The organism is Pseudoalteromonas sp. BZK2, from assembly GCF_014349195.1.
Lineage (GTDB): Bacteria > Pseudomonadota > Gammaproteobacteria > Enterobacterales > Alteromonadaceae > Pseudoalteromonas > Pseudoalteromonas simplex.
Genome location: NZ_JACSOG010000008.1, coordinates 1 through 57,671 on the forward strand (window position 1 = coordinate 1; position 57,671 = coordinate 57,671).

Sequence of the window (57,671 nt, forward strand, 5' to 3'; positions counted from 1 at the left end):
TCCTCATTATGAGCCCGCATATAAGCACGCAGTCTGACAAAATTAACGAAGGGTATTGTGCAATAGGAGGAGTCCATATAAGGTACTTTAGTGCCGAAAAAAACTAGGCTACTGGGAAGTACTGCTATTCGTAGCCTAGTTTACAAGGTTGAAATGGTTACAGCATATGCAGAATTTGTTTGGCTTTTTCGCGGGTTAAACACGCGGCCATTGGGCGTTTTGCAAACAGTTTGGCTGAGACTGTTTGTTCTTTGCCTATGTATTGGTTATGCAGCTGTTTAAAGTGTGGTTACTTGAGCAATTTGCATTGGATGATAAACAGTTTTACTTTGGTAAGAATTAATATTCAGATTTGTTATTGCTCTTTCACTTTGTGAGAACATAAATCGAACTAGCAATTTATCAGTCTTTCAGGTGAATTTAGCGCAGATTTGTTGCAGTTTTATTTGAAGCTGTTAGTCTGTACCTCTAAATTTTACAGTGACGTAAATTCATGTTTAAACGGACTTTAATGCTTACAGTGCTATTGCTAGTAGCTGTATCTACACGGGCGAAAGAGCCAATCCTTTCTAATGAGTGCAAAAGTATTCAAACTGAGCGCGCTGAATTGCAATCTGCGTTAAGAAAGTCTCATGTACTTGATAAAATAGAAATTTATAAACAGCAAATTCAGAACTTATCTGCTCGATTTGCTGAAACATGTTTTACCAATGAACAAATAGCTGACCGTAAAGCTGCGCTTTTTAATCCTGATATTAGTTTACTTGAAAACCAACTAGCTAAACCGTTGTCTCAAAAAGCTTATTTAGAAAAACAAGCTGCGTGGCAACGTTTTTACGTGATGCCAACACGCTGCTTTAATCAGCCTCTTGAGCTTAAATATCTAGATTGGTGTATTGACAATAAACAGTTTCAATTTCAGAAATTTGATACGCTCTGGCAGCAAAAGAATACACAAATCGCGCGTTCTGAAGCTAAGCTGACAGATTCGTTTCATGAGTTTGTGCTGCCTAGTAAAACAGAACGAGCAAAACTGAGTGCGCAACAGCAATTAAAGCGCTACAGCAACACAACAGATTCCTTCTTACCGACCAATATAATTGTATTATGTGTTTTAGCGGTATCAGTGTTTTTTGGGCTGATTTTTATATTTCATTGGTTGATGCGCCCACGACCTGTGGTGAAGTGAGTATACAGTAGGCGTGAAATTTATTTCGCGCGCCATGCAAGCATAGGCACTGGGCTTTAGGCGCAAGGACGCGATATGAAATCGCTGCTACACATTCGTCTCTCGAAACTCACTTCTCGTTATTTACTCAAACCATTCCCGGCTAAAGCCAGTCCTACGGGGGAAACAATAGGCATTGGGCTTTAGGCGCTAGGACGCGATATGAAATCGCTGCTACAAATTCGTCTCTCGAAACTCACTTCTCGTTACTTACTCAAACCATTCCCGGCTAAAGCCAGTCCTACGGGGGAAACAATAGGTACTGGGCTTTAGGTGCTAGGTCGCGATGTAAAATCAGCTACAGGTTCGTTTCTCGTTACTTAATCACTCATCTGTTTTAAGCTGTTTAGCGCGTTCTTCTGCATCAATAAGAGCTTGTGATTTTGGCTGTTTGGTTTTACTTTTTATCACAGGCTTTTCGTCAGAATTTGGATCCCACGTAGGATCAAGTGATAAGTTTGCAAATGGATTATACGGCTTATCATCTTGTTGCTCGGTCTCTAAATTTGTTTCTTTATCAGCTTCATCAGAGTCACTAGCCATCTCTTCTAGTATATCGTCGTTACTCAGTTCGACAGACAAATCAACCGTATCTTCAGCAGGTTTTGTTGGTTCTTCTGGGCTAAATGACGCAGGTTCGTCCTGTAGCTCTTGTTCAAGCGCTTGTAAGGCTTTTGCTAAATCATCATCGCTGATGTCGTCGTGATCGTCTGTTGTGCTTGGAGCCGTGACTGTTTGTTTATCTTCAGCAAAATGATCAGCAAACGATAAATCATCACCCATCAATGACGATAAGTCATATTCAGGCACGTCATCTCTAGACGGCTCGTCGTCAGCAATAGGCTCTTTTGTTGAGTATTCATCAAAACCAAACGATGACGAACTCGTAAAGCTTGGCTCGTCAAACTCTGGTTTTTCAAGCTCATCGATTTCCGGTTTTTCTAGCGCTTCGATTTCAGCTAAAACAGGTTCATCGTCGGCAATAGGCTCTTTAGCTTTATACTCATCAAAACCAAACGATGACGAACTTGTAAAGCTTGGCTCGTCAATCTCAGGTTTCTCAAGCTCATCGATTTCAGGTTTTTCTAGCGCTTCGATTTCAGTTAAAACAGGTTCATCGTCAGCAATTGGTTCTTTAGCTTTATACTCATCAAAACCAAACGATGACGAACTTGTAAAGCTTGGCTCGTCAATCTCTGGCTTCTCAAGCTCATCAATTTCAGGTTTTTCTAGCTCTTCTATCTCAGTTAAAACTGGTTCATCGTCAGCAATAGGCTCTTTAGCTTTATACTCATCAAAACCAAACGATGACGAACTCGTAAAGCTTGACTCGTCAAACTCTGGTTTCTCAAGTTCATCAATTTCAGGTTTTTCTATCGCTTCTATCTCAGTTAAAACAGGTTCATCGTCAGCAATAGGTTCTTTAGCTTTATACTCATCAAAACCAAATGATGAAGAACTCGTAAAGCTTGGCTCGTCAATCTCTGGCTTCTCAAGCTCATCAATTTCAGGTTTTTCTAGCGCTTCTATCTCAGCTAAAACTGGCTCGTCGTCGGCAATTGGTTCTTTAGTTGTGTACTCATCAAAGCCGAATGATGACGAAGCGGAATCTCTCGGTTCTTCTAGTTCAGGTTCATCTTGTTTAGATCCCTCTGCTTTTGGAGCTGTTTCTTCATTGATGCTGTAAGATGAAGCAAGGCTCGCTAATTTTAGCTCTTGCTCTAGGCCTCGTTGCTCATCTAAGAAGTCGTCATCAGAGTCGTTTACGTCTTTATCGTCGTAACCAAGTTCAAGGTCATTAAATTGCTTGGCGTCAGCAAAATCATCAGCTGTTTGTGTAGATGGGGTTTGTGGCTTTTCACTATCATGCTGTGTACTAAAGTGCATTAGTTCAGAGAGATCGTCGTTATCATTTTTCTCGGTTAATTCGTTTGTGAAGTCAGGTAATGAATCAGTGTCTTGCTGTGACTGCTCTGAGTTTTCATCTAGCACGGCAGCCGTTGCTGCTTGAAGTTCTTCGGCTTCTTTTTCTGCAGAAGCTTGCGCTTGGGCCGCTGCTTTTAGGGCTTTAGCTTGCATTAAGCTTTGCTCAAGCTCTGAGTCTGCGTCAGTATTTTTATTTTGACGAATACGAACAATCACTAAGCCTGCAATAAGTAGTACTAGCAAGACAATTAAACTCGGCATTAATAATGAGCTTGATGAACTATTTTCACTTTCATAAGGAGCAGCAGGCTCCGGTGTAAATGCTGGCTCAACAGGTTCTGCCTCGACAGCTTTTCTTACATCTGTAGTTTCACTGTTTTGCGAACTGTCAGGCGCTGCGTTATCAAGCTGTTGTTCCATCACAGGAGAGGTTACAGGCTCAGCCACAGTTTCTGTCGGAGTATCAGAGATTATAATGCGATCAACGTCAGCGGGCTCTTCTGTTTGCTGCACTGGTGGTGTTAGCTGTGTATTTTGCGTTTCTAGTGGTTCTGGCTCTATTTGTAATTGTTCTGCAGGCTGTTGCGGCTCAATAATCTCTGATGCTTGCTCAACTGTAGGCTGTGTTGGTTCTTCAGGCGTACCTTGTATTGCTCCTGAATGTTGAGTTGAGCGGGTGCTATTACTCTGAATTACTGGTTCAACGGGTTGTGTTGGCTGTTGCTGAACTTTAAGGTTTGAACCATTATTGAGTGGGGTAGGATTTTGGCAATTTTTTTCGTAATTTCTGGCAGCTGAACGATAATTTTTGTTGCTAGTGTTGTTACGATACTCATGCATTTGTTGCTTTAACAAAATACACATAGCTTCGTTGTACTGTGCTTTTGATGTAAAGCTCAGACTTGCAAGTAATAGTAATAAAGTTGTTTTTATAATTGGCATAGTTTCCTGACCAGTAAGGTTTATCTGGTTACCCAAACAATGAGTTAATTCTAAGCCCAGTAGGGCAATTTATCCACATTCATTAAATAATTTCAGCGAAATAGCAAAGTCAATCGTTCACCATGAGCGCTCGGTATTCGTCATAAGCAAATTGGTCGGTCATTCCGCTGATGTAATCTTGAATTAAGCGGCAGCGATAATAGAACTCGTAGGCGGTAAAATGATCCGGTTCGGCTTTTAGGGCATCAATGGCTTTTTGATAGCTATTTAAATGTTTATTAGATAGTTTTTTCACTAGACGAGTTTCAATTAAGTAGTGTTGATCGCCTTTTAAAACCCGTTTAAAAGCATCGGCGTCAAGGGCAAGTAAGGGCTTGTAGCAATCAAGTAAACCGCTAATGATTCGATAACCTTGCAGCTCTAAGCGCTCTACCTCTTTGTGGCAAAAAACGTGCTTTAATGCCACTTGTTTTAAGGTGAGCGTGACAGCGTGCAGGTGGCTACGATCTTCTAATAAAGCTTGATTAAAATCACCGTGGTAAATGGCTTCGATATTGCTGATAAAACGCTCTGCTGCGTAGCTTACTAATGGGTGTAGCAAGGTCACGCGTAAGTAGATAAAAAATTCGCTGTTAAAATTGTATGGCTGCTCTTGCGCTTTACTTAACGCATAATCAATGGCTTTTTCGGCAAAGTCGCTGTGTTTGGTATCGTCTATGGTTAGGTTTGTGAGTGTGCGGGTGTATTGCTCTTTTAGCTTGTCGCAAAGCGACTCGACACTAATAATGCCTTTTTCGACCGCATCTTCTATGTCGGCTAAACAATACGAAATATCGTCAGCGGCTTCCATAATGTAGCTTGCTGGATGGCGGCAATATTGTTCAATCTCTAACTCATTTTGCAGTGCTTCAACAAAAGGCTTTTCGCTAAAATAGTAACCCACTTTTTTCATCAAGTAGTTTTTATCTTGTGGGCTGTCTTTTTTTGCCATGCTGGCCGGGCGGGTATATTTTAAAATTCCGGCACTTTGGCTGTAGGTTAAATTTAGTGAAAGTAATGAATGAATTATACGAATACCTTGGGCATTACCTTCAAAGCTTTTTATATCTTGGGCTAAGTGTTTAAAAATCACGCTGATGCCAATGCCTTTACAGCGCTCTGGGGTTAGTGAGTCTAAGTGTTTCTCGAACCACTGATTAATGGCTGCTTCGCCAAAGTGACCAAACGGTGGGTTGCCAATATCGTGCATTAGGCAGGCCATTTCAACGAGGCTTTCTAGTGGCCGCTCAAGTCCAGCTAGGCCATATTCTTTTTGCTTTGCATCACTGAGCTTATTAAAAATGGTTTGCACAATAAAGCGGCCTACCTGTTGCACTTCAAGCGAGTGAGTCAGCCGTGAACGCACTGCGGCATTGCGCTCAAGTGGAAATACTTGGGTTTTTTGTTGTAAGCGGCGAATTGCTGCACTGTTAATAATACGACCCCGATCACTTTCAAGCGCAGTGTGTAAATTATTGGTAGAACGCATTTCGCGTGCTGGGGTAATTTTTTTACCAAAATCGATCATTTTTCGTTCCCACAAAGCGGTAAAAATCGGGCTTTTATATGTTGTTAGCAAAACTTTGCTAGTTATTAAATTTAATCTAACAGCTTGTATCTTAAATTAAAATATTCATTTTTATTAAAGTTATTACTTTAAATTAAGTCCTTTATTCATATATTATTCAGTTTCACGCACTTCTTCATTATCTTGAATTAGAAAGGAAAGCCTTTTGGCTGTATAGCAATGATGCAAACTCTGTCTAAAAAAACATGGCTGCTAGCCAGTATTCTTTTGTATTGTATTGGTTTAACTGCTTGTAAAAGTACCCCTGAAACAAGTACTGAAAACACCTTAACAGTAGTCGAAAAAAATGCCATTAAGGCCAAACAGGATGCACTTCGCGCCCGTGGTTTTTACGAAAGTCAGCTAGGTAATATCAATTACGCTACAACGAGGCAATGCAGTAACTTTAATTTACAAAGTCACCGTGGCTCAATTCGCTACGCCGAAAACTCGCTTAACGCAGTAATTGATGCTATCGACAACAACTTTGATGTTGTTGAAATTGACGTGCGTATTACCCGTGACGATATGTGGGTTGTGCATCATGATGCTCGCACCGGCCGCGAAACAGGCACGGTTGATAATAAGCGTCGTAAAATTGAGTCGATGAACTACAAAAAAGAGTGGGGCTATTTACGTCATCGTAATCAAGATACTGGGCTACTTACCGACAAAATGCCGCCATCATTTAGAGAGCTAGCAGCTACGTTTGCACGCTATCGTAAACCCCATCAAAAACTGAATATCGAAATAAAATCAAAGGCCTCAGTTAACGATTTAAAAATGCTTGATTACTTGGCATATGAGTTTGTTGGCGGCGGAAACTACTTTTTTAGTAGCTTAGAAATGCGCAACCTTACTCGTATGCGCGACATTAACCCAGACATTTATTTGGCATTTATTCAATCACCGGCAAAAGCCTCAATGAATAAGCTAGCAAGCGATCTAAAACGCGGTGCTGGGAGTGATCCTATTTATGAGCGTAACAAAGAAGAACTTGAAAGCTTGCAAGCACTTGGAAATCGTTACCATCGTGAAAAGCGTTACGACAGCCCTGTTAAGCTTGATAAATTGGCAAAGCAGCTAAAACGTAACTTTGGCTATGTGCTTGATATTCGTCATTACAAGCAAAGTGCAGCTCGCTTGAAACCAGTTGCTAAAGCGCGCGGCATTATGATTGCTACATATTCAATTAATGGTCACGACTATCATGAGCGCAGCTTATTAGCGCAGTCACGTTCGCTGCGTCCAGACTCGGTGATCATGGACGACACCGTATATGGTTTTTGTTCTGTGTTCGAGTTGCCAAAAATGCAGCCGTTTCTTAGTGATGACCCAGAAGCTAAGTTAATTGCTAGTATGCCTGCAGACCTTGATTTAGAACGCTTAGATGAGCTGTATGCTTATAAAGCTAATCAGCTTTATCCTGCGGTGGGCGGCACGCTTAAATCAACTCAAGCACAAACTTATATTCCCAAAGTAACATCGACTCCTTCAGCGCCTAATTTAGAAATAGGGACTCGCCAAGCCGATGAAGACTTTAGCCTAGAAACAGATCCTGCTGTTGAACTAGAACTACGTAAAAAACAATAAGAACAAAACTATGACTGATTTAATAAAGCCGTTTTGGTGGCGCTGCTTGCTACTTGTTTTAGCTACTTTATATTTATTACCCGAAGCAATTTTTAATGCCCAATTAGTGTCATTAGTAGGGTTAGGCACTCCTTCAGCAGAAGATCTTGAACACCTTGAAATTTATGGCCGAGCAGTGTCTGGAGTAGGTGTTGCGCTGCTGTTAGCTGACTTTTTACCTAAAGCCATGGTTGCTAAAGTTGGCCGCGGACTTATCTCGTTTATCGCTTTACTGTGTTTAGTTTGGCCAGTGGTGTTTTTTGGCCAGAAGTATGTAATTGAAAAGACCTTGATTGAGCCCTCTACAGCAGAGCAACGTCAGTTTGCTACGTACAGTGCAGCACTGCGTGATGCTCTAGCAATTAACTCGATTAAAGTGAATGATCTCGATTATAACCCTGAGCAATTACATAGTTCAGAGAACTTAACCTTTTTGGCGCTATTTGGTGGCTTACTGTATAGCGATGCCGCACTTTCAGATAATTTAGAGCAAGATAAACGTAAGATCATCGCTGCTTTTGTGCAGAAGAAAGCGTATCAAGATTTTGATAAACATTATAAAAACTACAGCCAGCTATATGATGAGCTGGTGGTTAAATACAAAGCCTATGCTGATGGCAGTAAAAAGTATAACAACACTTTGGCTGGTATAGGTGAACGTGAACAAGGTTATTGGCAGCAAGTTGAGCAAGAGATCAACAGTGGCTGGAGCAAGTATCAGCAAGCACAAAAAGCCCACATTGCCAAAGCATCGGCACGAGCGCAAAAGTATGGCCCTAAGATTTATGATTACCATCACAGTATCGCTAAATGCCGTGAGCGTTATGATAAGAGCAGCGAAAAAGATCGCCGTAATCGCTGCTATGAGCGCGAAGCAGCAGACTACCGAAGCACTATTTTAAAAGCGGGTATTGGCTATATAGAGCCTGATTACTGGCTTATCGAAGAAGAAATCTCGGCTGCAGAAAATGCCGCAGGCACTATTTTGATGGGGGTGCTCACTGGCGGTGTTTATACAGCTCTGCAAGCGGCAAGTTTAGCAACCGGTGGCGATGGTGGTCTTAAGGATAAACGCTACAAATACACCGATGATCCCGATCATTATCAACTGCGTTTTTTACAGCATCCGAACTTTCATAAGATGTTTGTTAGCGAGACAGGTTACCCGTTTACGGTTGAAAACTTAGTGGCGTTTCGTACTCACGAAACAACGCAAAACAAGCTTAGAGCACACTTTGCTAGTAAAGGTTTACAACTTGAAAGCAATTGGAATGTGAATCAACGCCAAGCGTTTGCTAATGCAGTCGCAACCAAAGTTACCAACGAAGCGAATGCACAATGGCAAAGCGAAATGCGTAAACGTGGCATGAGCTTAGAGCCAAACTTAAGCTGGGTTGCGTTTCAGTTACACCCGCAAATTCAAGCTAAAATTGCCGACAGAATGGGCGATTTATATGTGAAAAACATTCGCGCCGATTGGAATAAAAAGAACTTTAAAGACAAGGTGCTTGATCCAAACATTGCAAAACGTACCGATAAGTACCTTGCCATGCTCAATAGTTCAGAAGGTAAATTTGCAGATGGTGGCGAGTATGCTGAGTACGGTAAACAAGCATTGCGTTCGGTGATTATTCCGCCTATTTCGATGTCGTTGTCACTGTTTTTGATTTGCTTAACCTTTAGCAAGCTGCCGTTAAAACTATGGCAATTGATTAAACCTCAGCAAGAAAAGCAACCAACCACTGCTGTATCTGTTTTGCAAAAGCTGATTATGCCAGCGCTGATTTTGATAGTGCCAGTAATGTTTGTGCATAACACCTTTACTGAAGACGACCAAAGCCCTGTTAACTACTTTTTAGACAAGGTCGATGAATCGAGCAATCCGGTGTTTAGTTATGCGATTCGTTGGACTTTGCATGCCCAGCCTTTGCTGCATCCTCTAGGCTTAGAATTTGAAGAAAAACTGCATATTTACGAGAGTTTTAGTCCAGTGAGCCATGCTTTAGCTAAGGTTGATATTTTGCGTCATGGCGATGCCAACTTAAGTGCAGAACAACAGCAGCGCAGACAATACATGGTTGAGCAAAAAACTAAGTTAACAATCTCCACGAATGCGCCGAATGCCACAATTCGTATCATGAATATCGGCCCGAAGTATCGTCCTGGCATGACGTTAAAAACGGGTGCTTATGATATTCAAGTATCGGCGCCTGGATATAAAACGTATCGACGTTGGCACCAAGTTGATGCTGGTGAACAAACATTAACCATTGATTTAAGCAAGTAATTAGCAAGGAATGAAAATGCAACATTGCCAAAATACGGTGTATGCCACCGACCTCCACTGTTGTGATTGTGGAGAAGCACTTGAGCAAAAAAGACAAATGCACACGGTTGAGGAACTCAACCCTGATTTACTGGTTGATGTAAAAAACTATGCGCCACAAGCGGGTACGATCACAGGTGTTGTGAAGTCAATGTATTACTATAAGCGCCGCTATAAAACCAATAACGACAACATGTTATATGGTTATTGGTGGCTAGAAGTAGAAGACAAAGACGGCATTATTCATGAGTTTAGTGTTGATGCAGAAAAAGATGTAATTGCTAACCTACAAAAGGGTAATGTGATCACTGCTTTTCAGGAAACACCGTTAACGCTTAATTATCGCATTGCTGATGGCAATGCTAGGCGGGTAGTTAAAAATGACCGCTTTATGCCAGTTGTGATTGTGCATTTTGCCGATCAGCAATATCGCAGCTGGGACAAAACCATTAGCCGAAACTACACTGGTGGAACGATATTGTGGCTGGTGCTAAGTGTTATTACATTCTTAATCATGTTGTTCGCTGCAAAGCTTGAGTTTTTGCCTGCGCTACTTGCGTCATTGCCTGTGGCAATTGGGGTGTTTATGGCAGAGCAAAACTACCATAAAAAAGCCAAAGCCAAACAAGAAGCAAAGTATGATGCGATTTTAGCGGCAACAGATGTGATGCTATCGACCACCCTAAATCAATTGGGTTATAACATGCTGGCAAGAACGCCGAGTAAGTCAGATGTTATTTGTATCTCGTGTCAGCAGCGTATCAGCCAAGATGCGGCACATTGCTATTGCTGTGGTGCTAAGCAACATGTTGAAGCGATTGCTGCAAACGAACAGTCGCTTGCAAAAGATGATGAGCAAGCTATTAGCATTCAAAAAGCGTTAGAGCCAACTATAACCAAACCAACTAGTATCGCTGAGCTTGAGCATGCCATTATGGATGAATATAGTCTTGCGTATGAAAACGATTACGTGCATAAAAATGTTTGGGCACGTAACGAAAAAGGCACTATTCGTCATCGTGCTGTGCTTGGTAAAGTATTAGAAAAAGAGCAAAGCGCACATGCCAATGAAACACGTGAAACAGTAACCACCACTGAAACAACAACCACCTATCGAGGTGGCATGTATGTGGGTAGCGATGTAAAAGAGCGCGTAGAGGTATATCGCAATCGTAGCACGACTTTAAAAGGCGAAATTATGCTTGAAACGGCCACTGGTGAGCCGTTTGTTTTTAAAGCCGGTGAAGATTTATTGGGCTCAGTTGATATCGGCGATTGGGTGTATTACGCCTACAGCAGTGTAGACACAAAGCGTTATTATAAGTATTACCGAGAGTATGCGGTTAATGTGAGTAAAGACATTGCCTATGGCAACTCATCAGTACGTAGCTTTGGTATGGTACATGGTTTTAACCGTATGGTACTGCTTGGCCTTACGTCAATAGGGCTAGCGTGGTACTTTGATGCTCAAGATTTTTACCCGTTGATAAATACACTCGTACCAGATGTCGGGATTGATTTACTCAATAATTACCCGCAAGTGGTCGAACATTTAGATGGCCTTCCGGTTGCTGTGTTTATTGTATTAAGTGTGGTTACAGGCGTTTGGGGCTTTATTTATAGCCTAATAAACGGCTCACGTTTAAAGCGTAGTGTGAAAAAGCTTGAGAGCATGATCACAAAATTTTCAAAACAGTTTGGTAACGTTTCTGAGCAAATTAACAAATTGAACTAAAAGGGTTTCGCATGCGTATTTGGCAATTAGTTTTAGCGGGTATATTAATGTTTAGCTCGGCTGTAAAAGCGGAGCAAGAGCAATCTGTGGTCCTTATTTCGATAGATGGCTTTCGTTGGGATTATATTGAAAAACACCATGCAAAACACTTAAAAGCAATCAGTGAGCAGGGCGTACGAGCTAGCAAAATGCGTCCTGTTTACCCGACCAAAACCTTCCCGAATCATTTGTCGATTATTACCGGCTTGTTGCCGGTTAATCATGGCATTGTCGAGAACCGCTTTTGTGATACTGAGCGCAACGACTGTTACAAAATGGGGAAAGGGAAAGATGATAGCACTTGGGTGAGTGGTATTCCGCTTTGGAACCTAGCGCAAATGCAGGGCTTAAAAGCCGCAACCTATTTTTGGCCTGAATCAGATGCGCGCTTTAACGGTATGTTGCCTGATTACTTTTATCATTATTCAAAACACAGTGATTACCAAAAGCGTGTTGATCAAATTATTCAGTGGTTGAGCTTACCAAAAGCGCAGCGTCCACGTTTGGTTATAAGCTACTTTTCGCTGGTGGATAGCATGGGGCATGAGTTTGGCCCAGATGCCAAAGAGACTTATGACGCAGTGCAAAAGCTCGATAGTTTAATGGCTGATTTATCGAGCCGTTTAAAAGCGCTTGATGAAAACATTAACTTGGTGATTGTGTCTGATCACGGAATGACGTCGGTAGATCCAAGCCTTAGCATTAAAATTGATAGCTTGCCGCAAGATGAAAACTTCATCGTGCAAAACACTGGCCCTCGGGTTTTATATTATGCAAAACCAGATAGCAAAGCAGACATCAACGGGTTCAGCAAAAAGCTTGCTAAAGCCGCAGATGGTCGTTACGTCGTGCTAAGCGAGCAGCAAAAGCGTGATTATCACTATAATAAAGGCCCGCGCGTTGGCGATATTATTTTACAAACCGACGCACCTCGTGTGTTTACCGACAGTAAAATGGCTGGTTATCTAGGCACTCATGGTTACGCTTACAGCGAAGATATGGCCGCAACCTTTATCGCCACTGGCCCCGCCTTTAAACAAGGCCTTCGTTTAGACGAAGTAAGTAATTTAGATGTGTACCCGCTGATCGCCAAAATTCTAGGCCTTGAGATTTTAAGCCCAATCGACAGCGACGGCGCAAGTTTGTGGCCGGCTATGAAGCAGTAAGCTTTGAGTTAGTTTGTGCCAGCACATTACTAAGGCTAAATACGATACCGTAGGCGTGAAATTTATTTCGCGCGAAACAAGTTTCACGCCTACGAATTAATACATTAGGCACTGGGCGCTAGGATTTAGGTTCTTGGACGCGATGTAAAATCGCAGCTACAGACTTACACCCGTTACCTACAACTTCGTTACCCACCCGTACTCACCATGGCTTTGAAACTTGTAGCTTTGATTACCGGCATCAAATTGGCCTTGTAGGGTGTTTTCTGTGAGGGTCATCACGGCTTGATGGCCTGCTTTAGCATGATCATTGACTTTGCCAAATACACTTCTATCGCCATTGCTGGCTTCAATAATGTTACTAATTTCGACGGTGTAACTGAGGTATTCGTCGATCACTAAAATAAAGTGATCGCCGGGTTGTAAGGTTTTTAGGGTGTCTAAATCAAATTCGCTGAATGCGGTGTTTGCTAATTGGTCAGGCAAACGGCCTTGTTTATATAGATAATCGTGCGCATGATTAGATAGCTGATTAAGCGGCGCAGTTAAGTTCACAATGGGCTGTGGGGCTATTTGGTCGGCCTGCGCTTTGTAAGAGGCAACAAACTGCTGTGTGCTTGGTTTTGTTTTAAAACCATCACTTTGAATGTGCCATTCATTCAGTGCAAATGCTGTAAGTGGCAGAATGAAGATTAATGCAAGCGTCCTGTTCACATGTTTCTCTTACGGGGTTTTATGTTAACTCATTGTTAGTTTTTACCTTAAGTTAACAACCCGGTCAATGGTTAATCACTAAGTAGTGGTTTTTATTATCGTGTCGATAAAATTAATTTGTTTTACTCGGCTTTGAATGCTCAGCATAATCCGCGTTTTTTTGTCACCGAAACTCAAAGACCAGAGGTACCAAGCATGCGCGGGTGGATCATTTATAAAGATAGCCAAGGCTTGTTAAAACAAGAAACCTATGAAGTAGAACGTTTACTTGCTGCAGCCGAAGAAGAGGGCATAGATTTACAAGTTTATTCGCCTGATCAATTTGACCTGACTATTACCCGTGAAGACGGTAAAAGTATTTTAATTGATGGTAAGTCAGTTGAGCTCCCCGATTTTGTTATCCCTCGCATGGGGGCAAGTACAACTTATTTTGCGCTAGCGATTATTCGCCACCTTGAACGTTTAGGTGTGTACTGTGTTAACAGTTCGCAATCCATCGAAACAGTAAAAGACAAATTATTTGCACAGCAAATTCTTGCAGAGTGTAATTTACCAACGCCAAATACCATGTTGGTTAAATTTCCGGTGAATATTGATTTGGTTGAAAAGCAAATTGGCTTCCCTGTGGTTATTAAAACCTTATCGGGCTCGCAGGGGAGTGGTGTATTTTTATCAAAATCAAAAGAAGAGTTTGATGACTTAATGCAGCTGATTGAGGCTGCAAATCCACAAGCAAACATCATTTTACAGCAGTTTGTTAAGTCCAGTCATGGCCGTGATTTGCGAGTACTTACTATCGGTGGTCGTGCTGTTGCATGTATGGAACGTAACTCACAGGGTAAAAACTTTAAAGCCAATGTTAGTGCAGGTGGCACAGGTAAGTCATTTCCTATTACGCCAGAAATCGAATGGCTTGCAACCCAAACAGCGAACGTACTCAACCTTGATGTAGCAGGCATCGATTTATTGTTTGATGAGCAGCACTTTAAAATTTGTGAAGCAAACTCAAGCCCTGGCTTTGAAGGCTTAGAAGGTGCGTTGGGTATTGACGTAGCCAAAGAGATTTTGCACTTTATTCGCATTCGTTTAGGTATTTTTGATAAGCCCACAAAACCAGAAGCGCAAGAAAAAGCAGCTGAGAGCGCAGCTTAATCTTCGGTTATTTTTGCACAAAAGCCATTTTCTGAACTTAGAAATAAGTTGAGTGAATGGCGGTTGCAAATTGCTTGTACGGTTGCAAGGCCTAAACCAAACCCTTCTTTTTGACGCGCCGGATCGCTGCGATAAAAGCGTTTTGTGAGCTGTTGTAAATCATGTTCATTGACACCCTTACCATTGTCGACAACTGATATACTTTTTTCAGCAATTATTATTTTAATCGTTGCGCCCTTACCAGCGTACTTTATAGCATTTTCGACTAGGTTAAAAATTGCTTGAAACAACAGGTTTCGATCACCGCTTAATTGCCAAGATGAAGAAATAGCGACATCAATTGATTGACCGTTTTGTTCGGCACTGGGTTGCAGAATTTCACTAATATCATTGGCAAGTTGACTACTATCAATTGTTTCGAGCTGCAGCGGAAATTGTCCATGTTCTAAACGTGTGAGCTTTAGCATGGCGTCAAAGGTGTTAATGATACTATTGAGCTGTTCAAGCTCGTAGCCCATTTCTGGCAGCTTTTGTAAACGCTGCTCTAAATTAAGTTTTAATCGTGTCAGTGGGGTTTTTAGATCATGAGCGATATTATCGGTAATTCCCTGTACCAAAGCGAAATTTTCCTCTACTGCATCAAGCATTGTATTGATGTGAGCTGCTAAACGATCAAATTCATCACCTTTATCTTTATGGGATAAACGCGCGCTTAAGTTGCCATTTTGGACTTGTTCGGCTGTTGCATTGAAGTAGTTTACACGACGCAAATGTCGACGAGAAAATAGGTAACCAAACAAGCCTGTTAACGCTATTGCTATGATAAAAGTCCAACTAGCGATTGATTTGAAATCGATGATTAAACGTTGTAAATGCTCTGTGGCAGTGGCAAGCACGATATTGCCATAAACGGTTTTAACTTTGCCTGTTGTGAGTAGGCGTATTTGACCTCGTCCGGTATCAAGAACAGGAAAAACAACTGTTTCAGGGAGTGAGGGGATATTATCGGGTAAAAAGCTTAGCTGCTGGCTTTGTTCATAATCACTCTGCCAAAAAATTAAAACATCACCTTCGCTTCTGAAAACATCCAGCTGTTGAAAAAAGCTTTGCTTGTCAAATTCGGAGGCGAGCGCTTCGATACGTGTTTTTTCGGCATCAAGGCGCCGTTCAACTTGACGGCTTTGCTCGCCAAGTAACAGTTGGTAGATTAAAGTAATCGCAAGTAATAAAGTAACAGCGGTAATTGCTGCAAAGGCCAATGTTAAACGCCAAACTGAGCTTTTTCTTGGGTCGAACAAACGTAGGTTATTTTCGTACATTAACTCTCACTAGCTTTTAAGCGGTAGCCGACACCGCGAACTGTTTCGATTTCTAATTGCGCGGACGCTTCTGTGAGCTTTTTACGAAGCCTCGCAATATGCACGTCAATAACGTTGGTGCCAGGATCAAAATGATATTCCCATACCGATTCAAACAATAAGGTACGGGTGACTAATTTGTCTTGGTGATCTAATAAATACCTAAGCAATTTAAATTCTTTGGGCTGTAAATTAACAGTTTTAGTGTTTACTTCAACTCGTTGATTACTGTAGTCGAGCGATAAATTGGCAAGACTAATTTTAGTGCTCAGTGGGGCATGAAAGGTATGCCGTTTTATTAAGTTTTCGACTCGAATAGCTAATTCAGAAAAAGAGAAGGGTTTTGTTAGATAATCATCACCGCCGGCTTTTAAACCTGTCACTCTGTCGTCTACTTTATCTAGTGCTGATAGTATTAATACTGGCGTTGTTTTGCCGGTTGCTCTTAATGCTAACAATACCTGTAAACCATCAAGCTTAGGAAGCATACGATCTAGAATAATCGCGTCGTAATGTTCACACGTCGCTAGCATAAGCCCTTGTTGACCATCTTCTGCGCAATCTAATGTGTAGCCTTGCTCAATAAAAGCCTTGTATAAAAACTCGCGATTTTGCTGATCGTCTTCAACTAATAATAGTTTCATTAATTGCCCCAACGAAGCAAAGGTAAGTTCTTACCCGTCTCAAGATCAATCGCTTTTTTGTGACGCCCTTTGCTGGTTACGAATGTGGCGACCATGTATGTGATACCCATGTCTTGCTCTAATTGGGCTTCAATTAGGTAGTGTGTTGGCTCACTATCTAGTTGAGTTACTAAACCATGTAATGTGTAACCTTTACGGCTCATCAAATTAGCAGCTGCTATTTCTTCTTGTTCATCAAGCTCCGGAGCTTCATATTCAAGCTCTATTACCTTTCCCGCACTGTCTAAAAGTAATTCGATAAATCGTTGTTTTTTAGCTTCATATAAAGTGACTTCGAATACGCTTTGACCATTTTCAATTTCCAGCTCAAACTCAACAATAACGGCATTTTTCGCATAGTGCTGTTCTATGTTATATAAAACTTCAGTCGGGGCGGGGGCTGTGCTTGAATCTAGCATATTAAAAATGGCTGAACTTGCAGCAAAAGCAAGGCCAGAAATTAAGCACAGGCAAGTTAAAACTAGTTTTTTCATAATATTTCGACATTAGTTTGGCAGCACGTTTAGTGCTGCCATTGTTGTATTTTGTTGTTAATCATCAAGCTTACATGCACGTACGATGTTATCTTGTACCCACTGGCATTCTAGATCAACATATTGTTCTGTAAAACTCGCTAAGCTGTTATCTTCACTGATGTAGCCGAATAAACTAGCCTGTTGCGATTCAGTTACTGTTACTATGCCTTTTAATTCAAGAGGTTCATTGCTGTTATCACGTTCGATTTCACTGACAATATAGCTCTGTCCATCAATAAGACCTTCAAGCTCTAACCATTCACCTGAAAGAGTATCTGCTGTTAACCCATCTTCAAAAACGGTTCTATTTGTGATTTTCAAGCTGATGCCATTGATAATAATGTTGCCATTGCTGTAATTGGCAAAGCCAGAAACACTAAAATTACTGCTTAAATTAGGCGAAGTGTGGCTTTTCTCCAGATCTATTTCGTGGGCTAAAAACCAATTGTTAGCTTGCTGCCAGATGGCATCCACTTCTATCGTATCTCCTATGGTTAATGTAGCGCGAGTGGTATCTTCAAATTTAGTTTGATCGGTAATACTCACTTGCCATTGATTGTTCAGGGTAACCAAGGAAGCGTCATTGTTGATGAAGGTAATTGTACCAAAAAGCGCTGTATCTAGATCGTCATCAGCTGTAAAGTTATGTTCAGCGTCAACCTCTTGTGCCATTAATAAGTTACCTTCTAAGCGGCCCTCTACTTCAACGAATTGATTGTTTTCTAATGCGCCGTCGATGTCTGCCTGTTGATATTGAACAGTTAAATCACCTAGTTTAAAAGTATAAGAGGCAGTGTTTAGATCTGTTATGAAACCTTCGAGTTCTAATTCTGCGCTGTTAGATAATGGTTGTTGGTAGGTAACCGTGAATTCACTATGGCTATTGTTATAACCGCTTAATTCAACCAGGCTACCATTTGAAAGGTTTTCGGTATTTAAATTATTTAACTTGAAGCCCGCAATTGTAGCGCCTTGTTCATTGATACTAACAGGCCCTTTAAAACTTGGATCATAATCAATCTGAGTTGCTTCTTTACCATTTGTTTCAACTTCAACCATCATACCCACTTTTAGATCGCTGATTAATGCGTGGTTGTCATCCACCTCAATGTCAGCATTATTTGTGGCTATTTGATGTTGGTTAACTGTAATACTATTACTTGATATCGCACTTACCTCACCGACTAATAAGCTTGGCAAAGTGAGAGTATTTTGTACCGGTTCCTCACTCTTACTACTACTGCCACAGCCTGAAAGTAGTGCACTGATTGTTGCTAACGAAATAATAGATAGGCGATTTTGATTGATTAGTTTTGTCATGATTGGTCCTTAAATTAGTCAGTGTTTGCAGTTTAACTAAGTAAGGATTGCTTGAAGGTGGAGAGAAAATTAAATTTTGTTAATGTTTGGCATTGCAGTAAATGCCTCTTCTGTATAGTAAATTAATCTTAAAATACTACAAAAGTGTACAGTGCCATCTGGCATATCATAGGATATGGTAGATTTTTAATTGCAAGGAGTGTGTGTACATGAGTCAGCTCATCAGTCGAGCAACTGCGGGGTTAGTGGCCGTTATTATTGGTTTTACTAGCTCAATTGCACTTATTTATCAGGTCGTTATGGTGTTAGGTGGCACACCTGATTTGGTTGCTAGCTGGGTATTAATGCTTGGTCTTGCTATGGGCGTCAGCTCAATTGCGTTGTCTTACTACTACAAGGTGCCTATTCTTATCGCGTGGTCAACAACCGGAGCGGCACTCCTTATTTCAAGTGCCCAAGGCTATAGCTTAAATCAAGCTGTTGGCGCGTTTATGTTCTCCGCTGCGCTGGTGTTTTTGTCTGGCATTACTGGCGTGTTCGAAAAAATGATGAATAAGATCCCAAGTCAACTGGCCTGTGCAATGCTTGCAGGCGTGTTGGTGAATTTTGGTATTGATGTGTTCAACTTTATGAACGAGCTGCCTTTAGTGATTGGGTTAATGGTGGCTGTTTATTTATGTGGAAAACGTTACTTTCCACGCTTTGCTATGCTCGCAGTGGTTGTGGCGGGATTTTTAATAGCAGGTGTAACTGGGCAAATTGATACCTCTAGCTGGCAGTGGAAAATGAGCGAGTTTGCTTACATTGCACCTGAGTTTGATTTAAACGCCATGATAAGTGTTGGTTTACCGCTGTTTATTGTGACTATGACGTCGCAAAACTTACCAGGTATTGCTGTATTAAAAGCGCATCACTATAAAGCCCCTGTGTCGGCAGCGTTAAATGTAACCGGGCTATTAAATGTATTTATTGCACCACTTGGTGGTTATGCCATTAATCTAGCGGCTATCACCGCTGCCATTTGTATGAGCCCTGAGGCTGATAAAGATCCAAGAAAACGTTATTGGGCAAGCATTGCTGGTGGGGTGTTTTACATTATTATGGCGCTCCTCGCGGCAACCTTGGTTGGTTTGGTAGCAAGCTTGCCACAGGCATTGATTTTGGCGTTGGCGGGTATCGCACTATTTGCCACTATTGCCAGTAGCTTACAGCAAGCTTTAACTGAGGCGTATTACACCGAAGCCGCAATCGTGACCTTTTTGGTCACAGCGTCTAATCTAACTTTGTTCTCGGTTGGTTCTGCATTTTGGGGAATTGTTGCAGGTACGGTGACTTTGGTTATGACACGCAAAGATTAGTGACACGCTTCAATATTAAAAAGGCCCTAGTTACTGTATATAATAGCTAGGGCCTTTCGTTATTTAAGTAATGGTTTTATTACTTCAAACATCGCATTGATATGGTCATCGCGGGTATTCAATGCAGGAATGTAGCGGTACTTTTCACCGCCTGCGTGTTCAAAGTTTTCGCGGTTTTCGCCTTCGAGTTCTTCTAGTGTCTCTAAACAGTCGGCACTAAACGCAGGGCTTAAAATTGCAACGTCTTTAATGCCTTCAGCAGGGTAGCTTTCAAGGGTTGCGTCTGTGTATGGCTTCAACCATTCAGCTTTACCAAAACGGCTTTGAAAGGTTGTTACAGCAAAGTCTTTTTCAAAGCCAAGTTTCTCAGCCACTAAACGGGTGGTTTGCATACAAAAACAGTAGTAAGGGTCGCCGTTTTCTAAAAACAGTTTAGGTGTACCATGGTACGAAAACACCAACTTTTGTGGCGTGCCATGGGCATTTAGATCTTCGCTAATGCTAGCGGCTAGAGCATCAATGTAAGTCGGGTTGTCGTGATAACCATTAATAAAATGCAGCTCTGGCACCCAGCGCCACTTGCGAAGCACATTTGATACTGCATCAAATGTTGAGCCAATGGTCGTGCTTGAATATTGTGGGTACATAGGCAGCACAATCACGCGAGTGATACCTTTTTCGCGCAGCTCTTCAAGGCCTGCTTCAATTGAAGGGTTACCGTAGCGCATGGCCATAACTACTTCGGTGTCGTGGTGTCCTTTGTCTTTTAAAAGGGCTGCTAACTTTTTGCTTTGCTCTCGGGTAATATGAGTAAGCGGTGAGCCGTTTTCAGTCCAGATACTTTTATAAAGTGCTGCTGAACGTTTTGGGCGTAACGTAAGTACAAAGCAATAAAGGATGATCATCCAAATGAAACGCGGGATCTCGACAATTCGTGGGTCTGATAAAAACTCGCGTAAATATGTTCTAAGTGCCGCGGTAGTAGGGGCGTCTGGGCTCCCTAAGTTGGTCAGTAAAATGCCCGTTTTTTTGTTGAATCGGCCGTCGTGCGGCTTATCGGTAATGGCGGAAAATCGCGACACTGAGTGCTCCTGTATGAAGTAATCGTAATATAAATCACATTGTAACGAAGTAAGCTGACTATGTGATCACTTTATTCGCTAATTTTTGATCATGATCCTGAAAGGGTTCGGTTTTTTCGATTCTAGTTGTTGCAGTTTATTAATCGATTTAGGGCCAAATACATGCCCTTTTGGCAACAGTAAAATACCGTCGTAATTTCTGAGCGCGTGACCAAGCACCATGCCATTTTTAAGGTTTTGTGCTGAAAGAATTTTCATAGTGCCAACATTTTGAACACTCGCACAGTTAATTTCTAAGCTATTAAATATTTCTAAAATTTTTGGGTGGTAGTATGTTCCGCTATAGAGCTGTAATTGATCGCGAGCCCTTTCAAAATTACTGCTCTCTGAGCTTGAAAGTTGTGCAACGGCTTGCCAAAAATCACGGGCTACAGCTAATATCATCGCGGCTTTTGGAATCTCATTCCCTTTTAACCCTTTCGGTTTTCCTGTCCCATTATAGTGTTCAAATTGGTAATAAATTGCTTCAGATACATCACTTAAGTGAGGCGCAGGCATGAGCATTAATTGTGCTGTACTTGGGTGCGTATAAAATAGTTTTCGTTGTGTTTCAGTGAGCTCTTTAGTTGGTTTTTTATAAAGCTCTGGCTCCATTGCAAGTAGACCTATTTGTGATAAGTATCCTGCCATTTCTGTCATTTCTATAAGTTGATTGTCTAGACCAAGGCGCGTGGCTAGTTGTTTACAGGTAGCAGCAATATTTTGAGCTTGTGTTCCATCTAGGTAAGGGTTGGCATTTATAAAGTTATATAAAATCTCAAAAGTAGCGCGATGCTCATGCTTCTCTCGTTCATTTACTGTTTCAAGTTGTTTTAATACTTTACGGATTTGTTGTGTGCGCTTTTCTACCATTTGCTCAAGGTTGTTGTTTAGCTCTTTTAGTTGGCTGTTTTGCGCTTTAATTTTTTGTTCTAACTGTTGATTCTGGCGTTTCAAAGATGTTTTTTCTATCGCATCATTTATATTGCTTAGTAGTAATTCGTTTTGCCATGGTTTTTGTATGTAAGTATGAATTTTACCGATATTGACTGCAGCAATCGTGTTTTCTATATCTGAGTAACCGGTTAGTAAAATACGCTGTGGTTCAGGAGCAATGGTGAGTGCCTGTGCGAAAAACTCAGCCCCATTCATGCTTGGCATACGCATGTCGCAGATAATTACATCAAAACTATAATTAGCTAGAGTTTTAAGTCCATCTTTGGGATCTGAGCAGGCTTTTACGGTGATATTGTTAGCTGATAATAACCGCAAAAGAGTTCGCAGCACTATTTCATCATCATCAATGCATAAAACCTGAATATGTTGTTTGCTAATTTGCTCTGCCATGCCATTTTACTATGAATCATCGTTAATCAATAACATAGCCTTAAATTAAGCCTTGTGCTAGGTTTTAAAAGAGACAAACACAGTTTGAGATTAAAATGGATGATTTTAAACAAGCTTATTTATTAGAGAAAGCGGCCAGAGAAGAGGCCGAACAATTGCTTGCCGATAAAAGCCGGATTCTGGTAGCTGTTAATAGTGAGCTTGAACAAAAAGTTGCTGATTTAGAGCATCATCAAGCTATGTTTATTCAAGCTGAAAAAATGGCAACTTTAGGCACATTGTGTGCTGGAGTCGCACATGAAATTAATAACCCGCTTGCTTATAGTATGAGTAACCTTGATAGTTTGAAAAGCTACTGTGGTTTCTTCAGCAAGCTACTGAAATTATGTAGCGAGTTTAGTGAAAATCACATAGACAAAGAGGCTTTTCATCAACAGCTGGTGGATCTAAACCAAGTACACTCTTTTGCGTTTGTTGCTGATGATTTACCTGATTTAATTGATGATACAGAACAAGGTTTGCAACGGATTAGTAAAATAGTGTCGAACTTGTTGAATTTTTCTCGCCCTAAAAGTCAGGATATGCAGTTTGCTGATATGACAGATGCAGTGACAAGTGCGGTGAAACTTCTTACTAATCAATTAAGAAATTGTCATTTGCAATCGCAATATAGCCCAATATCTCAAAGCTGGTGTAATCTAGCTGCTATTAGCCAAGTAATTGTTAATCTTTTAATTAATGCTAAACAAGCTTGCGATAATCAAGACTCTCAAACAAAAATTACTATCAATGTTTATGAGCTAGAGCAACACATATATATTGACATTGAAGATAATGGCATTGGTATGTCAGCAGAGACCATCGCTAAAATATATGATCCTTTTTTCACTACTAAACCAGTAGGAGAAGGTACCGGCATGGGTATGACGATGGTGTATGCTATTGTGCATGAACATAAAGGTCGAATTGATATTCAAAGCTCGCAAGGAATTGGCACAAGAATGAGTTGCGTATTTCCTGTTTTGAGTCAGGTAACTAGTTGACAGTATTTCAGTTGTTGCAAAAATTTGTGGATTCGCTAGTGTAGAGCTAAACCCATTTAAAATTATTGAAAAGGCACGTTATGCTCAATCAACAAAGTTCAGATGTTTTTAACAACTATCTCGCCAGTCAAAGTGCAACGAATCAAGTGAGTTTGGATCAAGTGCTTGGCTATATGTCTGGTTTGTTAGCCTGTTCAGAGTTTTTTGGAGAGTCAGAGCTTGCCAATTACATTGCTGATAATGATGAAGCGGTATTCAACACCTTAATGACGGATTCTGAGCCACGCGATGCAATGATTGAGCTGCTCGATAATGTGACCGAAGCACAAGTTGAACAAAAGAAGATTTTAGCCGAATTATATCCAAATGAAGTAAACAGCAATGAGCCAAGCCAAGCACTGCAAGATTTTTGTAGCGGCTATATTGCAGCTTATATCGTGAATCAAGAAATTTGGCACAGCGATTTACAATTTTTACTGCAAGCGGATGGTCAACAAGAAAATGAAAGCGAAGATGGTCAATTGTTTATTGATAATTTTGAAGCAACTCTCGATTTGCTTACCACCTTTGCAATGTGGGATCAGGCGCTAGCAAACCACCCTGAACCAGATAAACTAGGCGAAGGGTTTGTGACCTTCTTTAACGCACTAGACGAGAGTTTATCTGAAATTGCCACTATGGCGTTAATGCTTGAAGATGAAAAGCTGGCGATGTTGGAACAAGATAAGTAAATACTCCTCACCTCAGTAGAGATAAGCTGATAGTTGCATTATTTTGCTTATTTCTGCTGTAAAGTGAATAATTCCCACCACTGAAACTCTATTAATACTATAAATAGAAATATTTATACCTAAGTCGTACCTCTTTTTTCTTTCATTTTGTGGATTTGTTGATAGGATGTTTTGTAAAGGTTAACTCGCAGGCTTGAGTTAGCTTTCAAACTTGTGATTTTAAAATCAATAATACGTGCTTAGTGCTTTTCTAAATTTCTCCAAAAGGGGCGTCTTTTGTTTTAAGGAAAGCCAGAATATCAACAGGATACACATGACAACACATTCTTTAAGTATGCTGGCCGTTGCGGTCAGTGTGGCTGTTTCTGCGACTTCAGTGCAGGCAGCTGAGCAAGCACCTGCTGCCAAAGCAGATAAAAACATCGAACAAATCTCTGTATTAGGCTCACGGGTTGCTAATCGTACGGCTACCGAATCAACATCACCCGTTGATTTAATTGATGCAGATGACCTAAACAAAGGTGGTTTTACTGAGCTCGGCCAAAGTCTGCAAGCGACGGCTCCTTCATTTAACTTTTCACGCACGCAAGTGTCAGATGGCTCTGACTTATTTAGACCTGCGACTCTTCGTGGTTTACAGCCTGACCAAACGTTAGTGCTTATCAATGGTAAGCGCCGTCATAACCAATCTATTTTTGGCTTAAATGGTACTGTAGGTGCCGGTGCTGCAGGTACCGATATGAACGCGATTCCGCTTACCGCTTTAAAAGGCGTTGAAGTACTTCGTGATGGTGCTGCGGCGCAATATGGCTCAGATGCGATTGCTGGTGTTATCAACTTATCGTTAAACGATTCAACTGGTGTAACAACGGGCTATGTGCAAGCGGGTAGCACAGGTGAAGGCGATGGTGACACTATTTCAATGGGTTTAAACCGGGGTTTTGATTTAGGTGATGAAGGCGGCTTCATTAACTTTTCTTTAGAATACCGTGATGCTGATGGCACCAACCGCGCCCAGCGTGATACTGGTGGCTCAGTTGATGTACCAGCAGGTACGCTATCTGACGAGGTTCGTTGGGGGCAAGGTAATGCTGATAGCGAATTTACGTCTGTGTTTTATAACATGGCGTTACCATTCGGTGAGACTGAGCTTTACTCATTTGGCGGATACTCAAACCGTACTGCGCTAGGTAATGGTTTTTATCGTAACTTTGACCAAGCAGCGAAGAACGTGGTGCAAGTATATGGCGATGGCTTTTTACCTCGTATCGATAACGAAGCTGAAGATATTTCGTTTTCACTTGGTTTACGCGGTGAGTTAAATCCAGATTGGAGCTATGACGTATCTGCCGTATATGGTGAAAACAGTTATGATTTTACGTCAAAAAACACCCTAAATGCGTCGTATGCTGCTGAATATGTTGCGAATAACCCTGATGCAAGCGATGCTGATATTGTTGCAAATGCAGGCCCTAATGGTGGCTACTCAGGTGGCTTTAGGTTTGATCAAACAACAGTAAATGCAGACCTGAATGGTATTGTTGATATTGGCCGCAGTGAGCCTTTATATGTATCAGTGGGAGCTGAATACCGTAAAGAGAATTATGAAATCGTGCCGGGCGAAGAAGCGTCTTATGCGTGTGGTTTAGCTAATTCAGATACTTCATTCCCAGCGGTAAACGACAGCAGCGTATTTGCTGAGTGTGGTTTCCAAGCTTATAACGGTTTGCGCCCTGAAGCGTCAAATAAAGAGAGTCGTCACAGCTATGCATTTTATGTGAATGCCGAAACGTTGATCACGGATGCATGGCAAGTAAGTACTGCGCTTCGTTATGAAGACTTCTCTGATGCCGGTGATGACATCATTGGTAAGCTAGCTACCCGCTATGAAATTACCGATGACTTTGCCGTGCGTGGTGCGATTTCGTCTGGCTTTAGAGCGCCATCATTGCAACAAAGTGCGTACACTGCTTACACTACAAACCTAGGTGCTGGTGGTGTGTTATTGCAATCATTCACAGCAACTGCGGGCTCTGATTTCCCATCAGCACTTGGCGTTGATAGTCTAGGTCTTGAAAGCTCTGAAAACTTAAGTGCAGGTTTTGTTTATAACGTAACCAGCGATTTATCATTAACTGTTGATTTTTATCATGTAGAGATCAAAGACAGAATTACCCTTGGCAGCTTAATGTCGGCGGACGATGTGGCATTTAGTGCCGAGGCTGTGGCTGCGCTTAATGCAACAGGGGCACAGCAAGCCAACTACTTCTCAAACTCAGTTGATTCAACCACTAAAGGGGTTGATATTATTGCTTCGTACCGCACCGATTTATACGACGGTAATTTCTCAGCAACCTTCGCGGGTAACATTAACGAAACTGAAATTGATGATGTAAATGCACCAGAGGGTATTCCTGAATCAATCGCCCTTGATGATTTACAACGTAGTTTCTTGACAGACGGTCAACCAGGTGAGCGTGCAACGCTAACGTTTGAATACGATCGTGGCGATTTCAACAGCATGCTACGCTTTAATTACTATGGTGAAACAGACGTTAAATACTTTGGTAATGACCACATTGGTTTGCCTGATGAGCTATCACCTACCGATGAGTTTAAAGACACAAGCACGGTAGAATCGGCGGTATTAGTGGATGTTAATGTGGGCTATCAGCTAACTGACGAACTCATGCTATCGGCGGGTATTGATAATATCTTTGATGTAACGCCAGACGAACTAGGCGAAGATGAAGCGCTTGATTTTATTACAAATAAAGCATTCAAATACCCTGTTCGTGCACTACCTTATGGTTTTGATGGTATGACCTACTACGCAAAATTAAGTTTTAGTTTTTAATTCCTAAGTTGATATGAAACTTAAATAGCGCCTAACGGCGCTATTTTTTTGCTTAATTGTAGTATCCGACATTTGTCTTTAATTAGAGAGTTGCAAGGGGAAAGTTTGCGAGTTTCGAGATACGAGGAGAAAGCCTGTTGGACTGGCTTTAGCCGGGAATGATCTTAATTCAGCGAGACACGAGATGCGATATACGAGTTTGTAGCTGCGATTTTAATCTCGCACCTTATAATTCGCATCCATCACCAATGTCGCGGCATAAAGCCGCTGCTACGTAGGCGTTATGCTTGCATGGCGCGCGAAATAAATTTCACGCCTACGTCTAATCGTTTTACATAGGTGTGGTGTTTAAGAGTTCATGGCTGAAGCCATTCCTACGAACAACATCAAATTTGTAGCAGCGATTTCATATCGCGTTTTATCCTATTCAATGCGCAGCCTCTTTGAGAATTTTTGTTTTCTCTGTGTACCGCGAAGCGCCTCTTTGTTGTCTGTGATTAAAATTATTTTCACAAAGAGAAGTTAATGAGAAGAAAAAGAGGAAGTGAAAACACCTCCTCCATAATTGTAATATTTTTGCTATTTCGAACCATTAACCACTCGGTCGCAAATCTCGCGCATTTGTTGTTTTATTTCGGGTTCTTTTTCATCGAATATCTTGTTGATCCGCTCGATATAGGCATGGTTTTCTTCGAATGGCACGCCGATTTCGTAGACATCGGCGGCTTCGCGTAGCATTTCTTTATCGAACTCACTGAAAATATCGACCATCTCTTGGGCTTTCTCTTGCTCAATACCGAGTGCTTCAAAAGCTGAGCGGCCCATACGCATGGTACTGTCGTATGTTTCGCGAATAATATCTCGACAACCGTAAGCCCATAAATCGTATACATGATGGCGGTCTACAGCGCGGGCAACCACATGTAAATGCGGGTAATTTTGCATCGCATAACGAACTAATTTAGTGATTTGTTCGGCATCATCAAGCGCAACAACCAGCAGTTTTGCATCTTCAATGCCTGCTGCACTGAGTAAGTCTGGTCGAGTGGCATCACCAAAGAAATTACGAATACCAACACGCTCTAAGGCTTCGAGTTGCTTGTAGTTGTAATCAATCACAGTCGTTTTATAGCCGCCAGCTTGTAAAATACGGTCAACCAGCCCACCCATTCTGCCTGAGCCTGCAATGATCACATGGCTATCATCGGGAAACTCGTCTGTTTCTTTTCCTGGTTGCTCACAAATGAAACGGGGTGCTATCACACGCTGATAAAGGATATATAACCCAGGTGAAAGTAGCATGGATAAAGTAACAACCAGTAAAAGTTGGTCGGCGATGTTGTCTGCCAATACATTATTAGAGACACTGTAAGCAAGTAGTACAAAACCAAACTCACCAGCTTGAGCAAGCCCCAGTGCTAGCAACCAGAGTGCGGCGCCTCTAAGACCAAAAATACGACCTAAAATAAGCAGTACAGCTGTTTTTGTTACAATCAATGCACTGGTTAAGAGCACAATGGTAGCTAGGTTATCTGCGAGTAATTGAAAATTGATACTAGCGCCAACGGTGATAAAGAATAATCCTAGCAACAGCCCTTTAAAGGGATCGATATTACTTTCGAGTTCGTGTTTATAAGGTGAATTTGCAAGCACAACACCCGCTAAAAAAGTACCAAGTGCAGGTGATAAGCCTACTAACGACATCATCAAAGCGATACCAATAACAAAGAATAGGGCTGTTGCAGTAAATAATTCGCGAAGCCGTGCTTGTGCTACAAATCTAAAAATGGGTGCGGTTAAGTAGTTACCGCCAAAAACAACGAGCGCTATCATACCTAAAGTAACCAGCGCTGCTTGCCAGCTCTCAAGACCCGCCACCAAGCTTAAACTAGCATGAGTGTCTTCACTTGTATGGGCTGTATCTGCAATGGCTGGCGCTAATTCAGGTAAAGCAAGTAAGGGAATAAACGCAAGCATAGGAATAACGGCTATGTCTTGAGTAAGTAATACGCTAAATGAGGCTTGACCACCATCTGATTTTAATAACCCGCGCTCTGAAAGCGTTTGCAGCACAATCGCGGTCGATGAAAGTGATAAAATTAAGCCTATTGTAAGTGCTGTTTGCCAAGCATGACCAAATGCTAAACCAATACCCGTAAAGGCGGCAGATGATAAAACCACCTGTCCGCCACCAAGTCCAATAAGCTGTTTTCGCATTGACCAAAGCGCTTTGGGTTCAAGCTCTAAGCCAACAATGAACAGCATCATTACCACACCAAATTCAGCAAAATGCTGAATGGCAATCACATCAACATTTAAAAATGTCAGTGTTGGCCCAATAACAATACCAGCGAGTAAGTAGCCAAGTACTGAGCCTAACCCCAGTTTGCTGGCAATAGGCACGGCAATAATGCCTGCAATAAGGAAAATATAGGCGATTAAGAGAAAGTCAGTCATCGTAATCCTGTTTGTTTTTAATTAACTATGGATGGTTTCGCTAGTTTTGCCAGTAGTTAGGTAGTGAATGCAATCAAAAAGCGAATTTAGTCAGTAAAATGACAACAAGGAATGGTGTTTAGTCAAAACGAGTAAGACAAAATAAGGGGTAAAAAATCATCGTTTTTTTATTAAAAATACTTGCGTAGCGCTAGGCTAGGTATATACTCGCAGCACGTTTAATAGGAGTAAAAAATGAGTAAAAAGAAACAACGCGCGCAAGGCCAAGTTGATACTGGTCGTGGTGTAATCAACGACAATGTGTACGCCGCAATGGTGACATCTAAGCTGTTCACAGCAAAAGTAGAGAAACCTAAAAAAGGTAAAGGTGCATATCAACGTAAGGCTAAACATGCAGGACGAGAGTCCTATTTAATCGCTGCTTAATTAAGTTGTGATCAAATAGGATTTTTGTGAAAAGCAAACACTGAGTGTTTGCTTTTTTTATGACTAAAATTCGTGTTAAGAATAAATTTCCCCCAATTTTAATAGAAATTTTTACCTAAAAACTAATTTATTCGTTATATACCCAGAATCGATACAGTAATTATTTTTGTTTTACCTCACATAACCTCTGACTATTTTGTGCGCAAACCAGATAAACCGTACTTTTGTGGTTAAAATATTGTTAATTTTATGTTCATTTTTACACTGTAGAATCATCCTCGTTTTTGCTTTTCAATAAAAATAATTAATTCTTTTTTAGTGTTTATATTTAAATTTTGCATCAAAAAGTGTGTTTATTTTACCCTTTATAGGTAAATGCAAACTTGACGTAATAGCACTTTGTGTTACTTTAAAGTTGGATTTGTAAAATAAATGTTATTAAAACTTTGGGCGGAGGGAGCGAATGAGCTCGCATAAATTAATAAAAAATGCCTTTAAACTGAGTGCGCTGTCACTAGGTTTATACGGCTTTACAGCACAGGCTGCGATTGATTGCAGCAACTTAGAAGTGTGGCAACAAGGGCAAACTCATGTTGGTGGTGATCAGGTTCAAGCACAAGGGAGCGCTTATGAAGCCAAGTGGTGGACGCAAACTAACCCTGTGGAGACTTCTGGTGTCGATCAAGAGTGGCGTTTATTGGGTGTTTGTGACAGCGTTGTCAATGAAAATAAAGCACCTCAAATTAGCAGCTTAACACCCGCAGAGGGTTCTTTATTTACCACAAGTGACAGCGTTGTCATAAGTGCGAACGCTGCTGATCCTGATGGTAGTGTGGCAAGTGTAGAGTTTTTTGTTGATGGTACTTCGCTGAGTGTTGTGACAAGCGCACCTTATTCAGCGAGCTGGCAAGCAACCCAAGGCAGCCATGTAATCAGCGCGGTCGCAACGGATGATTTAGGGTTAACCTCTACAGCGGTTGCACATTCAGTGAGTGTGTCTGATGACGTTGAGCCGGTTAACCAAGCGCCAGTAGCAAGCATTGAATTTAGCTCACTGCCATCACAAGTAACGGTGGGTGACAGTGTGGTGTTTGCGCTTTCTGGCACTGATAGCGATGGCCAAGTGACTGCGTTATCGTTAACTGAAAACAGCACTGAAGTTCATCAAGCAAGTGCCGCTTCTTCAAGTTATACGTGGCAGGCTCCAGCACTTGGGCAATTTTCATTTACCTTAACGGTGACCGATAACGAAGGCGCGACGGATACACAAAGCAAAGTTGTGAATGTTGTTGAAGCAACAGAGCCAGGCACAGATTGTAAACCACAAGGCTTATACCAAACACCGGGTGTCAATACCCCATACTGTAGCGTATATGATGAAAATGGCCGCGAGAAAATGGGCCCAGATCATCCACGCCGCGTTATTGGTTATTTTACGAGTTGGCGAAATGGTGCCAATGGTCAGCCAAGCTACTTAGTTAACGATATTCCTTGGGACAAGATCACCCATATTAACTATGCCTTTGCGCATGTTGATGGTAATAACAAGGTCTCGATTGGTGATCCAAATGCAGCTGGCAACCCAGCGACAAACATGACTTGGCCGGGCGTTACAGGCGCTGAAATGGATCCAAGCTTTAGTTACACAGGTCACTTTAACTTACTCAATAAATTCAAAAAACAACACCCAGATGTAAAAACCTTAATCTCTGTAGGTGGCTGGGCTGAAACAGGTGGTTATTTTGGTGAAGACGGTACTCGCGTAAACAGCGGTGGTTTCTACACGATGACAACCAATGCCGATGGCTCAGTGAACCAAGCGGGGATTGATGCCTTTGCGAAAAGTGCCGTTGAGTTTATTGAAACCTACGGTTTTGATGGTGTCGATATTGATTACGAATACCCATCGTCAATGAATGACTCAGGCCACCCTGATGATTTTCCTATCTCTAATGCTCGTCGCGCAGGTCTTAACGCCTCGTATCGTGTATTGATGCAAAAACTACGTGAAGAGCTTGATATTGCAGGTGAAAAGGCAGGTAAACATTACTTACTAACGATTGCTTCGCCATCTTCAGGTTACTTATTACGTGGCATGGAAACATTCCAAAGCGTGAAGTATCTCGACTACGTTAACATTATGTCTTATGACTTACATGGTGCATGGAATTCACATGTAGGCCATAACGCAGCCTTGTTTGATACCGGTCTTGATTCTGAATTAGCGCAATGGGGCGTTTATACCACCGCTGAGTTTGAAGGAATTGGCTACTTAAATACGGATTGGGCTGTGCGTTACTTCCGCGGTGCGGTCTCTGCAGGTCGAATCAATATTGGTATTCCATATTATACCCGTGGCTTTAAAGATGTATCCGGTGGTACTAATGGTTTATGGGGCCAAGCAGCGCTGCCAGATCAATCAAAATGTGCGAAAGGGACTGGCGTTGGTGAGAAAAATCAATGCGGTAATGGCGCACTCGGCATTGATAACCTATGGCACGATAAGAACGATGTTGGTGAAGAAATGCCAGCAGGTTCTAACCCACTATGGCATGCGAAAAATCTTGAAAATGGCATTAACCCTTCTTACCTTGAAATCTATGGTCTAACGCCAGAAACCGATGCAGATGATGTATTAACAGGTACTTATACACGTTTTTACGATGATGTAGCGGTTGCTCCATGGCTTTGGAATGCAGAGAAAAAGGTATTCTTATCAATTGAAGATGAGCAATCAATGGCAACTAAAGTTGATTATGTTATCAACAATGGTCTTGGCGGCATCATGTTCTGGGAGCTTGCCGGTGACTATGATTATGACTCAGCGAAAGGTGAGTACTTCATGGGCTCAAGCTTAACCACACTTGCTTACGATAAATTTAACCAAAGTGGTGTGGCTTACAATACTCATCAAGGCAATGTCGATTTCACCCTGCCAAGCGAAGCGGTTGACGTAAGCTTTACAGTGAAAGACTTTCCAATTGGTGATGATAACTACCCAATCGCACCTACATTCGCATTCACCAATAACTCAGGTATCGACTTAAGCGGCGCAAAAATCAGCTTTGATGTGCCCGTTTCTACCTCGGCAATTTTCAAATCAAATTGGAATGCACAAGAAAAGCTCGGCATGGCTGTTGAAGCGAATGGCTCTAATGCGGCTGGCGATAATATCGGCGGCTTTGAAAATGAGTTTCATCGTTTTTCAATCACCTTAGTGAATGAGTGGGGCGGTATCGAAAAGTCATTTAACACAGGTGAAACCGTTGAGGCGCAAGTTATGTACTACATGCCAATTACGGGGCCAACTAACTTCACCATTGAGAAAAATGGCAAAACCTATGCCTTCAAATACGAATACCCAATGCTACCAGATGGCACAGCTGGCAGTGGTGATACTGGCGGTGACACCGGTGGTGATACGAGTGGCGAGGGAAGCTGTAACGGTGTTGATGTAGCAAGCATCCCTGTGTATCCAAATTGGCCGCAAACTGATTGGGCTGGTAATCCAAGCCATGCTGTTGGCGGCGACTTAATGAATCACAACAACGTGATTTACGAAGCAAAGTGGTGGACGAGCACAGAGCCAGGCACATCAGCTGACTGGACGGTGAGTTGCACGCTTTAACCAACTAAGCGGAGCAAGCACTTTGCTCCGCATTTCTACAGCGAGAACAACAATGAAAGTAATGAAATCAAAGGCATTGTCTTTATCGGCAGTGGCAACCAGCATGCTGCTTGCCTGTGCATCAAGCCATGTGAATGCCCACGGATTTTTAGAAAGCCCGAAGGCTCGTCAAGCGATATGTAATGCTGATGGTGGGTACTGGTGGCCTGCTGATGGCAGTGGTATTCCTAACCTTGCTTGTCGTGCAGCGTTTGTTGAAGCAGGGCATGTACAGTTTGTTCAAGACATTGAATTTTCAGCTAATACCATTGATTACACAAGCCTTGATGCAGTAAAGCAAAGCGTGCCTGATGGCCGATTATGTGCCGCAGGCGACCCTGAAAAACGCGGTATGGATTTACCTTCAGCACATTGGCAACGCAGTGAGGTTATTCCTAATGCGAATGGCGATATTTTAGTGCGTTTTTTAGCAAGTACGCCGCATAACCCGAGTTTTTGGCAGTTTTATTTAACAAAACCGGGCTTTGATAGTGCCACTCAAGTACTTACTTGGGATGACCTAGAGCTTGTTGAAGAATACGGTAATCTTGATTTTAGCATTGATGCTAACAACGGCCGTTACTATGAAATGAGCGTGTCGATTCCACAAGGGCGCAGTGGCGATGCCATTTTATACACGCGTTGGCAACGAGATGATGCCGGTGGCGAAGGCTTCTACAACTGTAGCGATATTAATATTGTCAGCGATGCGACCCCGACAGAGCCAAGCGATTGGGCAGCAATTAGCTACTTTGTTCGTCAAGGACAAGACGCTGAGGTTGGCGGTAGAGTGTCAGCGAGGTTATTTGATGAAAATGGCCAAGAGTTACTCACTCAACAAATGCAGATCACAGCTGATAACCAAGCTAATTGGCAGGCTGAATTTGCAGCACTGTTAAACCTTAATTACGCGCACTTAGTTAATATTGGCGTGCAAAATAGCGCTGGAGATATTGCCTTTGATGCGTCTGATTTAATGACTAATCAGGTCTTTACAACGAATGCAAATTACAGCTTTGCACTAAGCGTACAAGCGGCTCCTGACAATACCGCGCCAATTATTCATCAACCAGATGACCTTCAAGTCGAAGAAGAAAGCAGCACCGCGATACACCTACACGCCTTTGATGATCAACAAAGCACATTAACTTATAGCTGGGATGTACCTGCACCACTGAGCTTTACGGGTAGCGATGCCAACATCACGCTAAATGCCCCCTCTGTAGATGCTGATACAAGCTACACCGTAAGAGTATCGGTGTCAGATGGCGAGCTCACAAGCCAAGTAAGTTTTACCGTGACTGTGCTCAATAGCACTGTGGTCGACCCTGATCCAGTTGATCCGAGCGTGCCTGCTTGGAATAGCACAAGCCAATACAACACAGGCGATAAAGTGAGTTTCAACGGCGGAGTTTACAGTGCGAAATGGTGGAACCAAGGCGCACAACCAGACAGTAGTGATGCATGGCAGCTTGAATCAGGCAGTGCATCAATCGAGTGGAACAGCGGCAAAGCCTATCAAGGCGGCGACGAAGTAACTTATCAAGGACAGCGCTATCGAGCGCAGTGGTGGACCCAAGGAGATGTACCGGGTGCCAGCCAAGTATGGACAGAAATCTAAAGTTTTGTAGTTCAAACTTTATCAATAACAGCGTAACGCTATATAAAAACAGATAAGAGAGAATCATGAATATAAAACAATTAAGCGCAGCCATTGGTGTTGCACTCTTTGCAAGTGCAGCGAATGCAGCACCTTCAACACCAACCATTATTTGGGAGCCACAAGAGTACTCATTTGTTGAGGTTGATCTTGAAGGTACAGGCTCATACAAGAGCTTAGTGAACCGCGTTGATGAAGTCACTATCAGCATTGAATGGAACGCATGGAGTGGTGATGGCGGCGACAGCTATAAAGTGTACTTCGATGATATGTTGGTTAATGAAGGGTCACTTGCAGCAGGCACTAAAAGTGGTGTTATTAGCTTCCCGTATGATAAAGCAGGTCGTCACACATTATATGTAGAACTATGTGAAGGCGGTACCACCTGTGCTCGCAGTGAAGGTAAGCCAATTGTTATTGCCGATACAGATGGCGGTCACTTAGCGCCATTGCCGATGGATTATGATCCAAACAACCAAGATATTGGCACCAAAGATGGTCTTGTTACCGGTGCCTACTTTGTTGAATGGGGTATTTATGGTCGCGATTTCGACGTAACCAATATACCAGCACAAAACCTCAGTCATATCTTGTATGGGTTTATTCCAATTTGTGGACCTAATGACTCGTTAACAGGTGGCCCTAAAAACGCGTTAAATACTGCCTGTGCGGGTTCGCAAGATTTTGAAGTTGTGATCCACGACCCATGGGCTGCGATTCAAAAAGCGCTACCGGGTGTTGATAGTAATGACCCAATTCGTGGTACATATTCGCAGTTAATGGCGTTAAAGCAGCGCTATCCTGATCTGAAAATTTTACCATCAGTGGGTGGTTGGACTTTATCAGACCCATTTGCCTACTTTACCGATAAAGCAAATCGCGACACGTTTGTGGCATCAATGGAAGAGTTTTTAAGAACGTGGAAGTTCTACGACGGTGTTGATATTGACTGGGAATACCCGGGTGGTCAGGGTGCTAATCCAAACTTAGGCGACCCAGTTGCTGACGGCCCTGCATACGTTGCGTTAATGCAAGAGCTGCGCGCAATGCTTGATAAGCTTGAAGCCGAGACAGGTCGTGAGTATGAATTAACATCAGCGATTGGTGCGGGTTACGACAAAATTGAAGATGTTGATTATTCACAAGCTCAACAATATATGGATTACATTTTCTTAATGAGCTATGACTACTATGGTGCATGGAGCAATGTGACAGGCCATCAGGCTGCGCTTTATTGTTCATCGCATTTCCGTGTTGGTCAGTGTGATGGCACGGGTGTTGATGAAGAAGGCGTTCCATATAAAGGCCCTGCTTACACAACTGATAACGCAGTGCAAAATCTACTTGCGCAAAACGTACCATCGAAGAAAATCGTGGTAGGTGCCGCTATGTATGGCCGTGGCTGGGAAGGCGTTTATCCAGAAAATGCCACTATCGCTGATAACCCTATGACAGCACCGGGCAACGGCAAACTTAAAGGCACTACAGCGCAAGGCGTATGGGAAGATGGTGTAATTGATTATAAAGGCATCAAAACTTACATGCTGGGCGCTGCAGAAAATGGCATCAATGGGTTTGAAACAGGTTATGACGAACAAGCCGAAGCCGCTTATGTATGGAACCGCAGTAACGGTAAATTAATTACATACGATAACCGTCGTTCTGTTTTGGCAAAAGGTGCTTATGTTAATCAATATAATCTAGGTGGTCTGTTTGCATGGGAAATTGACGCTGATAATGGCGATATTCTTAACGCTATGCACGAAGCGCTTGGTGGCACAGTAACTGAGCCTAGCAATAGAGCGCCGGTTCTATCTGTATTAAGCGCAGTATCTGTTAACTCTGGCGAAAGTGTATCTGTGTCTGCATCAGCAACAGATGCGGATAACGATCCGCTAAGCTTTAGCTGGACAGCTGACAGTGCGTTAACAGTAAGCGGTGAAAATTCAAATACCCTAGTTATCACAGCGCCATCAGTGACTGCTGATACGCAATACACGGTTGCTGTGAGTGTGAGCGATGGCGAGGCAAGTGTAAGCCGTAACGTTACTGTTAATGTTGTAGCACCAACGACAGGCGAGAACCAAGCACCAGTGGTTGCAGCAATTACTGATAAAACAGTGGCAGAAGACGCGAGTGTGGCTGTGGCGGTTTCGGCATCTGATGCTGATGGCGATGCACTTTCATACAGCTGGACAGTACCAGCAGGCTTAACGTTAGTGGGCTCAGGTGCTGATGTGAGCTTACAAGCGGGCAGCGTTGATGCAGATACAAGTTATGTTGTGTCGGTTTCAGTAAGCGATGGTCAAACTGCTACAGCAGTGAGCTTTAATGTTACTGTGACAGATTCTGGTACAACAACTCCGCCAGATGGTGAAACCACATGGGATGCAGCGGCGACTTATGTTGGTGGTGATACGGTGATTTATAACGGCGTAGAGTACACCGCTAAGTGGTGGACACAAGGTGAGCGCCCTGATTTAGGCGGCCCATGGGAGGCAACTTCACAACCAACCGATGGGAACGGTGATGTTGTGTGGCAAGCTGCAGGTATCTACAACGGTGGTGACCAAGTCACTCACCAAGGTAATAAATACGAAGCGAAATGGTGGACTCAAGGAGACGAGCCAGGCGTCGCGGATGTATGGAAAGCACTTTAAGTGTAACAACCACATTTAATGCCCATCATTAAAATGTGATTTCCCTTTAAAGCAGCCGCATGGCTGCTTTTTTGTGGGGGAAGTAGGTTGGGTAGAACGGAGTGAAACCCAACATAATCCATGTAAACCTTTTCAAATTTCTTATCTTCAGACGCGCGAAACAAGTTTCACGCCTACGGGGGAAAACATAGGCGCTGGGGCGTGATGTAAAAACTCTGCTACAGACTCGTATCTCGCACCTCGAATCTCTTAACTTTACTCTTTCCCCTTGAAACTCGCTAACTTAAGACATTTCCCGGCTAAAGCCAGTCATACGGGCTGCCACCTCGCATTTCGGAACTTTCCCCTTAAAACTTACTAACTTTCTGTTTCTCATTTCATACACTGATCTTTCAGGCATTATCAACCATACTTGAATAATATGATCTGTAAGTATTTAAGCTAAGGTGGATAAATGAGGTTAAGCGTGTTGTTTTTACTTACCGTTTTTGTATTTAGTAACTCGGTATTTAGCTGCGATAAAACCTTAAAAGTGGGAATTAGTCAGCAGTGGGCGCCTTATGTCTTTACGCAAAACGGTGAACTCACCGGCATAGATATCGATGTGGTCAACTTAGTACTAAATGAGGCAGGGTTTTGTGCAACATACGTCGTCATGCCTTCATCTAAACGCGGGTTTACAGAGCTTAAACACGGTAAAGTCGATTTACTACCTGCCGCAAGTTATAGCACAGAGCGTGACTCTTTTAGTTTTTTTTCAGAGCCTTACCGTAATGAAGTGATGCGCTTGTTTTGGTATCCTCATGGCCGGTTAGAGTCTTTAGACTTGCAAGGTTTGCTCGAACATCAGCAAGTTATTTTAACTAACAGCGGGAGCTACTTTGGATCTGACTTTACTCATTTAAAAGAAGAACCAAAGTATAAAGAGCTACTCGTTACTGTACCCTCTTTGCGCCAGCGGCTAGCTATGCTGGTTGCTAAGCGGGTCGATTTTTTTGTTGATGATGAATTAGCCGGTTTATATTTAATTCAAAAAAATAACCAGCAGGGGATCGAGTTGCATCCGTATATTGTCAATAATGACAGCGTCCATTTTATGCTGAGTGAAACAACCCTTTTAGCAGAAGACAGAGCAGCTATTAACTCAGCAATTATAAACAACCAGCAAGCGATAACCGAGATTATCGCTCGCTATGTTAAGCACTAAGCTAGCCTAATCACTAAATTATCCTAAACGAGTCACACGCAATTTAATTCGCCCCGCATTCGCCCCATAAAAGCGGTTTAGGTCGTTGGCAAAAGGACAAAACTCACCTGATTTAGCAATACGAATATCAGCACCCTCAGCAATTTCAAATAAATGATCGTCGTTGTTATCGATAGCACCAATTAGCGCAAACCATTGTGCGTGGGGTAAACGTCTAAATGGTTCAAGCAAGGCCATTGGGATTTCTTTCACCCCAAGTTGGATATTGTCGCGGTGCCAACCTGCAGGTCCGCAACTAATGCCGTCGTCATACCAAGTTTGCTCTGGGTAAGGCGTAAATCGGTACGTGCCACCTTGCTCTAACATTAAGCCTGTGTGATTGTACTTTTCAGCGCCATACACAAACACATCTTTACTTTCGTCTATGCCCAACACCGTCATATTTTGTTTATCAAGCGCAATATGTGGGCTTAAGCCTTTAAATTTCAAGCGGGTTTCATCGCTATAAAGTACATCGTAATGAAGGCTTTTTAACGACTCCGGACGATAGCTCGTTAGGCGATTAATGCGCTCTGCTACTGTGTAATGAATGGTTGGTGCGAGCGTGCTTTGTTCGTTATCAACCAATACACAGCATTCGCGATCTACCAGTTTGAACAACGGGTTAAACCAAAAATAGTTTTGCTGATGACTAAGAGCCAGCGGATCTGGGGTAACGGTTACATCATCTTGTGCAATGAGGTTACGATGCTCTTCTGGGAGCAGAGTGTTGTAATTGATATCCGCGCTGGTAAGTAAGTTTAATGCAACGGTTTGTTCAATCAGCCACTCAATCGCATAGCGCAGACAAATGTCTGCTAAGCCATCACGATAATAGCCGCCACCCACATCAGAATGGGCGCCTGCAAACCAGATCTCTTGCACATGCGGTGCACTGTTTATAAGTGTGGGTTCAAATGCACGGCGTTTTTCATCAAGTGCCACGCAATGAAGGGCAGCTTTTATATTGCTTGCTAGTGTGTAGTTTTCAAAAATGACATGCTCAGCACCGCGGGTTGCTTTTGTTACTTTCGAAAAGCCTATTGATGCAACGGTATCGAATACACATAAGTACACATCATCACTGATAAGTGGCTCTAAACATTTGGCAAAGCGCCTAGCAAGAGCAGCACCGCGGCTAAAACCAGTTAGAAGTACCTTGTCGCCTACATTGTAATAGCTTTTAAAGTCGCCCATAGCCCGGTTTAAAATGCTGGCAACATCATCACCTCTTGGCGCAAGGGCTTGATTGAATAAACGTCGAAAGCGACTACCTTGGGTGCCTATACCTTGATAATAAAAGCTAAGTTGAGTTGGAAATGGTGTTGCGGGTTCGCTATTGAGTGCGCCGCCAAACAATAAATGAAGTTTAAGAATATTAGAAATACTGGCGTCTTCTTTGAAATGTGCGGCGCTGAATTGTTCAGCATCACGAGGCTCACTGCCTGTGCCATCAAAGTTGAAAATCAGCGTTTTAGCGGTCATAGCGTCATTCCTTTAGTGGTTTGTATAAACATACTCCCACTTTATGAAAATTTGAAGACAAAGATTCACCTAGACGAGCATTTTTGATGCTACGCTAACGTGGTTGCTAAACTAAAACTAAGTGGTTTATCAAGAGGTGTATTTTTGTAAGATTGTCAGTAATACTTGGTAGTCTTTTTTTATTTCAAATAATTTCGATTGTATCTCCTCAAAAGGGTGACGCTCATTGGCGATTAATACAATTAATTCGCTTAGGTGTTGATCTAATCTTGTAGCACCTAAATCGCCGCAGGCTCCTTTAAGTGAATAACTGGCTGATGTAGTTGTTTTAAAGTCTCTGTTCTGTATGGACTGAGATAGTGACGCTAATTTGACATGAGAACTATCTAAAAACATTTTGCTTACTCTAATGAGCAAGACCTCATTGTTCATGAGTCGGTAAAGTGCAGCTTTTTTATTCCAATGGTTCAATTCTAAACTTTCGCTTTTCGAGTTTGTTGTTTGCTGCTTCCCTGACATCTCACTGTTCATTTTTTATTTGCCTTTATAGTTATGTCATTTTGAAAAAATCTACAAAAATTTAAATTATTCACTGGTTGCGATAATACAAACGCAGCGATTTCTTCCTTGTTGTTTAGCCTGATATAGCGCTGTATCTGCACTGTTGATTAAATTTTCTGGAGTAAAATTTTTATCATCTGACAGTGTTGCGCTTCCCACGCTTATCGAGACTATTCCTGACTCTGTAGTTGGGTGTTTAATAGCTAGATTTTTAATGTTGGCCAATAGCTTATGAGCAATAAACTGTGCTCCTTGAATATCGGTATCAGGTAAAATACAGAGGAATTCTTCACCACCGTAGCGAATAGTTGTGTCTGTTGGTCGGTTAATACTATTTTTGATTTCTGTAGCTACTTTTATTAAGCAGTTGTCGCCTTGTTGATGTCCAAGCTGATCGTTGTATTGTTTAAACCAGTCTATATCGATCATCAGCACAGATAGTGCCTGACTATGACGTTTCGCAAGTAATAGATTTTGCGTCAGAGTCGTATTTAAAGAACGGCGGTTTTTTAATCCCGTTAGGCTGTCTTGCTGTGTCTGTTGTTTTAAAAGATCTGCTTGTTTCTTTAATGTCAGGTGTGCAGTCACTCTGTTTAGAAGGGTTACACCATAGACTGGCTTAGTTACAAAATCCACAGCGCCTGCTTGCCAGCATTGGTTTTGATCTTCTTGATCCATAATTGCAGTGATGAATATAACCGGAATATCTTTATAAGAAGGGTGAGCTTTTAGCTCTTTACACACATCAAGACCACTCATAGACCCTAACATGACATCTAACAATATTAGATCGGGTTTAATAGAGTCACAAACAGACATCACTTCTTCACCACAATTAATCGTGTGGGTTTTAAAATGTGATGCTAGTAGGCCTTCAATGACAGTCGCATTGATTGGCTCGTCATCGACTATCAAAATGATGGAATCATCAATCAGTTTGTTGTTATTTACTTCATTAGATTGCAAATTATCTTCTCCCTGAGTGTTGATTAAGCATAGACTGAATTTTTAGAATTTCTACAACTAAAGAATGGAAAATTATATTTTTTATTGGCGCTACTGATGAGATAGGACTAGAGTTTTTTTAGTTACATTAATTGAGGTCATAGTCTTGCTTTTTTCTCATCTAAATAATCGGCAGAGTAAAATACTCGTTGTTGATGATGAACCTACAAGTCTATTGGTGATGACTGAGGCTCTTGGTGATTTAGGTGAAGTTATTGGATGTGCGTCAGGAGTTGAAGCCTTAGGTGTAGCATTTTCATTCAGGCCCGATATTATTTTACTTGATATTGAAATGCCAAATATGAATGGCTTCGAAGTATGCAAAGCAATTAAACAAAACCCACTAACAGCCCTATCAATCGTTATTTTTGTTACCTCGCATAATGAACAAATATTTGAGTATCAGAGTTTTGAGAATGGTGGAGTTGATTTAATTCATAAGCCTGTAGACTTAAATCTATGTCGGTTGAGAATAGTAAATCATCTAAAAATGAAGCAACAGGAAGCGCAAATAAGTACTGCAAAAGATGACGTTGCGGCACTAATAGCTCAAGTTCCGGTATTTATTTCTTATTGGTCAGTGCAAGAGCTAAACCTTTTTAATAATGACATGACTTGTCAGTGGTTTGCCGTAAGTGGCAATGAGATGATTGGCCACAGAGCTAAAGATATTCTTCCTGATGATCTATACCTTGCTTTGCATAACTGTTTAGAAGAGCAAAAGCCGCAGGAAGTGTTAAATGTACCGTTTGTCGATCCGAGCGATAATATTGAGCATGTTAGGGCACAAATTAATTTACAATTTCATGAAGGACAAGCGGTAGGCGTTATATTGACGCTTACGGATATAACATCAATTAAGCGCACTAAAAAGTTATTAGCTGCTGAGTCTGAGCGATTGCGAGTAATGCTCAACTCGATTGGTGATGCGGTTATCGCAACAGATAATGAAGCCCATATTACGTTTATGAATCCCATTGCTGAAAAGCTAACGGGTTATTCAGCACAGCAGGCTCAGGCAAAACATATTGATGACGTGATGAAGTTGACTGATGCGTATTCAGGACAAAACCTAGTTAATCCTATCCTACTTGCTTTGCGAGAAAATCGTATTGTTGCTATGTCGTTAAATACCCAATTAACAGCATTAGATAACCGTGTTTATCGAGTCGAAGATTCTGCTGCGCCAATTCGTGATGATGATGGTCGTGTCAGTGGTGGGATCATCGTTTTTCACGATGTTAGTGAGTCAGTGGCAATGGCAGTTAAAATGAGTCACCTTGCTAATCATGACTTACTAACCGACTTGCCTAATCGAGTCTTGCTTTATGATAGAGTCTCCCATGCTTGCAAAGTAGCCAAGAGCAAGGAGCAACAAGTTGCTTTAATTTTAATTGATATTGATCATTTTAAATACTTGAATGACACACTTGGTCATCAACAAGGTGATTTAATAATTAAACTTGTTGCGAAGCGATTAGAATCTTTAATTGATTTAAACTACACATTAGCGCGGATCGGCGGTGATGAATTTGCGATATTAATCCCTGAAATAAAGCTAACATCAATTATTGATGTGATTGCTACTGACATCATTAATACAATGAGTGAACCATTCAAAATTGATGAACAACCTTATATTTTGTCAGTGAGTGTAGGTATTAGCATTTATCCTAGAGAATCAGTGACAGCAGAAGATATGATGACTCATGCTGATGCCGCTATGTATAAAGCGAAAGAGCAAGGGCGTAATCGCTTTTGTTATTACTCAGATGATTTAGAGCATCAGTTTAAACAGCGCCAAAGTGTTGAAAAACTGATTCGTACTTCGATAGAAAACGACAAGATAGAAGTTTATTATCAACCCAAGGTCGCACTGGGTTCACAAAAAATAGTCGGTGTTGAAGCACTTGTTCGGTTACGAGATACTAATAATCAAATTATATTGCCAGTTGAATTTATTCCTTTAGCTGAAGAGACTGGACTTATTAACGCTCTTGGTGAGTCAGTTTTAAAGCAAAGTTGTTACGCAGCAAAGGAGTGGTTAGATAAAGGCTTTCGTATCAAGGTTGCTGTCAATATTTCAGCAAAACAGTTTACGGATAAAAACTTTTGCAACTTTGTGGCGCAAACTCTCCAAATGTCGGGCTTACCGAGTGAATTGCTCGAATTAGAAGTTACAGAAAGTGCGTTAATGGAAGATTTTGAAGTAACTAAGAGCATGCTGAATGATTTAGCGGTGCTTGGCCTGACTATTGCGATTGATGATTTTGGAACGGGTTATTCCAGTCTTTCATATTTAAAGCTTTTTCCGGTCGATGTTTTAAAAGTAGATCAATCATTTGTTAGAGACATGATGGTTGATTCGCAGAGTATGGATATAGTCAAGACAATAACAAGCTTAGCTCATTCATTAAGTCTATTAATTGTTGCCGAGGGAGTAGAAGAAAAACAGCACCTAAATAAGTTGATCGATTTAGGCTGTGAACTTGGGCAGGGGTACTATTTTTATAAGCCCATGCCCAAAGAAGAGTTTGATAAGCTATTAGTTTAAGTCACGGTATGGCTGTATAGGATGCCACAGCCGATAAAAATAAGTGCAACACCGCCAATTGCTTCGGCTTTTTTGCCTACCCAGCCACTCATTACGTTACCAAGTAGCGCGCCGATGGTAACCATAATTGTGGTTGCTAGGCCTATCATGGCGGCAGCTAAGTAAATATTCACTTTCATGAAAGCAAGGCTGATACCTACTGTCATCGCATCGATACTGGTGCCAACGGCAGTTAGTAGTGTGGCAATGAAAGAGCGCTTGGTATTCGGTGCAAGTTCTTCTTCATCGTCGTCATCTTCTTTACGACTCTCTAGCAACATATGAATGCCTAAACCCACTAACAACACAAAAGCAATCCAGTGATCAAAGGCTTCAACGTAATCTGCACCGGCACTGCCAATCAGCCAGCCAACAATCGGTGCGATAGCTTCGATACAGCCAAACAATAAACCAAGCTTGATTGCACTCAGAACACGAGGATTTTTAAGTGTACTGCCTTTGGTGATTGAAGCTGCAAAAGCATCAGTCGACATTGCAAGCGACAAAACGCTTAGCGTAATAATATTCAATTTTTGCGCCCCACAAAAAGTGGGCATTATACGCGGCTAAGCCGTAAACAGATAGGTTAATTTGCGGCTCAAATTAGTAAGGGGCTTAATAAGCGCTGTACTGATAGTTATTCATTACAGTGCCATCTTTGGGTGCAAGTTTTGGCTCAAGTTTAATAAGCTCTTCATAAACATCAGGAACAAAAACTTTTAGACGCGCGGCACGACGAAAGTGGTTAGGCTCATATTGCTCAATAAGTTTTAATGCGCTTGGCATATAGTCTGCGAGGGTTTGCGTGTTATAGCTTTGCTCCAGTGCTTGGTCGAGAATATCAAGCCCAGGTTTAGAAAAATCATGCGTAACTGCAAGGCTCATTAAAAACTTAACTGCTGCATTTGAATGCATGCTTGCATAAAAATACATATCGTTGTTTTGCATGTCTTTTAATGAAAAATCAAAGCCGTTATCAGCTAACAATTGCCATTGTACTAATGGTAACTTAGTAAATACAAAAAGATTTTCAGGTGCAGTTGGGTCGACTCTGTTTTGCCAAATAGATGTTAATTGTTGAGTGTTTTCTACTGTTGCTGCGAGCAACATATCTGTCTGGTGGGTACTCAGTTTTGCTGTTTGGGTGATACTGGCAATGGTATTAAAGTCTTTTTCAATAATTGCTTCTTTGTAGGTTTGGTACTGCGTTGAGGTTTGATATTTATAATCATTTAAATGCAAGAATTGCCAATTATGAACCTGCACAGGGTCGATGGCTTGAAGGGTGTCGAGGGTAAGTAAGCCTTGTTGCGCTTCGAGTGTTTCTAATTCTTTGAGTGCTTGAGAGCGTGTTTTTATCGCTTCTAGCGAATAAATCCGCTGATCTATCGTTTCACACTCAGGAGATACTTTTTTGGCTTGCTGTTTTTGTAGTTCATAGGCGCTGAGTGCTTTTGATATTGCAGAGTTATCTTTTTCTTTACGTTTAAATGCTAGGTTATTTGGGATTAGCTTTAAATCTATAAACTGAGAAAAAGCATCATTAGCAACTTGGTCGCCAACAAATAAAAGGCTACTCGGTAAGAATGAAGATTTAAGCATCAGCAGCCTATCGTTCGGTGTGTCGCGCACAAGCTCGCCGTGAGCTCGATAACCTTTATTTTTTAGATAACTTAGTGTTTCTAAGTGTTTGCTCTCTAGTGGCTGCACTTCGCTATTCGAGCTGCCTTTTAGGTTTACAATGGCAATATCCATAGCCGTAAATACATTTGGCTGATTAGTGGGCTCAATACCTCGCTCACTTAATAACTTTAAAATTGGCACGTTAAATTCACTCACAGCGACATCTGCAAGGTTTAAATACAGTTGTTCATCGATAAAGTCATCACTCATTGCTGTAGGCGAGCCGTTTAGCTGTGCTGTTTGAGAGATGAGCGCTGTTAGGTAATCATTAGGTAAGTTGCTTTTTAAAGCCACAGCAATGTCGTTAACAGTAAACTCTTTGCTAGATATTGCGTTTTCAAACTCAGTTAAACTAAGCGCATGAGCATTAACAAGAAACAAAATAGATGGTGAAATGAGCCTTGATGGGCCGATTTTAAACGGCGTTTTTAAATAGGTATTAAAATCATCGTTGTTATCCAATAGTTTGTACAATGCTGTTTTGTTTACTTGCTCAGGTATTGGCACATTAAACATCATTGAGCCAGTATTTTGACTAAGGGGTTCATTAATTGCCGTTAGTTGATTGATTGTATCTATATCAAAATAATCAATGACCTCAAGCCCTTGCCAGTTTTTTAATATGCCAACTGATGAGGCATATTGAAATTGCTGTTCTGCATTTTGTTTGATGGCGTTAATAACTAAGGTATTAAATGAACGGTAGGATATTTTCACCAACTCTGAATAACTTAAAACATCTTCAAGGGAGTCGCCGTCTTTTAGTGCTTGTTTAATCGCTGCTTCTATTTGACTGTGATCAGCTGCAGCTTGAGTGGCTTTTAAACTTTGTTGCTTACACTGGCGTTTGGCTAGCTGGAGTTTAGCCAGCTTTGATGCTTTGCTATTAGGCTGGTTTGATGGTTTAAAGAGGCTCGTAGCGTTATTTTGTTTAGCTGTAGCAGCAGTAGATGTTGATATTTCACTGCTTATCGCTTCGATGGGTGTGGGTTTATCTAATATCAGGTAGGTACCAAAGGCACAAACCCCTGCAAAAACGGTTAGCGAAATACCTTTTTTCATCTTCAATCCATGGATTTATCTTGCCTGAAGTGTATGACTTTGTAGAGTGATGTCAATTACCTAGGGACGAAGTGCATAAATAGCCGACAAACAACTAATTTGCCGGCTTTATGCCGTAGCTTAATGCAGTTTCATTTTTGGCCTAACAACGCGGAGTACTTTTTCGCTGATCCACAGTGCAAAAGTTTTTGCACTGCCATGGATAGCACGTTGATGCATACGATAGAGCGAAATATACATAAATCGCGCTATTTTACCCTCTATAAAAAAGCTATTACTGGTTAGGTTGCCCATTAAACTGCCTACCGTGCTGTAGCGTGACAAGTTAACTAAAGAGCCATGATCACTGTAGGTAAAAGCACTGAGTGGCTGGCCTTTGAGTGTGGCTATTAGATTTTTTTCAACACATTGTGCCATTTGATGAGCCGATTGCGCTCTGGGTGGCACTTGTGTGCCATCTTCTTGAGTAAATGCACAGCAATCACCAATCACAAAAATATCGTCGTTAACGCTACTTTGCAGATATTGGTTCACCTTAATTTGGTTATTGCGGGTGAGCTCAAAGATACCAATATCTTTAATGAAATCAGGTGCTTTTACACCCGCAGCCCAAACCATAATGTCGGCTTTGATATGTTCATCGTTTTTGGTAATAAAGCTGTTTTCTGTGGCTTCTTTTACTTGCGTGCCTTCGCGGACTGTTACTCCTAATTTAACCAGTTCACGCTTAGCTGAGTTTGCAATGCGCTCGGGTAATGCGGGCAAAATTCGCGGCCCCGCTTCAATTAAATCAATGTGTAAGCGTTTCGCGGTCATTTTATTAAGGCCATACATTTTTAGCATGTCTGACACATGATAAAGCTCTGCCGACAGCTCAACCCCGGTTGCACCACCTCCCACTATAGCAATGGTTAAAGAATGCTGTGGGTCGTCATCTTGATGTAAACGGGTGAAGTTATCGAGTAGAGCATGCTGAAAGCGTTCAGCTTGTTGGTTTGAATCAAGGTAAAAACAGTGCTTGTTAACACCTGGGGTATTAAAGTCGTTACTAACACTGCCTATAGCAAGTACAAGGTAGTCATAACTGACTTGGCGCTCAGGTAAAATACGGTGGCCAAGTTCGTCTTTTAACTCACTTAAAGTGATAGTTTTGTTGGTTTGATCTAAGTGGCAAAAGCTGCCGAGTTGAAAATTATAATGATGTTTTGCTGCATGAGCTGAGTATACAACGCCGTCTAAATCGGCATCAATCGACCCCGTCGCTACTTCATGAAGTAACGGCTTCCAAATATGGCTGCGGTTTTTATCGATTAAAAGTATCTCTGCTTGGCGCTTTTTCCCGAGTTTGTGTCCTAATTGTGTTGCTAGTTCTAAGCCACCAGCGCCACCACCGATTATCACGATTTTAGGAGGTTGGTTAATCATTACGTTGCCCTCAAAAGTATAATACCTAAACACTCTTGCGAAAAAGCGCTTAGGTATTGCAAGTCCATCCATCAATACCCCATGGCAACGCGCCCATTGTGCGCCTTTTTACTGGTTTTGTCAGTACCTGTTAAGAACAATATAGTGCGCTTAGTTATATCAATGGCCTTGGGAGATTGAGTTAAACACGTTAACATGGCTAATTCGCAGTAAGAGACCTATCATTACCTGAAAAGGGAATGAAAGTGAGGGATCAGGATGACTACACCACTACACACTTCGTTGAATCAATACTTTGGCTTTAATGAGTTTCGCCAAGGTCAGCAACAAACCATTGAGCAGTTATTAAACCAGCAATCGTCGTTGGCAATTTTTCCAACTGGCTCAGGTAAATCTTTGTGCTATCAATTAACCGCATTGCACTTACCCAACTTGACCTTAGTGGTATCGCCATTATTGGCACTGATGAAAGATCAAATCAGCTTTTTAAATAGCAAAGGTATTTACGCGGCAAGCCTTGATTCAAGCCAAACCAGTGAGCAAAGCCATACGGTAATGAGTGATGTGCGAGCAGGGAAGGTGAAAATTTTAATGGTCTCAGTTGAGCGTTTTAAGAATGAGCGCTTTCGTGAATTTATTAAACAAGTGCCTATTTCGATGCTGGTGGTTGATGAAGCGCACTGTATATCTGAATGGGGCCACAACTTTAGGCCTGACTACTTAAAACTGCCGCGCTATCGTGAAGAGCTTAATATTCCGTTGGTATTGCTACTTACCGCCACCGCAACTAAAAAAGTAAAGCGCGATATGTGTGAGCGTTTTGCCATTGCCCCAGAGCGTGTAGTGCAAACTGGCTTTTACCGAAGCAACCTCGATTTATCAGTGCTCAGTGTTGCAAGCCAAGAAAAACTTCAGCAATTAGCAAATATCATAGCCAGCCAACAAGGGGCAGGGATTGTCTATGTCACCTTACAGCATACCGCTGAGCAAGTGGCCGAAGGCTTGGCAAGAGCGGGCTTTAATGCAGTGGCCTATCATGCAGGCCTTGAGGATGATAAACGCTGGCAAATTCAAGATGATTTTATGGCGGGTAAAATCAATATCGTCGTGGCAACTATTGCTTTTGGGATGGGGGTTGATAAGTCTGATATTCGTTTTGTGATCCACTATGATTTGCCAAAATCGATTGAAAATTATAGCCAAGAGATTGGCCGTGCAGGGCGAGATGGTGCGCCATCAAACTGTTTTACCCTAGCAAACCTTGATGGCTTAAATACCGTTGAGAACTTTGTTTATGCCGACACGCCCGAGCAAAGTGGGATTGACTATGTCATTAATAACATTCGCAACGAACAAACGAACAACCAGTGGGAAATGCAAGAGTACAGCTTATCGAGCGAAAGTAATATTCGTGCTTTAGCGTTAAAAACCTTACTGGTGCAGTTAGAAATGCAAGGGGCTATTACGCCTTTATATGCTTATTACGCCGATTTTAAATATAAGTTTTTAACGGATCAAAACGAGCTACTTAGCCAGTTTGATACTGACCGACAAGCGTTTTTACAACAGGTATTCAAACACACTGAGTTTAAGAAAATTTGGGGCACACTTAATTTTGATGCGTTAACCCGTGCCACTCAAGTTGATAGAAAACGTGTGGTTGCAGCGCTCGATTATTTGGCCGAGAAAGGTCATATAGCCCTTGAAACTAAACGTATTACGCAAGTGTATGAGGTGAATAACTCGGTAATAAACCACGCAGATTTAGCACCGCAACTTCACCAATATTTTATCGAAAAAGAACAGGCCGAAATTAAACGTATCGCCACTTTAGTGCGCTTTTTTGAGCTAGATAGCTGCTTAAGTTATAACTTAGCCCGCTATTTTGATGACCAACATGCACCCCAGCAATGTGGCCATTGTTCAGTGTGTAGAGGACAGCAAGTAAAGCTTAGCTATTCATTAGTGCATCAAATGCCTGAGCAAAATGTGATTGCCAGTAAAGTTGCAGAGCTTAAACAGCACTTAGCCGCCAAAGGGATTAGTGATGTCAGCATCGATACTCAGTGCCGCTTTTTAGCGGGCATGAGCGTGCCTTTATTTACTCGTAATAAAGTCAGACAGCTTTCAGGTTTTGGCCTTTGCGAGCAACAACGATACAGTGACATTAAAGCCCTGCTACAGCAGTTGTAGCAGGGTCTTACATTTTAAAATCAGGCTCTGTAGCTTCGGTAAACATTTTTGACAGAACTGTCTTGAATAACTCTGTCAGGGTGTTTTGTAAGTACAACTGAAACTTTTCTTTACCGAGAGTTCTATCGAATACTTCGGTATCTAAAAAGCGTTTCATTTCACCGATAAACTCAGGGCTCGTGGTAAGTTCGGGTAACCTATCAATTAAATGAGAAAGCATGGACTGATATTGCTCAAGTTGATAGTCAGCAACTTTATTTTTAACTAGTTCAATATCTAATTGAGCCCCTTGCTGTTGCAACCAAGCAAGATCCCAAATGTCTCGATGTCGCACATACTTTGTTGTGGCTGGTAATGAAATTATTTTGTCAGCCATCACCTCATCGAGTGTTTCAGCTAAGATCAGTGTATCGCTGTATCCATCAGGCAGAAAATCATAGTTCACATTCAGTGGTAAAGGCTGTTTTGTGTAGGCCGGAATATTGGCAACTTCTAACTTAATTTTTTGTTTGGGTAAATCCTTTCTTTGTGGTGCAGTTACTACTGCAACTTGCCACTTATCAATTTTTAATTCTGAGTATTTAGGGTCTTTTTTTAACTCTTTCGGTTCTTTAACTGTCACCTCAAGGCCATATCTTTCGCCAATATACTTTTCAATACATGCTTTGATATCTTTTAACATGAATGAATTGAATTCTTTACCACCAGCAAAATCTAAATCTTCACTAAAGCGATTTCCGCCGTAACATAATCTTAAAGAAGTACCTCCTTGAAATACCAGCTTATCAAGAAATCCACCTCTTTCGAGAGCAAATAGGATGTCGTAATGCAATAACTCTTTTTCTATAACAGCTCGCATATGAGAAACATTTGTGGTTTGCATAGCGAGATTTACTAGTTGCGCAAAGTTCTCTTGTTCAGTTTTCATCTTATGCTTCCTCTGCAATTAAATGAGTATTTCGGCCAACTCTTTTTAAATCCCTTAGAGCAGTATTTTTCGTTGCAAATCTCAAAGAGCGATCTGTTTTCATTGTGTTTTCTAGAATGTCTAAACGGTCTCGCTTAGTGTGAGTAAATTCAATTGTACCAAAAGGCGTTTTATATTCACCCGAGCGTCCTGTTGTCATAATGGTCAATCTGCCAACGGGGATTTGTGAAATAATTCCATACTCTGAAAGTGCAGACTCTAAACTAACGTAATTGTACTCACCACGGCGGATTGTTTTTGCAATTAGCTCCAGCGTATCACTTCCTTTTGACTGAGCAAGAGCGTAAATAAAAATGCCATTTGCAACTCTAATTAAAAAGCCATCATCGATGAGTCGAGAAATCCCCGCTCTCAAGCTCCTATTAGTATCATCAAAAAAAATCTTTGCAAAATCAGACATTGTAAAAATATAACGTCCTTGTTTATCAAATTCTGATAGCTTTTTGATTGCATCTGACTTTTTCAATTTATTTCTCAAGTAATGATTAATGGCATATTTATATGTCATTATTGTAGACTTATTTTAGTGCTTTTCAAGTTCACAAATTTAACACTAAAAAGTGTCAAAATTGTACACTTAACCAATTTGAATACTGGTAGTCGGGTAGGTCAAAGGTTGGCTGTGCTGGCGAGTAAAACAATAAGCAAAGGTTAATGGCCCAACCCGACCTATCAGCATCAGCAGTATGATGATGAGCTGACTAGGCGCACTTAAATCCCCAGTTATACCTCGCGAAAGGCCTACGGTACTGAGTGCCGAAATTGCCTCAAAGGTGATATCAAGTAACGACCCTTGTTCAAGCTTAGTGATGATCATAATGCTGGTAAAAGCGATAAATAAGTACAGTATCATGACGCTTAATGCCTTGATCACTAACTTGTCGCTCAGCTGGCGGTTAAACACGGTAACCGTGGTTTGCTGTTTTAAATAGCTGCGCATTGCTAAAATTAGGATCACAAAGGTGCCTAGTTTTATGCCGCTCGCCGTACTGACTGAACCACCGCCAATCACCATCAGCAGCATAGTCAAAAGCGTTGAATCTTGACTCAAACCATCAATCGGTAGGGTATTAAATCCTGCTGTACGAGGAGTCACCGCTTGAAACCAAGCCGTTAATATTTGCTCAGACGTTGATAGCGGCGCTAATGTCGTCGGATTGGCGTGTTCAAAGAAAAAAATCAATATAAATGCGATGCAGTTGAGCACTAAGGTGGCAATTAACACCAGGCGGGTATTGGTCGATAGTAATGACCAGCGCTTTTGTTTGTAGATATCAATCAGTACAGTAAACCCTAAACCACCGATGATAAACAAAGCGGTGATCACTACGTTTACGGTTATATCGCCCTTGAATGCCGATAAGCTATCGCCACTTAACGCAAAGCCCGCATTATTGAACGCCGAAATCGTATAAAACAGACTGTGATAGGCGCTTTTTAGTGCGCCATAGTCATCGAACCAACTAATAAAGAGTAAGCAAAATGCCACCGACTCAATCACTAATGAATACACTAAAACATACTTAGCAACTTTGATCACCGAGGTTAAATCGTTAGTGTCAAAAGCGCGGCTAGCGAGTAAGCGTTGTTGTAAGCCTAGGGTTTTTCCTAAACTTAGTATTGAAATCACCGCCACGGTCATAAAGCCAATGCCACCTATTTGAATCAGCAGCATGACCACGCTTTGACCAAATACAGTCAGATCAGTACCTGTGTCGATGACCACCAGCCCTGTTACTGTAACCGCAGAGGTTGCCGTAAATAATGCATCGAGCCAGCTGATCGGTTGGGTGCTTGCCATTGGTAGCATAAGCAAGCCCGTGCCGAGCATAATTAACACAATAAAGCCGATAGTAAGCACTAAAGGTGGGTTTATTTTTTGCCGCTTACGGCACTTTACACCGCTAAATTGTTTTGGATAAACGTTGGCTTGCCAGTTGATCATAATGCACGAAACCGTTTTGCTAATTTAGTTAAGTAAGTTTTAGAGCCCAGTAGCACCAGACTATCGCCGTGACGCAGTTCGGTGTCGTTAGTCAGCTCTGTATTGAAGTAATCATCACGTCGTAGTGTGAGTGGTTTAATATCGCTATTACGTTCTTTGAGCAGCCAGCCAATTTTGCGACCTGAAAGCTGCAGATCAATGCCTAGTTCAACAATAAACGTGGATTGGTTAAGCGGGAAATATTGATTAACCATTGGGTAGTTAAGCGCTTGCGCAACCCTCACGCCCATTTCTTCTTCAGGGTGAATTATGCGGTCAACGCCAAGTTTACTTAGTATTTGATGGTGGCTTTTAGTACAGGCTTTTACCCAAATTTGCTTTACGCCTAAGTTTTTTAAGTGCAATACACATAAAATACTGGCTTCAATATTCTCGCCAATGGCCACCAATACGGCTTGGCAACTGGGTAAATCGAGCCGTGCTAATTGTGTTTCATCACTGGCATCAACCACCACGGTAAAACTGAGTTGGTCGGCATAGTGATTAACGGTGCTTTCGCTAATATCGGCGGCACACACTGTATGACCTTGTTTTGAAAGTTCTAAACAGGCGGTTACGCCAAAACGTCCTAATCCGATTACTGCAAACTGAGCCATAGTCTTTCTCGCTATTGTGGGTACGCGCTAAATGCTAATGGCAAAAAAACAGAAGTCTCTAGAGAGCTTGAAAGCTTTATAAAGATTTTATGCCGAGATAAAAAAACTTTATAAAAACTTTATAGTGACAAAATTGAAAACCCTTTAATCTAATAGGGATAAACAATAAGTGAAAAGATGATGCAGTCAGTATTCAAAATACAGTATTTAAAAGCCGCATTTTTAAGTGTGTTGATGCCACTTGTCGTGGTGCTTGCGATATTCCCATTTCGAGAACTGTTTACAACCACCGATATTGTGATGCTTCAGCTTTTGTGGGTGACATGGGTTGCGGTGCGCAGTAATCGCCGTGTTGCAGCGCTTACCACCTTGGTGAGTGTTGCCTGCACGGACTGGTTTTATGTGGTGCCGTATTTTACTTTTCATATCGAAAATATTGAATATGTGGTCACCTTTTTGGTGATGTTGATTGTGGGTTTAGTGATAAGCCACTTAGCCGGGGAGCTCAATACTAAGGTTCGCGATGTGCAAGCCCATGCAAGTAATAGTCGCTTATTGTATGAGTTAGCAAAAAAGCTTAATGATCTCGATAGCCTTGAGGAGCAAAAGCAGCTGTTTTTAACAACCATGACCGCGCATTTAAAGGTTGCGTGTGATTGGCAGCTAACAGCGTCAAAGCAGTTTATTTATTTAAACGAACAACAAGCGGAATTTGGCGGTATTGCGTTTGCTAAAGCGCTAAATGCAGAGCAACAGGCTTTGGCGAATACAGCGTGTTCTTTACTGTATCAGGTTCAAGAAAAAACCTTATTACGCGAGCAATCAGCGGCGATAAAAGTACAGGCGGAGCTAGAGAGGTCAAAAAACACCTTGTTGCGCAGTTTATCCCATGACTTACGCACGCCATTAGCGACCATTATGGGCGCATCAAGCATGTTGGCTGATGATAATATCCAATTAAGCTCTGAGGTTATTAAAGAGCAAGCAGCTAACATTTATGAGCAAAGTAAAATACTTAATCAACACTTTGATAAAGTCATGGAGCTCAGTAAAGTTAATAAGTTAGCTGAGAATATTAAATGGCAAAAACTGCCTATTTTGACCTTAATTAGCGAAGCAAAATCTCGTCGTCAGCAGCAACTACAAAACTTTAAACTGAGCATCGAGGCTCAGCAACAAAGCATCTGTTTTGGCGATGAAACCCTACTAGAAATTGCCTTTGCCAATATGCTCGAGAACGCAGCTCGTTACGGAGATGGTTCGGCGAATATGCAATTTATTGAAACACACAATGAATATCAAATTGTGCTAACCAATCCTTTTGCGAATAAGCATGAGACGAGTCAAGATGAAGGCGTTGGTTTGGGGAGTGTGATCTGCGATGTGGTTGCTAAATGTCATCAAGGGCGCTTTGAATTAACCCTCAATGAGCAAACAAAGCAAGCAACAGCTATATTAATTTGGAGTAACAGTCGTGGCTAATATTTTGGTTTTAGAGGATTCACCACCTCTGCAAAGTTTTTTAAAAACACTATTAAAAGCCAGTGATCATGAAGTTAGTGTGTGCGCCAAAGGGCTTGATGCGTTTGCACTATTAAGCCAGCAGCAGTTTGATTTAGTGCTGCTTGATTTAGGCTTGCTCGATATGGATGGGCAAGATTGGCTGGTGGAGTTTAGGCAGTGGAGCCTGCTCCCTGTATTAGTACTTTCTGCACGCGACGGCGAAACAGAAAAAGTCACCGCCCTTGATAACGGCGCCAACGATTATCTAACCAAACCATTTAGTGCAAACGAATTACTAGCGCGCATTCGGGTGCTACTTCGCACACAAACAACACCCAGCCTAACTTTGCAATGTGGCGATATTCACATCGACCCACATAAGCACATGGTCCGTAAAGGCGCTGAAGAAGTCAAACTAACTAAAAAAGAGTACGCTATTTTACTGTTGTTGTTTCAGCAAAAAGATAAGGTGTTAACGCATAACGCTATTTTATCTGAAGTGTGGGGAGAGCAGTATATTAACCGTCCTGAGTACGTGCGAGTACATATTGGTCAGTTAAGACAAAAACTTGAACAAAATGCGGCGAGCCCTAAACATATCTTAACCGAGCCCGCCGTAGGTTACCGCTTAGTTGAATAAACTATCTCTTTACCTCGCTTTGGGTTGAGTTTGTAACATTCCTTAGGTACTGTTTTAGATAATAATAATAAAGCGGAACTCCCTTCATTGGCCATGCATCAAATTAACAGACAAGGTATTAGTTCATTGTCGAATACACAGCTCGAAGATGTGATTGCAGAAATTGAGCAAGCTATTGAGTGGCACCAGTCATGGTATAAAAACTTATTAAGGTGTCTAATTGCAGATACTCCCGCAAATGAACAAGATTTAGCAGATAATGCTCATAACTTTTGTCGCTTTGGGCAGTGGTTTAATAAGCTACCTGATCAGACTATAAAGCTTCACCCTCACTTTTCTGAAATCGCTTCTGCACATAAAAAAATGCATCAAGGAGCGAAAGTCTTGTTGTCGTTAAAAGAGTCTAAGACTGTTATTCCAGTAAACTTATTAGACCAATTTCATGCGGATTTAGATAGATTACGCGAGTTATTTGACTGCCTTATCGATGAGTTTACTGAAGTGCTTCACACACGCGACCCTTTAACGGGTGCATCAAATCGTACGAACTTATTAGAAAACCTGCAAAAAGAACACGAGCTGTGTAAGCGCAAATCACTAAGCTGCGCACTGATAATGATCGACCTTGATCACTTTAAGCAAGTAAATGATGAATTTGGTCATGCTGCGGGCGATAAGGTGTTAATAGCCCTCGTGAAATGCATTAAATCTCAGCTAAGAAAATACGATCAATTATATCGCTATGGTGGCGAAGAGTTTTTAGTCTGCTTACCACAAACAGAGCTTGATGATGCTAAGTCATTTTCTGAACGGCTAAGAGCTGGCGTTGAGGCTTTAAAAATCGACATTAGCAACGATAATCACATTAATGTTACAGGCTCATTTGGCGTAACGCTGATAAGCGCCGATGATAATATTGAAACGGCAATCGAAAGGGCCGATGAAGCTATGTATCAAGCTAAAAAGTCAGGCCGCAATCGAGTGTGTGTGGCTTAA

40 protein-coding genes are annotated in these 57,671 nt (G+C 41.7%); 20 read left to right on the forward strand and 20 right to left on the reverse strand.

From position 1 onward, the window contains the following. Nucleotides 1-493 precede the first annotated feature (493 nt). Nucleotides 494-1,189, forward strand: a complete 696-nt coding sequence (locus tag BIZ38_RS06235) for a hypothetical protein (RefSeq protein ID WP_138618960.1) — start codon at nt 494-496, stop codon at nt 1,187-1,189. 363 nt (nt 1,190-1,552) lie between these two features. Here the strand turns inward: BIZ38_RS06235 and BIZ38_RS06240 are convergent, their stop codons facing one another. Together BIZ38_RS06240 and dgt are read right to left on the reverse strand one after the other, a co-directional pair. Continuing rightward, nucleotides 1,553-4,096 carry a hypothetical protein gene (locus tag BIZ38_RS06240; RefSeq protein ID WP_187489921.1) on the reverse strand — a complete coding sequence of 848 codons (2,544 nt, stop codon included), beginning with the start codon at nt 4,094-4,096 and terminating at the stop codon, nt 1,553-1,555. Nucleotides 4,097-4,205: 109 nt separating this feature from the next. Continuing rightward, nucleotides 4,206-5,663: a dGTPase gene (dgt, locus tag BIZ38_RS06245; protein ID WP_187489850.1), complete on the reverse strand. Its 1,458-nt coding sequence runs from the start codon at nt 5,661-5,663 to the stop codon at nt 4,206-4,208. A 219-nt stretch (nt 5,664-5,882) separates the two neighbouring features. On the opposite strand from dgt, the gene BIZ38_RS06250 reads away from it, so the two are divergent. From BIZ38_RS06250 to BIZ38_RS06265, 4 genes are read left to right on the forward strand one after another with little or no spacing between them, the layout of a single operon-like run. After that, nucleotides 5,883-7,295, forward strand: a complete 1,413-nt coding sequence (locus BIZ38_RS06250; RefSeq protein WP_262387562.1) for a glycerophosphodiester phosphodiesterase — start codon at nt 5,883-5,885, stop codon at nt 7,293-7,295. 10 nt (nt 7,296-7,305) lie between these two features. Then, the gene (locus BIZ38_RS06255) at nt 7,306-9,621 is read left to right on the forward strand and encodes a carboxypeptidase-like regulatory domain-containing protein (protein ID WP_187489851.1); all 2,316 of its coding nucleotides are present in this window, start codon (nt 7,306-7,308) and stop codon (nt 9,619-9,621) included. 16 nt (nt 9,622-9,637) lie between these two features. Next, nucleotides 9,638-11,395 (forward strand): hypothetical protein, encoded by a 1,758-nt coding sequence (locus tag BIZ38_RS06260; RefSeq protein WP_187489852.1) that lies wholly within the window; start codon nt 9,638-9,640, stop codon nt 11,393-11,395. Between the two features lie 11 nt (nt 11,396-11,406). After that, on the forward strand, nt 11,407-12,600 hold the full coding sequence (locus BIZ38_RS06265; protein ID WP_187489853.1) for an alkaline phosphatase family protein: 1,194 nt from the start codon (nt 11,407-11,409) through the stop codon (nt 12,598-12,600). 177 nt (nt 12,601-12,777) lie between these two features. Here BIZ38_RS06265 and BIZ38_RS06270 read toward each other — a convergent pair whose 3' ends face one another. Further along, on the reverse strand, nt 12,778-13,314 hold the full coding sequence (locus BIZ38_RS06270) for a hypothetical protein (RefSeq protein WP_138619797.1): 537 nt from the start codon (nt 13,312-13,314) through the stop codon (nt 12,778-12,780). Between the two features lie 195 nt (nt 13,315-13,509). On the opposite strand from BIZ38_RS06270, the gene BIZ38_RS06275 reads away from it, so the two are divergent. Continuing rightward, on the forward strand, nt 13,510-14,466 hold the full coding sequence (locus BIZ38_RS06275; RefSeq protein WP_187489854.1) for a RimK family alpha-L-glutamate ligase: 957 nt from the start codon (nt 13,510-13,512) through the stop codon (nt 14,464-14,466). On the opposite strand, the gene BIZ38_RS06280 is transcribed toward BIZ38_RS06275, so the two are convergent. The 4 genes from BIZ38_RS06280 to BIZ38_RS06295 are packed head-to-tail and all read right to left on the reverse strand — an operon-like array spanning nt 14,463 to nt 18,363. Beyond that, nucleotides 14,463-15,785 carry an ATP-binding protein gene (locus BIZ38_RS06280; protein ID WP_187489855.1) on the reverse strand — a complete coding sequence of 441 codons (1,323 nt, stop codon included), beginning with the start codon at nt 15,783-15,785 and terminating at the stop codon, nt 14,463-14,465. The genes BIZ38_RS06275 and BIZ38_RS06280 overlap by 4 nt on opposite strands. After that, a complete protein-coding gene (locus tag BIZ38_RS06285; protein WP_054553438.1) occupies nt 15,785-16,468 on the reverse strand; it encodes a response regulator transcription factor in 684 nt (227 codons plus the stop codon). The genes BIZ38_RS06280 and BIZ38_RS06285 overlap by 1 nt, the downstream gene beginning before the upstream one ends. Beyond that, nucleotides 16,468-17,001 carry a hypothetical protein gene (locus BIZ38_RS06290; protein WP_054553439.1) on the reverse strand — a complete coding sequence of 178 codons (534 nt, stop codon included), beginning with the start codon at nt 16,999-17,001 and terminating at the stop codon, nt 16,468-16,470. The genes BIZ38_RS06285 and BIZ38_RS06290 overlap by 1 nt, the downstream gene beginning before the upstream one ends. Before the next feature lie 57 nt (nt 17,002-17,058). Beyond that, nucleotides 17,059-18,363: a DUF5666 domain-containing protein gene (locus BIZ38_RS06295; protein WP_138619794.1), complete on the reverse strand. Its 1,305-nt coding sequence runs from the start codon at nt 18,361-18,363 to the stop codon at nt 17,059-17,061. A 209-nt stretch (nt 18,364-18,572) separates the two neighbouring features. Between BIZ38_RS06295 and BIZ38_RS06300 the strand changes: the two genes are divergently transcribed. Then, nucleotides 18,573-19,721, forward strand: coding sequence for a benzoate/H(+) symporter BenE family transporter (locus BIZ38_RS06300; RefSeq protein WP_138599365.1), 1,149 nt, complete (start codon nt 18,573-18,575; stop codon nt 19,719-19,721). Between the two features lie 59 nt (nt 19,722-19,780). Here BIZ38_RS06300 and hemH read toward each other — a convergent pair whose 3' ends face one another. After that, complete coding sequence (gene hemH, locus BIZ38_RS06305; RefSeq protein ID WP_054553442.1) at nt 19,781-20,803, reverse strand: ferrochelatase; 1,023 nt, start codon at nt 20,801-20,803, stop codon at nt 19,781-19,783. A 78-nt stretch (nt 20,804-20,881) separates the two neighbouring features. Further along, nucleotides 20,882-22,189 (reverse strand): HD domain-containing phosphohydrolase, encoded by a 1,308-nt coding sequence (locus BIZ38_RS06310; protein WP_138599364.1) that lies wholly within the window; start codon nt 22,187-22,189, stop codon nt 20,882-20,884. Nucleotides 22,190-22,284: 95 nt separating this feature from the next. On the opposite strand from BIZ38_RS06310, the gene BIZ38_RS06315 reads away from it, so the two are divergent. The 3 genes from BIZ38_RS06315 (at nt 22,285) to BIZ38_RS06325 (ending at nt 26,820) form a co-directional block, all read left to right on the forward strand. Then, nucleotides 22,285-23,232 (forward strand): sensor histidine kinase, encoded by a 948-nt coding sequence (locus BIZ38_RS06315; protein ID WP_054553444.1) that lies wholly within the window; start codon nt 22,285-22,287, stop codon nt 23,230-23,232. 80 nt (nt 23,233-23,312) lie between these two features. Then, nucleotides 23,313-23,963 (forward strand): UPF0149 family protein, encoded by a 651-nt coding sequence (locus tag BIZ38_RS06320; RefSeq protein WP_138599362.1) that lies wholly within the window; start codon nt 23,313-23,315, stop codon nt 23,961-23,963. 313 nt (nt 23,964-24,276) lie between these two features. After that, complete coding sequence (locus tag BIZ38_RS06325; protein WP_187489856.1) at nt 24,277-26,820, forward strand: TonB-dependent receptor plug domain-containing protein; 2,544 nt, start codon at nt 24,277-24,279, stop codon at nt 26,818-26,820. A 579-nt stretch (nt 26,821-27,399) separates the two neighbouring features. Here the strand turns inward: BIZ38_RS06325 and BIZ38_RS06330 are convergent. Continuing rightward, on the reverse strand, nt 27,400-29,277 hold the full coding sequence (locus tag BIZ38_RS06330; protein ID WP_187489857.1) for a monovalent cation:proton antiporter-2 (CPA2) family protein: 1,878 nt from the start codon (nt 29,275-29,277) through the stop codon (nt 27,400-27,402). 234 nt (nt 29,278-29,511) lie between these two features. On the opposite strand from BIZ38_RS06330, the gene arfA reads away from it, so the two are divergent. The 5 genes from arfA (at nt 29,512) to BIZ38_RS06355 (ending at nt 38,897) form a co-directional block, all read left to right on the forward strand. Further along, entirely contained in the window at nt 29,512-29,703 is a 192-nt protein-coding gene (gene arfA / locus BIZ38_RS06335) for an alternative ribosome rescue factor ArfA (RefSeq protein WP_054553449.1), read from the forward strand. Nucleotides 29,704-30,166: 463 nt separating this feature from the next. Beyond that, nucleotides 30,167-33,331, forward strand: coding sequence for a glycosyl hydrolase family 18 protein (locus tag BIZ38_RS06340; protein ID WP_187489858.1), 3,165 nt, complete (start codon nt 30,167-30,169; stop codon nt 33,329-33,331). A 52-nt stretch (nt 33,332-33,383) separates the two neighbouring features. Continuing rightward, nucleotides 33,384-34,991 carry a lytic polysaccharide monooxygenase gene (locus BIZ38_RS06345; protein WP_187489859.1) on the forward strand — a complete coding sequence of 536 codons (1,608 nt, stop codon included), beginning with the start codon at nt 33,384-33,386 and terminating at the stop codon, nt 34,989-34,991. A 65-nt stretch (nt 34,992-35,056) separates the two neighbouring features. Further along, nucleotides 35,057-37,690, forward strand: a complete 2,634-nt coding sequence (locus BIZ38_RS06350) for a glycosyl hydrolase family 18 protein (RefSeq protein WP_138619790.1) — start codon at nt 35,057-35,059, stop codon at nt 37,688-37,690. Between the two features lie 454 nt (nt 37,691-38,144). Then, the gene (locus BIZ38_RS06355) at nt 38,145-38,897 is read left to right on the forward strand and encodes a substrate-binding periplasmic protein (RefSeq protein WP_054553453.1); all 753 of its coding nucleotides are present in this window, start codon (nt 38,145-38,147) and stop codon (nt 38,895-38,897) included. Between the two features lie 18 nt (nt 38,898-38,915). On the opposite strand, the gene BIZ38_RS06360 is transcribed toward BIZ38_RS06355, so the two are convergent. The 3 genes from BIZ38_RS06360 to BIZ38_RS06370 all read right to left on the reverse strand — a co-directional run bounded on the left by BIZ38_RS06360 (nt 38,916) and on the right by BIZ38_RS06370 (nt 41,948). Then, nucleotides 38,916-40,421, reverse strand: coding sequence for a T6SS phospholipase effector Tle1-like catalytic domain-containing protein (locus BIZ38_RS06360; RefSeq protein ID WP_187489860.1), 1,506 nt, complete (start codon nt 40,419-40,421; stop codon nt 38,916-38,918). Nucleotides 40,422-40,550: 129 nt separating this feature from the next. After that, on the reverse strand, nt 40,551-40,952 hold the full coding sequence (locus tag BIZ38_RS06365) for an Hpt domain-containing protein (RefSeq protein WP_054553455.1): 402 nt from the start codon (nt 40,950-40,952) through the stop codon (nt 40,551-40,553). A 54-nt stretch (nt 40,953-41,006) separates the two neighbouring features. Further along, entirely contained in the window at nt 41,007-41,948 is a 942-nt protein-coding gene (locus BIZ38_RS06370; RefSeq protein ID WP_138619788.1) for a diguanylate cyclase, read from the reverse strand. Nucleotides 41,949-42,093: 145 nt separating this feature from the next. Here BIZ38_RS06370 and BIZ38_RS06375 point away from each other — a divergent pair, with 145 nt between their 5' ends. Beyond that, on the forward strand, nt 42,094-44,541 hold the full coding sequence (locus tag BIZ38_RS06375) for an EAL domain-containing protein (protein WP_228290654.1): 2,448 nt from the start codon (nt 42,094-42,096) through the stop codon (nt 44,539-44,541). Here the strand turns inward: BIZ38_RS06375 and BIZ38_RS06380 are convergent. The 3 genes from BIZ38_RS06380 to BIZ38_RS06390 form a co-directional block, all read right to left on the reverse strand. Next, the gene (locus BIZ38_RS06380) at nt 44,538-45,110 is read right to left on the reverse strand and encodes a manganese efflux pump MntP family protein (protein ID WP_138619787.1); all 573 of its coding nucleotides are present in this window, start codon (nt 45,108-45,110) and stop codon (nt 44,538-44,540) included. The genes BIZ38_RS06375 and BIZ38_RS06380 overlap by 4 nt on opposite strands. Before the next feature lie 85 nt (nt 45,111-45,195). Then, nucleotides 45,196-47,325, reverse strand: a complete 2,130-nt coding sequence (locus tag BIZ38_RS06385; RefSeq protein ID WP_187489861.1) for a hypothetical protein — start codon at nt 47,323-47,325, stop codon at nt 45,196-45,198. Nucleotides 47,326-47,445: 120 nt separating this feature from the next. Further along, a complete protein-coding gene (locus BIZ38_RS06390) occupies nt 47,446-48,750 on the reverse strand; it encodes an NAD(P)/FAD-dependent oxidoreductase (protein WP_187489862.1) in 1,305 nt (434 codons plus the stop codon). Between the two features lie 258 nt (nt 48,751-49,008). On the opposite strand from BIZ38_RS06390, the gene BIZ38_RS06395 reads away from it, so the two are divergent. After that, nucleotides 49,009-50,943 (forward strand): ATP-dependent DNA helicase RecQ, encoded by a 1,935-nt coding sequence (locus tag BIZ38_RS06395; RefSeq protein WP_187489863.1) that lies wholly within the window; start codon nt 49,009-49,011, stop codon nt 50,941-50,943. A 7-nt stretch (nt 50,944-50,950) separates the two neighbouring features. Here the strand turns inward: BIZ38_RS06395 and BIZ38_RS06400 are convergent, their stop codons facing one another. From BIZ38_RS06400 to BIZ38_RS06415, 4 genes are all read right to left on the reverse strand, one after another. Beyond that, complete coding sequence (locus BIZ38_RS06400; protein WP_187489864.1) at nt 50,951-51,871, reverse strand: nucleotidyl transferase AbiEii/AbiGii toxin family protein; 921 nt, start codon at nt 51,869-51,871, stop codon at nt 50,951-50,953. 1 nt (nt 51,872) lies between these two features. Continuing rightward, a complete protein-coding gene (gene abiEi, locus BIZ38_RS06405) occupies nt 51,873-52,397 on the reverse strand; it encodes a type IV toxin-antitoxin system AbiEi family antitoxin (RefSeq protein WP_138599381.1) in 525 nt (174 codons plus the stop codon). Between the two features lie 111 nt (nt 52,398-52,508). Next, on the reverse strand, nt 52,509-53,876 hold the full coding sequence (locus BIZ38_RS06410) for a TrkH family potassium uptake protein (RefSeq protein ID WP_187489865.1): 1,368 nt from the start codon (nt 53,874-53,876) through the stop codon (nt 52,509-52,511). Then, the gene (locus BIZ38_RS06415) at nt 53,873-54,532 is read right to left on the reverse strand and encodes a potassium channel family protein (RefSeq protein WP_054553462.1); all 660 of its coding nucleotides are present in this window, start codon (nt 54,530-54,532) and stop codon (nt 53,873-53,875) included. Before BIZ38_RS06415 ends, BIZ38_RS06410 begins: the two co-directional genes overlap by 4 nt. A 177-nt stretch (nt 54,533-54,709) precedes the next feature. Between BIZ38_RS06415 and BIZ38_RS06420 the strand changes: the two genes are divergently transcribed. The 3 genes from BIZ38_RS06420 to BIZ38_RS06430 all read left to right on the forward strand — a co-directional run bounded on the left by BIZ38_RS06420 (nt 54,710) and on the right by BIZ38_RS06430 (nt 57,671). Further along, the gene (locus BIZ38_RS06420) at nt 54,710-56,014 is read left to right on the forward strand and encodes a DUF4118 domain-containing protein (RefSeq protein WP_262387563.1); all 1,305 of its coding nucleotides are present in this window, start codon (nt 54,710-54,712) and stop codon (nt 56,012-56,014) included. Beyond that, entirely contained in the window at nt 56,007-56,675 is a 669-nt protein-coding gene (locus tag BIZ38_RS06425) for a response regulator (RefSeq protein ID WP_187489866.1), read from the forward strand. The genes BIZ38_RS06420 and BIZ38_RS06425 overlap by 8 nt, the downstream gene beginning before the upstream one ends. A gap of 126 nt (nt 56,676-56,801) precedes the next feature. Continuing rightward, the gene (locus BIZ38_RS06430; protein ID WP_161804351.1) at nt 56,802-57,671 is read left to right on the forward strand and encodes a diguanylate cyclase; all 870 of its coding nucleotides are present in this window, start codon (nt 56,802-56,804) and stop codon (nt 57,669-57,671) included.

What these genes read in the sequence shown, in the direction of transcription:
- BIZ38_RS06235 (WP_138618960.1), top strand. Translation starts at nt 494, where the DNA reads ATGTTTAAACGGACTTTAATGCTTACAGTGCTATTGCTAGTAGCTGTA.
- BIZ38_RS06240 (WP_187489921.1), bottom strand. Translation starts at nt 4,096, where the DNA reads ATGCCAATTATAAAAACAACTTTATTACTATTACTTGCAAGTCTGAGC.
- dgt (WP_187489850.1), bottom strand. Translation starts at nt 5,663, where the DNA reads ATGATCGATTTTGGTAAAAAAATTACCCCAGCACGCGAAATGCGTTCT.
- BIZ38_RS06250 (WP_262387562.1), top strand. Translation starts at nt 5,883, where the DNA reads ATGATGCAAACTCTGTCTAAAAAAACATGGCTGCTAGCCAGTATTCTT.
- BIZ38_RS06255 (WP_187489851.1), top strand. Translation starts at nt 7,306, where the DNA reads ATGACTGATTTAATAAAGCCGTTTTGGTGGCGCTGCTTGCTACTTGTT.
- BIZ38_RS06260 (WP_187489852.1), top strand. Translation starts at nt 9,638, where the DNA reads ATGCAACATTGCCAAAATACGGTGTATGCCACCGACCTCCACTGTTGT.
- BIZ38_RS06265 (WP_187489853.1), top strand. Translation starts at nt 11,407, where the DNA reads ATGCGTATTTGGCAATTAGTTTTAGCGGGTATATTAATGTTTAGCTCG.
- BIZ38_RS06275 (WP_187489854.1), top strand. Translation starts at nt 13,510, where the DNA reads ATGCGCGGGTGGATCATTTATAAAGATAGCCAAGGCTTGTTAAAACAA.
- BIZ38_RS06280 (WP_187489855.1), bottom strand. Translation starts at nt 15,785, where the DNA reads ATGTACGAAAATAACCTACGTTTGTTCGACCCAAGAAAAAGCTCAGTT.
- BIZ38_RS06285 (WP_054553438.1), bottom strand. Translation starts at nt 16,468, where the DNA reads ATGAAACTATTATTAGTTGAAGACGATCAGCAAAATCGCGAGTTTTTA.
- BIZ38_RS06290 (WP_054553439.1), bottom strand. Translation starts at nt 17,001, where the DNA reads ATGAAAAAACTAGTTTTAACTTGCCTGTGCTTAATTTCTGGCCTTGCT.
- BIZ38_RS06295 (WP_138619794.1), bottom strand. Translation starts at nt 18,363, where the DNA reads ATGACAAAACTAATCAATCAAAATCGCCTATCTATTATTTCGTTAGCA.
- BIZ38_RS06300 (WP_138599365.1), top strand. Translation starts at nt 18,573, where the DNA reads ATGAGTCAGCTCATCAGTCGAGCAACTGCGGGGTTAGTGGCCGTTATT.
- BIZ38_RS06310 (WP_138599364.1), bottom strand. Translation starts at nt 22,189, where the DNA reads ATGGCAGAGCAAATTAGCAAACAACATATTCAGGTTTTATGCATTGAT.
- BIZ38_RS06315 (WP_054553444.1), top strand. Translation starts at nt 22,285, where the DNA reads ATGGATGATTTTAAACAAGCTTATTTATTAGAGAAAGCGGCCAGAGAA.
- BIZ38_RS06320 (WP_138599362.1), top strand. Translation starts at nt 23,313, where the DNA reads ATGCTCAATCAACAAAGTTCAGATGTTTTTAACAACTATCTCGCCAGT.
- BIZ38_RS06325 (WP_187489856.1), top strand. Translation starts at nt 24,277, where the DNA reads ATGACAACACATTCTTTAAGTATGCTGGCCGTTGCGGTCAGTGTGGCT.
- BIZ38_RS06330 (WP_187489857.1), bottom strand. Translation starts at nt 29,277, where the DNA reads ATGACTGACTTTCTCTTAATCGCCTATATTTTCCTTATTGCAGGCATT.
- arfA (WP_054553449.1), top strand. Translation starts at nt 29,512, where the DNA reads ATGAGTAAAAAGAAACAACGCGCGCAAGGCCAAGTTGATACTGGTCGT.
- BIZ38_RS06340 (WP_187489858.1), top strand. Translation starts at nt 30,167, where the DNA reads ATGAGCTCGCATAAATTAATAAAAAATGCCTTTAAACTGAGTGCGCTG.
- BIZ38_RS06345 (WP_187489859.1), top strand. Translation starts at nt 33,384, where the DNA reads ATGAAAGTAATGAAATCAAAGGCATTGTCTTTATCGGCAGTGGCAACC.
- BIZ38_RS06350 (WP_138619790.1), top strand. Translation starts at nt 35,057, where the DNA reads ATGAATATAAAACAATTAAGCGCAGCCATTGGTGTTGCACTCTTTGCA.
- BIZ38_RS06355 (WP_054553453.1), top strand. Translation starts at nt 38,145, where the DNA reads ATGAGGTTAAGCGTGTTGTTTTTACTTACCGTTTTTGTATTTAGTAAC.
- BIZ38_RS06360 (WP_187489860.1), bottom strand. Translation starts at nt 40,421, where the DNA reads ATGACCGCTAAAACGCTGATTTTCAACTTTGATGGCACAGGCAGTGAG.
- BIZ38_RS06365 (WP_054553455.1), bottom strand. Translation starts at nt 40,952, where the DNA reads ATGAACAGTGAGATGTCAGGGAAGCAGCAAACAACAAACTCGAAAAGC.
- BIZ38_RS06385 (WP_187489861.1), bottom strand. Translation starts at nt 47,325, where the DNA reads ATGAAAAAAGGTATTTCGCTAACCGTTTTTGCAGGGGTTTGTGCCTTT.
- BIZ38_RS06390 (WP_187489862.1), bottom strand. Translation starts at nt 48,750, where the DNA reads ATGATTAACCAACCTCCTAAAATCGTGATAATCGGTGGTGGCGCTGGT.
- BIZ38_RS06395 (WP_187489863.1), top strand. Translation starts at nt 49,009, where the DNA reads ATGACTACACCACTACACACTTCGTTGAATCAATACTTTGGCTTTAAT.
- BIZ38_RS06400 (WP_187489864.1), bottom strand. Translation starts at nt 51,871, where the DNA reads ATGAAAACTGAACAAGAGAACTTTGCGCAACTAGTAAATCTCGCTATG.
- BIZ38_RS06410 (WP_187489865.1), bottom strand. Translation starts at nt 53,876, where the DNA reads ATGATCAACTGGCAAGCCAACGTTTATCCAAAACAATTTAGCGGTGTA.
- BIZ38_RS06415 (WP_054553462.1), bottom strand. Translation starts at nt 54,532, where the DNA reads ATGGCTCAGTTTGCAGTAATCGGATTAGGACGTTTTGGCGTAACCGCC.
- BIZ38_RS06420 (WP_262387563.1), top strand. Translation starts at nt 54,710, where the DNA reads ATGATGCAGTCAGTATTCAAAATACAGTATTTAAAAGCCGCATTTTTA.